General features: G+C 44.0%; 39 protein-coding genes, 1 tRNA gene and 1 riboswitch (1 of these 41 cut by a window edge). Of the genes, 30 read left to right on the forward strand and 10 right to left on the reverse strand.

Annotation, left to right across the window (positions count from 1 at the left end):
• From IFO66_RS18015 to IFO66_RS18050, 8 genes are all read left to right on the forward strand, one after another.
• Positions 1-3677: the 3' portion of a DNA polymerase III subunit alpha gene (locus IFO66_RS18015; RefSeq protein ID WP_192026504.1), read on the forward strand. It extends 103 nt beyond the left edge of the window; only the last 3677 of its 3780 coding nucleotides appear in the window; its start codon lies off the left edge, out of view; it ends in the stop codon at positions 3675-3677.
• 177 nt (positions 3678-3854) lie between these two features.
• Positions 3855-4349, forward strand: coding sequence for a phosphatidylglycerophosphatase A family protein (locus IFO66_RS18020; RefSeq protein ID WP_192026505.1), 495 nt, complete (start codon positions 3855-3857; stop codon positions 4347-4349).
• Positions 4350-4548: 199 nt separating this feature from the next.
• Entirely contained in the window at positions 4549-4737 is a 189-nt protein-coding gene (locus IFO66_RS18025) for a hypothetical protein (protein WP_028594234.1), read from the forward strand.
• 137 nt (positions 4738-4874) lie between these two features.
• Complete coding sequence (gene accD / locus IFO66_RS18030; RefSeq protein WP_028594235.1) at positions 4875-5759, forward strand: acetyl-CoA carboxylase, carboxyltransferase subunit beta; 885 nt, start codon at positions 4875-4877, stop codon at positions 5757-5759.
• Entirely contained in the window at positions 5749-6714 is a 966-nt protein-coding gene (locus IFO66_RS18035; RefSeq protein ID WP_192026506.1) for an acetyl-CoA carboxylase carboxyltransferase subunit alpha, read from the forward strand. The genes accD and IFO66_RS18035 overlap by 11 nt, the downstream gene beginning before the upstream one ends.
• A gap of 166 nt (positions 6715-6880) precedes the next feature.
• Complete coding sequence (pyk, locus tag IFO66_RS18040) at positions 6881-8311, forward strand: pyruvate kinase (RefSeq protein WP_192026507.1); 1431 nt, start codon at positions 6881-6883, stop codon at positions 8309-8311.
• A gap of 87 nt (positions 8312-8398) precedes the next feature.
• The gene (locus IFO66_RS18045) at positions 8399-8932 is read left to right on the forward strand and encodes an acyl-CoA thioesterase (RefSeq protein WP_192026508.1); all 534 of its coding nucleotides are present in this window, start codon (positions 8399-8401) and stop codon (positions 8930-8932) included.
• Positions 8933-8957: 25 nt separating this feature from the next.
• Positions 8958-9341: an FxsA family protein gene (locus IFO66_RS18050; RefSeq protein ID WP_337913336.1), complete on the forward strand. Its 384-nt coding sequence runs from the start codon at positions 8958-8960 to the stop codon at positions 9339-9341.
• 554 nt (positions 9342-9895) lie between these two features.
• On the opposite strand, the gene ytvI is transcribed toward IFO66_RS18050, so the two are convergent.
• Positions 9896-11011 carry a sporulation integral membrane protein YtvI gene (gene ytvI, locus IFO66_RS18055; RefSeq protein WP_337913337.1) on the reverse strand — a complete coding sequence of 372 codons (1116 nt, stop codon included), beginning with the start codon at positions 11009-11011 and terminating at the stop codon, positions 9896-9898.
• Between the two features lie 363 nt (positions 11012-11374).
• On the opposite strand from ytvI, the gene citZ reads away from it, so the two are divergent.
• The 4 genes from citZ to IFO66_RS18075 all read left to right on the forward strand — a co-directional run bounded on the left by citZ (position 11375) and on the right by IFO66_RS18075 (position 15498).
• Positions 11375-12487 carry a citrate synthase gene (gene citZ, locus IFO66_RS18060; protein WP_192026510.1) on the forward strand — a complete coding sequence of 371 codons (1113 nt, stop codon included), beginning with the start codon at positions 11375-11377 and terminating at the stop codon, positions 12485-12487.
• 147 nt (positions 12488-12634) lie between these two features.
• The gene (gene icd / locus IFO66_RS18065) at positions 12635-13933 is read left to right on the forward strand and encodes an NADP-dependent isocitrate dehydrogenase (protein WP_192026511.1); all 1299 of its coding nucleotides are present in this window, start codon (positions 12635-12637) and stop codon (positions 13931-13933) included.
• A 13-nt stretch (positions 13934-13946) separates the two neighbouring features.
• Complete coding sequence (gene mdh, locus IFO66_RS18070; RefSeq protein WP_028594243.1) at positions 13947-14888, forward strand: malate dehydrogenase; 942 nt, start codon at positions 13947-13949, stop codon at positions 14886-14888.
• Between the two features lie 184 nt (positions 14889-15072).
• Positions 15073-15498, forward strand: a complete 426-nt coding sequence (locus IFO66_RS18075) for a hypothetical protein (protein WP_225445868.1) — start codon at positions 15073-15075, stop codon at positions 15496-15498.
• Between the two features lie 95 nt (positions 15499-15593).
• On the opposite strand, the gene yfbR is transcribed toward IFO66_RS18075, so the two are convergent.
• Complete coding sequence (gene yfbR / locus IFO66_RS18080) at positions 15594-16193, reverse strand: 5'-deoxynucleotidase (RefSeq protein WP_225445869.1); 600 nt, start codon at positions 16191-16193, stop codon at positions 15594-15596.
• Between the two features lie 169 nt (positions 16194-16362).
• Here yfbR and IFO66_RS18085 point away from each other — a divergent pair, with 169 nt between their 5' ends.
• The 4 genes from IFO66_RS18085 (at position 16363) to IFO66_RS18100 (ending at position 21641) form a co-directional block, all read left to right on the forward strand.
• Positions 16363-17940, forward strand: coding sequence for a fumarate hydratase (locus tag IFO66_RS18085; RefSeq protein WP_273015620.1), 1578 nt, complete (start codon positions 16363-16365; stop codon positions 17938-17940).
• Complete coding sequence (locus tag IFO66_RS18090) at positions 17941-18915, forward strand: bile acid:sodium symporter family protein (RefSeq protein WP_192026512.1); 975 nt, start codon at positions 17941-17943, stop codon at positions 18913-18915. It begins immediately after the preceding gene.
• An 83-nt stretch (positions 18916-18998) separates the two neighbouring features.
• On the forward strand, positions 18999-20822 hold the full coding sequence (gene pnpS / locus IFO66_RS18095; RefSeq protein ID WP_192026513.1) for a two-component system histidine kinase PnpS: 1824 nt from the start codon (positions 18999-19001) through the stop codon (positions 20820-20822).
• 96 nt (positions 20823-20918) lie between these two features.
• Positions 20919-21641 carry a response regulator transcription factor gene (locus IFO66_RS18100; protein WP_192026514.1) on the forward strand — a complete coding sequence of 241 codons (723 nt, stop codon included), beginning with the start codon at positions 20919-20921 and terminating at the stop codon, positions 21639-21641.
• Positions 21642-21853: 212 nt separating this feature from the next.
• Here the strand turns inward: IFO66_RS18100 and cydS are convergent, their stop codons facing one another.
• From cydS to IFO66_RS18110, 3 genes are read right to left on the reverse strand one after another with little or no spacing between them, the layout of a single operon-like run.
• The gene (gene cydS, locus IFO66_RS24385) at positions 21854-21958 is read right to left on the reverse strand and encodes a cytochrome bd oxidase small subunit CydS family protein (RefSeq protein ID WP_375163031.1); all 105 of its coding nucleotides are present in this window, start codon (positions 21956-21958) and stop codon (positions 21854-21856) included.
• Between the two features lie 18 nt (positions 21959-21976).
• Positions 21977-23005 (reverse strand): cytochrome d ubiquinol oxidase subunit II, encoded by a 1029-nt coding sequence (locus IFO66_RS18105; protein ID WP_192026515.1) that lies wholly within the window; start codon positions 23003-23005, stop codon positions 21977-21979.
• Positions 23002-24369 carry a cytochrome ubiquinol oxidase subunit I gene (locus IFO66_RS18110; RefSeq protein ID WP_192026516.1) on the reverse strand — a complete coding sequence of 456 codons (1368 nt, stop codon included), beginning with the start codon at positions 24367-24369 and terminating at the stop codon, positions 23002-23004. Before IFO66_RS18110 ends, IFO66_RS18105 begins: the two co-directional genes overlap by 4 nt.
• 555 nt (positions 24370-24924) lie before the next feature.
• Here IFO66_RS18110 and IFO66_RS18115 point away from each other — a divergent pair.
• From IFO66_RS18115 to IFO66_RS18160, 10 genes are all read left to right on the forward strand, one after another.
• Positions 24925-25860, forward strand: a complete 936-nt coding sequence (locus tag IFO66_RS18115; RefSeq protein ID WP_192026536.1) for a PstS family phosphate ABC transporter substrate-binding protein — start codon at positions 24925-24927, stop codon at positions 25858-25860.
• A gap of 183 nt (positions 25861-26043) precedes the next feature.
• Positions 26044-26895 (forward strand): phosphate ABC transporter permease subunit PstC, encoded by an 852-nt coding sequence (pstC, locus tag IFO66_RS18120; protein WP_420488680.1) that lies wholly within the window; start codon positions 26044-26046, stop codon positions 26893-26895.
• Between the two features lie 2 nt (positions 26896-26897).
• Positions 26898-27776, forward strand: coding sequence for a phosphate ABC transporter permease PstA (gene pstA / locus IFO66_RS18125; protein WP_192026518.1), 879 nt, complete (start codon positions 26898-26900; stop codon positions 27774-27776).
• Positions 27777-27898: 122 nt separating this feature from the next.
• On the forward strand, positions 27899-28627 hold the full coding sequence (gene pstB / locus IFO66_RS18130; RefSeq protein WP_420488681.1) for a phosphate ABC transporter ATP-binding protein PstB: 729 nt from the start codon (positions 27899-27901) through the stop codon (positions 28625-28627).
• A 44-nt stretch (positions 28628-28671) separates the two neighbouring features.
• Entirely contained in the window at positions 28672-29331 is a 660-nt protein-coding gene (gene phoU / locus IFO66_RS18135; RefSeq protein ID WP_028594256.1) for a phosphate signaling complex protein PhoU, read from the forward strand.
• Between the two features lie 214 nt (positions 29332-29545).
• Entirely contained in the window at positions 29546-32212 is a 2667-nt protein-coding gene (polA, locus tag IFO66_RS18140) for a DNA polymerase I (RefSeq protein WP_192026520.1), read from the forward strand.
• Between the two features lie 66 nt (positions 32213-32278).
• Entirely contained in the window at positions 32279-33109 is an 831-nt protein-coding gene (gene mutM, locus IFO66_RS18145; protein ID WP_192026521.1) for a DNA-formamidopyrimidine glycosylase, read from the forward strand.
• Between the two features lie 228 nt (positions 33110-33337).
• A complete protein-coding gene (locus IFO66_RS18150; RefSeq protein WP_225445870.1) occupies positions 33338-34084 on the forward strand; it encodes an MntP/YtaF family protein in 747 nt (248 codons plus the stop codon).
• A gap of 60 nt (positions 34085-34144) precedes the next feature.
• The gene (gene coaE, locus IFO66_RS18155) at positions 34145-34741 is read left to right on the forward strand and encodes a dephospho-CoA kinase (protein ID WP_192026522.1); all 597 of its coding nucleotides are present in this window, start codon (positions 34145-34147) and stop codon (positions 34739-34741) included.
• Positions 34738-35322: a lytic transglycosylase domain-containing protein gene (locus IFO66_RS18160; protein WP_225445871.1), complete on the forward strand. Its 585-nt coding sequence runs from the start codon at positions 34738-34740 to the stop codon at positions 35320-35322. Before coaE ends, IFO66_RS18160 begins: the two co-directional genes overlap by 4 nt.
• 92 nt (positions 35323-35414) lie before the next feature.
• Here IFO66_RS18160 and IFO66_RS18165 read toward each other — a convergent pair whose 3' ends face one another.
• Positions 35415-35639 (reverse strand): alpha/beta-type small acid-soluble spore protein, encoded by a 225-nt coding sequence (locus tag IFO66_RS18165; protein ID WP_144987733.1) that lies wholly within the window; start codon positions 35637-35639, stop codon positions 35415-35417.
• A gap of 115 nt (positions 35640-35754) precedes the next feature.
• Between IFO66_RS18165 and nrdR the strand changes: the two genes are divergently transcribed.
• Positions 35755-36237 (forward strand): transcriptional regulator NrdR, encoded by a 483-nt coding sequence (nrdR, locus tag IFO66_RS18170; RefSeq protein ID WP_192026523.1) that lies wholly within the window; start codon positions 35755-35757, stop codon positions 36235-36237.
• A gap of 349 nt (positions 36238-36586) precedes the next feature.
• On the opposite strand, the gene IFO66_RS18175 is transcribed toward nrdR, so the two are convergent.
• The 3 genes from IFO66_RS18175 to IFO66_RS24010 are packed head-to-tail and all read right to left on the reverse strand — an operon-like array spanning position 36587 to position 39561.
• Positions 36587-37129 carry an ECF transporter S component gene (locus tag IFO66_RS18175; protein ID WP_192026524.1) on the reverse strand — a complete coding sequence of 181 codons (543 nt, stop codon included), beginning with the start codon at positions 37127-37129 and terminating at the stop codon, positions 36587-36589.
• A 9-nt stretch (positions 37130-37138) separates the two neighbouring features.
• Positions 37139-37666, reverse strand: a complete 528-nt coding sequence (locus IFO66_RS18180) for an S-layer homology domain-containing protein (protein WP_420488682.1) — start codon at positions 37664-37666, stop codon at positions 37139-37141.
• The gene (locus IFO66_RS24010) at positions 37582-39561 is read right to left on the reverse strand and encodes a DUF4430 domain-containing protein (RefSeq protein WP_192026526.1); all 1980 of its coding nucleotides are present in this window, start codon (positions 39559-39561) and stop codon (positions 37582-37584) included. Before IFO66_RS24010 ends, IFO66_RS18180 begins: the two co-directional genes overlap by 85 nt.
• Positions 39562-39648: 87 nt before the next feature.
• A riboswitch (adenosylcobalamin (AdoCbl) riboswitch) is annotated at positions 39649-39793 on the reverse strand.
• A 375-nt stretch (positions 39794-40168) separates the two neighbouring features.
• On the opposite strand from IFO66_RS24010, the gene IFO66_RS18190 reads away from it, so the two are divergent.
• Positions 40169-40241 (forward strand) — tRNA-Ala (locus IFO66_RS18190).
• An 86-nt stretch (positions 40242-40327) separates the two neighbouring features.
• Here IFO66_RS18190 and IFO66_RS18195 read toward each other — a convergent pair.
• Positions 40328-40642 (reverse strand): hypothetical protein, encoded by a 315-nt coding sequence (locus tag IFO66_RS18195; protein ID WP_192026527.1) that lies wholly within the window; start codon positions 40640-40642, stop codon positions 40328-40330.
• Between the two features lie 655 nt (positions 40643-41297).
• On the opposite strand from IFO66_RS18195, the gene IFO66_RS18200 reads away from it, so the two are divergent.
• Complete coding sequence (locus tag IFO66_RS18200; protein ID WP_192026528.1) at positions 41298-42440, forward strand: hypothetical protein; 1143 nt, start codon at positions 41298-41300, stop codon at positions 42438-42440.
• Positions 42437-42745: a three component ABC system middle component gene (locus IFO66_RS18205; RefSeq protein WP_192026539.1), complete on the forward strand. Its 309-nt coding sequence runs from the start codon at positions 42437-42439 to the stop codon at positions 42743-42745. The genes IFO66_RS18200 and IFO66_RS18205 overlap by 4 nt, the downstream gene beginning before the upstream one ends.
• Positions 42746-42816: the final 71 nt, after the last annotated feature.

Here is a 42816-nt window from a genome sequence, read left to right on the forward strand (position 1 = left end):
AGGCACTGGCGCTCACGGATCATGGTGTCATGTACGGCACGATCGCCTTTTATAAGGCATGCCGCAAGCATGGAATTAAGCCCATTATTGGCATGGAGGCATACGTTACCGCAGGCACAATGTCGGATCGCGGAACACGCAAGGATCAGCCGATTTATCATTTGATTTTGTTGGCGAAAAATAACGAAGGGTATCGTAATTTGATGCGTATGTGCAGCATCGGTCACTTGGAAGGCTTCCATTACAAGCCTCGGATTGATAAGGAGACGATGCGCCGCTATTCGGAAGGTGTTATCGCTTTAAGCGCGTGCTTAGGTGGCGAAGTGGCACAGCATGTGCTGCATGATCGAATAGATGAGGCTCGCCAGGTTGCGATGACGTATCGAGATATATTTAAGGATGGCTTCTACTTGGAGCTGCAAGATCATGGGCTTCTTGATCAGAAGAAGGTCAATATTGGTCTCATTGCACTTAGTGAAGAGCTAGGCATTCCATTAGTTGCAACGAATGATGTTCATTATATGGAACAATCAGATGCGGCTGTTCAGGATGTGCTCATATGTATCGGTACAGGAAAGACGGTGGAGGAAAAGACACGATTACGTTTCTCCTCCGATCAAATGTACATGAAATCTGGCTCGGATATGTTGAAGCTGTTTCCGCATGTCCCGCAAGCGATCACGAATACGGCTGATATTGCTGAACAGTGTAATGTTGAAATTGAGCTGGGCACACATGTGCTTCCTGAATTTAGTCCAATCCCAAGCGAAATGACGGCTTCTTCTTATTTGGCTGAGTTGTGCCAATCGGGATTACATGCTAGATATGAGCACTTACCAGAATGGAAGGATGAACAGTTCCGACTTCAAGCCCAAGAGCGTCTTGCTTATGAGTTGAAGACGATTGATGCGATGGGCTTCTCGGATTATTTCCTAATTGTTTGGGATTTCATTCGCTTTGCGCATGAACAAGGCATTATGACCGGCCCTGGACGTGGATCTTCAGCTGGAAGTTTGGTTGCATACACGCTTCGAATTACGAATGTAGATCCGTTAAAATACAAGTTGTTGTTTGAGCGCTTTTTGAATCCAGAGCGTATTACGATGCCAGATATCGATATTGACTTCAATGATGAGCGTCGTGATGAAGTTATTGCCTATGTAGCAGAGAAATATGGGCGAGATCATGTTGCTCAAATTATTACGTTCGGTACGATGGCAGCTCGAGCTGCGGTACGTGATGTTGGTCGTGTATTGGATGTCCCGTACCATGAGACAGATAAGGCGGCTAAGCTGATTCCATCTGCCGTTGGCATGACCTTAGATAAGGCATTGTCGATTAACAATGAGCTACGGGAGTGGCGGGAAAAGGAACCACGTATTAATGATCTTATTAGTATGGCACTTAAGGTAGAGGGCATGCCGCGACATGCTTCCACTCATGCTGCCGGTGTCATTATTGGTCCTGAACCGTTAACGAATTATGTGCCGCTTCAGGAAGGTACAGAGCGTGTACCTTTGACGCAGTTTTCCATGGAGCATCTAGAAGCAGTCGGATTGTTGAAGATGGATTTCCTAGGATTACGGACTTTGTCGATCATTGAACGCACATTGAATTGGATTAAGGCGAAGACAGGAGAAAGTCTTGATCTTGACCGAGTCAATGACGAAGACGCGAAGACGTATGAATTGCTTGGCAGGGGCGAGACGACAGGGCTGTTTCAATTAGAATCAGTTGGGGTGCGCCGTGTGCTTCGAGATTTGAAACCATCTGTATTTGAAGATATCGTATCGGTATTAGCATTGTATCGACCTGGTCCGATGGAGTTTATTCCTAACTTTATTTTGAGCAAGCATGGCAAACAGCCTGTACAGTACCCGCATCCTGATCTGGAGCCTATTTTGCAGGATACGTACGGGATTATCGTATATCAAGAGCAAATTATGCATATCGCCTCCAAGATGGCAGGTTTCTCCTTGGGAGAGGCGGACTTGCTCCGCAGAGCGGTATCCAAGAAGAAGCGAGAGGTGCTTGATCAGGAGCGTGAGCACTTTGTTAAAGGCAGCTTAACTTTAGGGTACACGATGGAAGAAGCGAATCGTGTTTATGACATGATTGTTCGATTTGCAGATTACGGTTTCCCACGCGCCCATGCAGCGGCATATGGCGTCCTAGCATTCCAAACGTCTTATTTGAAAGCTCACTATCCAACGGAGTTTATGGCATCGATGCTAACGGCTCAGATGGGCAATCACCGCAAAGTCGCCGAATATATTGAAGATTGTCGTCGTACACAGCTAGAGGTACTTCCTCCTGATATTAATGAAAGTGAAGTAACGTTTACGCCTGTGGATAGTGCCATTCGTTTTGGTTTAGCAGCTATTAAAAATGTAGGTACGCAGGCAATTGAAAGTATTATTCGTGAGCGCCGCAACCAGCCTTATGAAGATTTACAGGACTTCTGTCGCCGCGTCGACTTACGTGTGTGCAATCGTCGTGTTGTTGAATCGTTGATTCAAGCGGGAGCCATGGATTCATTGCCTGGGCATCGAGCTCAATTGTTGGCTGTACTGGATGAAGTGCTTGAAGCGGCAGTGAAATGGCGCAAGCAGCGTGAGGACTTGCAAATTCAAATGTTTGATTTTGTAGAAGTCAACAATAGACAGATCGATTATCCGGATATTCAGCCGTTCACGATGAGTCAGCAGTTGGAGCTGGAGCGGGATTTGCTCGGGCTATATTTGTCGGGTCATCCGCTTGATGAATTTGTAGAACTGCTGCGAGAAGCAGATGCGGATCGTATCGTGGATTTGCATGATGCACCAGATGAGAGTGAATGTGTTGTCGTTGGCATGATTGTATCGGAACGAAGCATTATGACGAAGAAGGGCAAGCCGATGGCGTTCATCGAAATTGAGGATCGCATCGAGCGAGTAGAGGTTGTGCTATTCCCAGAAGTATGGAGGCGTGCTCAGTCGCTTGTTTCGAAGGGCGCTTTGATCGCAGTGCGTGCCAAAGTCCAGCAGCAGGATGAGGGCTTCAAGCTATTGGCGCATGATGTGTCGCCGCTGGATTTAAACGCCGTGGCGCAGTTGGCACGGCGTGCGCGTCAGCAGCGCGCAGTGGCTGCCTCCGGTGGTCGCGAGGCAGTCGGCCGCGGTGGCGCTGATCGCGCCCATACGCGTGCGTCCAGCGCTGCAAGCTCGCGCCAAGCCGCTGCGCCAAGCGCTTCCGCTCAAGCGGCAGGCGAACGCGCAGCGCACGGCGAAGCAGCTGTCCACGCCAACGGCAGCGCCACAGCCGCCGTGGGCCAAGCGCTTGCCAGCGCGGGCAATGCGCCGCGCGCTAGTGCGTCAGCGGCAAGCGCCGCTACGTCCGCCGCTGCAAATGCCGCGGGCGGAGCGAAGCGCCATGGCACGCACGCCGCAGGCGCATCACGCGCCAAGCAGGGCCAGCGCGTGTACATTAAGATCACGGCCGAATGCGAACGGCCAGAGCTCTTGAATGAGCTGAAGTCGCTCATTCAAGAGCATCATGGCACGCTGCCGACCGTGCTCTTCTACGAGCGCGAGCAGCAGCTTCGCGCGCTTAGCGGAAGCTATACGCTGAAGCCTTCTCCACAGCTATTTAAGCGCATTGAAAGCTTATTTGGAGAAGGTAGTGTGCGCGTCAAGTAATAACAAGTTGAGCTGTTACCAATATTATTGCGATTCAATGTCATTGTCTGACTAGCACTATCTTTTGAATGTCGGATTCCCTATAAGGCACTCACCATTTTCTGCTTTCCAGCATATATTGTCTTTACACCTTGTGTAGAGACAAGGCTGCGGATCGTGTGACAGGGGGAGTGCCTTTTGAATTATACAATGGCCGTATCATGGTTGGAACAGCGTGGAGTGAAACTTGAAGCGATAGCAGAAATCGTATATAAGCTGCAGAAGCCTTACAACGCACTACTAGAATTGGAGCAGTGCCTCGATAGCGTGAAGTCGGTATTGCACAAACGGGAAGTGCAATATACGCTAATGACAGGCATCGCCATGGATATGATGGCAGAGCGCAAACAATGGCCAGAACCACTGCAATCGATGTTGGAAGCGGATGAGTCCTTGTATGGAGTAGATGAGACGTTGGCATTAGGCATTACGAGCATGTTTGGTATGATCGGTCTGACAAGCTTCGGATATTTGGATAAGAACAAGCTAGGTATACTAGGACAGTTGAATAATGACCATAGTGGTATACATGTGTTTCTTGATGATCTAGTAGCTGGTCTTGCGGCGGCAGCATCTGCTCGGATTGCACACCAAGATCCGAACGCTGTCAAGTACGATAAAGTAGATTCATAATCCATGCTGATGCTGTGATAGTCATCATTGACTTTTGCTTATTACAGTAGCCTTTTCCAAAAATGTTCTGGCCTAATAACTGGAATATTGTGTAGAATCTATGGTGACGAAGGCTCGATTTTGTTGCTATGAAAATGGCACTATGTTATCATAGGTGCATTAATGACCATGCAACAAACGTGAGGAGGTACTCACGCGAATGTGGACAGTAATCTACATCGCTCCGACAGCTAAAATTGCTGAAAGAATTAACAACAGATTGACGGAGGAAGGATTTCTTGTACAAGTCCGCCCTGTCCATATGTCTAAACAACAATTCGAAGTGCTCGTACCTTCCGGAGAAGTGGAAGAAGTGCAGGAAGTGCTCAACTCTATTTTGCACGCATAATACGGCTGCTTGACGAACGTCATTGTTGTTGAGACAGCCGCTTTTTGTTGCCTACAATCGGGCGCATTCGTTCCGTGGACAAGCCCTAGTGGATGTTGTTTACATGCAGCGTAAATCAGCCTAAAGAGGTGTCATGAGTGTTCAAAGACTTATTCCACAAAAAGAAGAAATACGCGACGATTCCATCCATACGTGATGACAGCGATCGTCCTAAGCGTGAAATACCTGAGGGATTGATGACAAAGTGTGCCAAGTGCGGCACGATTCAATATCATAAGGAATTGGAAAAGAACTTGAAAGTCTGCTCGGAATGCGGACATCATGCTCGTCTCAGTGCATGGGAACGTATTCAGATGACTTTGGATGATGGTCGTTTGTTTGAATATGAAGCAAATATGGTGTCTGAAGATCCACTCGAATTCCCGGGATATGCGAAGAAGCTGGAGCAGCAGCATGCTAAATCTGGCTTAAATGAAGCTGTTATTTCCGGTGAAGGTACGATTGGCGGATATCCTGTTGTCGTTGCTGTTATGAGCTTCGACTTCTTTAGTGGCAGTATGGGATCTGTTGTTGGTGAGAAAATAACTCGAGCGATCGAGATGGCGATGCAGAAGAAGTATCCGCTTATCATTTTCTCTACGTCAGGTGGAGCTCGTATGCAGGAAAGTATATTGAGCTTGATGCAGATGGCGAAGACAAGTGCCGCATTGGCGAAGTTCCATGAAAGTGGAGGACTCTACATATCCGTATTTACGGATCCTACAATGGGAGGAGTTTCTGCGAGCTTTGCTATGTTGGGTGATATTAATTTGGCCGAGCCGGGGGCTCTTGTTGGTTTTGCGGGCCGAATTGTAATTGAGCAAACCATTCGTCAAAAGCTGCCGGACAACTTCCAAACCGCTGAATTCAACTTGAAGCACGGTCAGGTTGATATGGTCGTTCCGCGGAAAGACATGCGTCAAACGTTGACGAAGTTGATTGATCTTCATACCGTGAAAGGAGAGATGGCGAATGGCGAGTGAGCTTCCATTTGAACAACCGCTAGCAGAATTGAAGCAGAAGATTGCAGAATTGAAGCGCTTTGGCGAAGAGAAGAATATAGACTTCAGCGAAGAGATTGCGCGTCTGGAAGAGCGTCATGCTAAGCTGGCGGAGGAGATCTACTCGAGCATTTCACCGTCTCAGAAAATGCATCTGGCTAGACACCACCAGCGTCCAACGACGCTGGATTTTGTTAATCATATTTTTACTGACTTTATCGAGCTGCATGGTGATCGACTATTCGGGGATGATCTGGCTATCGTCGGCGGTATTGCGAAGCTGAATGGCCTGCCCGTAACCGTTATAGGTCACCAACGAGGCAAAGATACAAAAGAAAACATAGCACGATTTTTTGGAAGCCCTCATCCTGAAGGATTCCGGAAGGCGCTGCGATTTATGCAGCAAGCCGATAAATTTAAGCGTCCTATTATTACTTTTATTGATACAAAAGGTGCATATCCTGGTAATACCGCAGAAGAGCGTGGACAATCGGAAGCCATTGCCCGTAACTTGCGCGATATGATGCTGATGGGTGTGCCGATTATTTGTGTTGTTATTGGTGAAGGCGGTAGCGGCGGAGCGCTTGCTCTTGGTGTGGGCAATCGAGTGTTGATGCTTGAGAATGCCATCTATTCAGTTATTTCACCGAATGGAGCGGCATCTATTTTGTGGAAAGACGCTTCGAAGGCGGATCAGGCTGCGGAAGCGATGAAGATTACAGCTGCTGATCTGCTTGAGATGGGGATTATTGAAGAAGTAATCCCAGAACCGCAGGGTGGTGCACATAAGGATATACCTACGGCTGCGGAGTCTGTTAAGCATGCATTAGTAAGACAGCTAACCGAGCTGCTGGCTATGACACCTGATGAGCTTCGTGAAAATCGATATGAAAAGTTCCGTTCAATCGGTCGATTCACCTATTTAGATCAAGCCTAACTAACAATTTACAGTCATAACGGCGTATTCATTTGGTAAAACTTAAAAATATGACGATCTTCATATACAAAATGGACAAGGTATAGTAAATTAAATAGTTGTGAACTTGTTATAATAAATATATCAAGTGGATAGTAGAGAGCCGAACAATTGGAGGAAACTCATAATGCGCAAAACTAAAATTGTATGTACGATTGGTCCTTCCAGCGAACCTTTGGACAAATTGAAACAACTTATTATGGCTGGTATGAATGTAGCACGATTGAACTTCTCTCATGGTGACTATGAGGAGCATGGCAATCGTATTATCAATATTCGTAAAGCAGCTCAAGAGTTGAACAAGACTGTTGCTATTTTGCTTGACACAAAAGGTCCTGAAATTCGTACTGGTAAATTGGCTGTAGAACCAATTGAGCTTGTAGAAGAACAGTACATTACGTTGACAACAGAAGAGATCGAAGGAGATGCGAACCGTCTATCGGTTACATACGCTGACCTTCCGCGTGATGTTGAAGTAGGTTCTACAATCTTGATCGACGACGGTTTGATCGGATTGACTGTTGTCGAAATTCAAGGTACAGAAATCAAATGTAAGATCGTTAACGGTGGTCAAATTAAGAGCAAAAAAGGCGTTAACGTTCCAGGCGTAAGCATTTCTCTTCCAGGTATTACAGAGAAAGATGCTAACGATATCCGTTTCGGTATCGAGCAAAACGTTGACTTTATCGCTGCTTCTTTCGTGCGTAAAGCTAGCGATGTTATGGAAATTCGCAACTTGCTTAAAGAGCACAATGCGAACCACATCCAAATCATTTCCAAGATCGAGAACCAAGAAGGTGTCGACAACTTGGATGAAATTCTTGAATTGTCCGACGGTTTGATGGTTGCTCGTGGTGACCTCGGCGTTGAGATCCCTGCTGAAGAAGTTCCTCTTGTGCAAAAGCGCATGATCGAGAAATGTAACTTGGCAGGTAAACCAGTAATTACAGCAACACAAATGTTGGATTCCATGCAGCGCAACCCACGTCCTACACGTGCGGAAGCTTCTGACGTAGCTAACGCTATTTTCGATGGAACAGATGCAATCATGTTGTCTGGTGAAACAGCTGCTGGTAAATACCCAGTAGAATCTGTTCTTACGATGTCTCGCATCGCTGAGAAAGCAGAATCTGCGCTTGAGTACCGTGAGATCTTCGTTCGTCAAAGTTCGAAGCAGCAATCTACAATTACAGATGCAATCGGTCAAGCAGTTGCTAACTCTGCTTTGGATCTTGATGCAAAAGCAATCATCACATCTACACAAACAGGTTACACAGCTCGTATGGTATCCAAGTACCGTCCGAAAGCTCCAATCGTTGCTGTAGCTGCTTCTGAGCAAGTAATGCGCGGCATGTCCTTAGTATGGGGCGTTGTACCTGTTAAAGGTGAGCCAGCTAAAACGACAGACGAAATGTTCGATACAGCTGTTAAAGGCGGTCTTGAGACTGGTCTAGTAGCACACGGTGACCTTGTTGTAATTACAGCAGGTGTACCAGTTGGCTGCGCAGGTTCTACGAACTTGATGAAAGTTACGCAAATTGGTCAAGCTTGCAACTAATTTATAAATAGAAGTATCTACAGAAGCAATGGTGTCGCAGCCATTGCTTTTGTTGTATCGTTAACTTTCCATTAGGGGGAGTAGTAAATGAAGAACGAAGAACGGCAATTGCTGCATCTCGACATCGATCATCTCACTAAAAATCCTTGGTTTGGCGTGGCTATGCGGGTTCGCTATCAGGAGACGGACGCGATGGCAGTAGTTTTCCATGGAAATGTTGCAACTTGGTTTGAAGTTGGACGTACTGAATGGATAAGAGCACTTGGTGTTGACTACAAACAGCTCGAAGCAGAAGGGCTTTTGTTTCCTGTCACTGATCTTCGTATTAGCTATAAGCGTCCTGCTCATTATGATGATTGGGTAGCTGTGTTTACAAGACTTGATCAGTTGGGAACGATTCGTATGTCCTTCCAATCGGTTGTGTGTAGACTGAATGAGGAGCAAGTTGCTCAGGTACAAACAGCAGGATGGTTGCCAGAGCCGATTGGAGAGCTTCTTTACGAAGGCGGCACGGATCATGCTTGGATCGGACGTGATTGGCGTCCAAAGCGAGTGAGTCGTGAGCAGCCTGAACTGTGGTCTATGCTGCAGCAATTTGTGCAAAAGAAGATGCAAGCATGAAATGGTAAATAGGGAGTGAATGCATATGTGGTTCTTGTTATTACTCGCTCTAATTCCAGCGATGGAAATATGGGGATTTATTTTTGTAAGCGGCCAAATAGGAGGATGGAATACGTTCCTGCTAGTCATTGTGACGGCGATTATAGGTGTCCTTATTACCCGTCATGAAGCGGCGCAAGTATGGGGGGATGTACAGCAGCAGATGCAGTCTGGACAAATTCCTGGCCGCAAGCTAGTCGAAGGACTTTGCGTCATGCTGGGTGGTATTTTACTGCTGACTCCTGGCTTTGTAACGGATTTGATTGGGTTTACAATGGTCTTTCCGTTAACTCGTCCAATTTATAGACACTACATGTTGAAATGGATTGAGAAAAAGATGCAGAATGGAAATTTTCATATTTTGCGATAACAATTAGTGACTGGCGCTAGCGGTGAATCTAAAAATGAACTAGTGGCGACTTTAGTAACGACATCGACATAGTGATGATTCTAGAGATGATACTAGTGATGACTACTCTAGTGATGTGATGAACTGGTTGTGACCCTAGTGTTGGCCTACACTAACGGTTACCATTGAGGCTATTTGGTTCATAATTGCTCATTTTATAATCTAACGGTTGCTAATGAGCTTATTTAACCTGTTTTGCTCAAATGTAGGCTTTATTTGCTTAAATAAGCTACATGACAACCGTTAGATTTCGGAGATGGATGATTTCAAGAAAATAACGTAGATAGCGTTCGTTAGAGCTTATTAGAGCAAACTCACGAGTGTGCTTAATCAGTATCGAGCATTATTTTACCTAAAAAATAAGACGAAAAAGAGCAAGAGAACGACGAAGTGTTGGACGCTTCCATGTTCCTTGCTCTTTTTTATTAGGGTACAATATGTGAATTTGATCAACGACCCGTGGCTAGTTATTTCTACTTGTTATGGGACGAGTGTTTGACCGCGATATAAGCGCTCTATTTTCTCCCTATCATTATGTAATTGCGAACATCTCGGAATACATGCGCTCGATGCACGGCTGTTAGCAGGATAAGTGTGACAGGCCCAATAATAAGACCAAGCACCCCGAATAGATTTAGGCCGACAAACATGGCGACTAAGGTCATAAGCGGATCGAGTCCGATGCTGGAAGCAAGCACTTTCGGTTCTATAATTTGTCTAGCTACAAGCACGATTGCATATAGAACGGTTAAGCCAATAGCTAGAGAAGAAGGATCCGTTATAAAACTGTACATAATCCATGGCACCATGACTGCCCCGACTCCGAGATAGGGGAGTAGATCTACTAACCCAATTAATAGCCCGATTGTAACAGCATAGGGGACTCCTAAGAGCAGCAACCCAATTGTAATGACGACGGCTGTTATGGAGATGAGGATGAATTGGGCACGTAAGTAGCCAAATAGTGCTTTCTTCAGATCAGTCCATATTGTGTAGGTGGGTTTGCGCAGTTGATCGGGAAACCAATCCGTTACGATGTTAAGCCAGTGCCTCCAATCTTTGCTTATAAAAAAAGCAGCCAATAATACTACGACCGAAATCGTTGCAATGTTAGGTAGGCGTGATAATAGAGTAACAATGCCATTTAATAAGTTCGTAACGAGATCAGTTACGGTAGTAGTGACAGTTTCGGCAGTGCGGGAGATGTTCGTATTGATCGTGTTCTGAATATTAGGGTTATCTTTATACAGCATGCTAAGTGTATCAATAATCGAAACGATATATTCATTATTCATAAGAGAGAGAAATAATTCACGCCATGCTTGTAAATACAATTGAATCGTCTCTGTAAGTGTCATAATTTCTTTGACGATGCGTGTGATAACGGCAGCAAGCACGGTGAACATTGAAGTTACAAAGACAGATAAAGAAAGTGTGACAGCCAACCACCTAGGAAAACGAAGACGAGTTTCCAATAGGTTTACGATCGGATTCATCAGTGCTGCAATGATCCATGCTAACAAAAATGGATAGAGCAAGGGCAGCAGCAGCGCACATAAAGCTACACTAGCTATGATCAAGATCATAACCATGACAGCTCGTACGACTCTTTTTGTTATGTTAATATCCACGACACGCCCCCTCTGCAAGGCTAGTTCAATTCATTCTGCTCTATAAAATGGCGACAGACGCTGTATTTCATTCATATGGTCGATATTCGTTGTTGAGCACGCTTAGAAAGAGATTATCTTATATATATGTTGGGTTTTTTAAACTATTTCTTCTGTTTTTAGATTCGTTCCTTAAAAATCCGTTTATGTAGGTGATAAAGCATTTCTATCCCTAAAATTGCCTTTTTGCGTTCACAGAACCGACAATATCCTATATCATTTAACTAGAAGTTTTAATTACTTCATAGAAATACTTATGCACAATCGAATATGCAGTCGAACGTTGTACACAAAAGAGAAGTATGATGCAAAGGAGAGAGGGCTATGACAGCAACCAAAGGGCTAGAAGGTATTGTTGCAGCAGCTTCGTCTATCAGCTCCATTATTGACGGGGTATTAACCTACCGTGGTTACAATATTGATGATTTGGCTGAACATGCTACGTTTGAAGAAGTTGCTTATCTGTTATGGTATGGAAAGCTTCCAAATGAGGCAGAGCTTCAAGATCTCCAAGCGAAGCTAAGTGATCATGCATCCGTTCCAGCAGGTGTTATCGAGCAATTGAAGTTGTTCCCATCTGAAGCGAATACAATGGCTGTCCTTCGTTCGGCTGTTTCGGCATTAGCGCTATATGATGACGGTGCTAATGACATGAGTGCAGAAGCGAACTTGAATAAAGCAATCAAGATTCAAGCTCAGCTACCTACCATCGTAGCTGCTTATGCTCGTATTCGTGAAGGTAAAGACCCAGTTGCGCCGTTAGCAGGCAAGTCTATTGCTTATAACTTCCTGTATACATTACTAGGCGAAGCGCCTGAGCCGCGTGCGGTTGAAGCAATGGATAAAGCGCTAGTACTGCATGCTGATCACGAGTTGAACGCTTCTACTTTCGCAAGTCGTGTAACCGTTGCCACTTTGTCCGATATCTACTCTGGTATTACTTCGGCAATCGGTGCATTGAAGGGACCGTTGCATGGTGGAGCGAACGAAGCAGTTATGGTTATGTTGGAAGAGATTGGCGAATCAAGAAATGTAGACGATTACATTCAAGACAAGTTAGACAACAAAGCTAAGATTATGGGCTTCGGACACCGTGTATACAAGAACGGAGACCCGCGTGCTAAGCATCTTCAGAAGATGTCTGAGGAACTTGGCAAAGAGAAAGGTAATCTTGATTTGTATGAGATGAGTGTACGTATTGAAGAACTGGTAACGGGTCAAAAGGGACTTAAACCAAATGTGGACTTCTACTCCGCTTCGGTTTACACGATGCTTGGTATCCCTCGTGATTTGTTTACACCAATTTTTGCAATCAGCCGCACATCTGGATGGACAGCGCACATTTTAGAACAATACGAGAACAATCGTATTATTCGTCCGCGCGCCGAGTATGTTGGCCCGTCAACACAAGCTTATATTCCTATTTCTGAACGTTAATTTATCTAAAGTATCAAAAAAATTCATAATTTAGCTTGTCATAGAAAATGGCGGGTTGCTACAATAAGGATGTAGTGCCCGTCATCGCGGCGTATGTCATATACGCGGATTCATACCATTCAGCATTATTCTGAGGAGGAACTATATATGTTGCAATTGGAGAAGTTTGCTGCACCAACAGAGGGCGAGAAAATCACGATTAAAGACGGTAAGTTGCAAGTACCAACACAACCGATCATTCCATTTATCGAGGGAGACGGTACAGGCCGTGACATTTGGCGCGCATCCAAGCGTGTATTGGACGCTGCAGTTGAGAAAGCTTACGGCGGCGAGCGCAAGCTTGCTTGGTACGAAGTATTTGCAGGTGAAAAGGCTTTCAATGAATATGGCGAGTGGTTGCCTAACGATACGTTAGAAGCAATTCGTGAATATATTGTTGCGATTAAAGGACCTTTGACAACACCAATCGGCGGCGGTATTCGTTCTTTGAACGTTGCGCTTCGTCAAGAGTTGGATTTGTACACTTGCTTGCGTCCTGTACGTTATTTCGATGGTGTACCTTCTCCAGTTAAGCGTCCTGAACTGGTTGATATGGTTATTTTCCGTGAGAACACAGAAGATATCTATGCTGGTATCGAGTACGCTTCTGGTTCCGAAGATGTGAACAAATTGATCAAGTTCTTGCAAGACGAGCTTGGCGTGAACAAGATTCGTTTCCCTGAAACATCTGGTATCGGCGTGAAGCCAGTATCTTCCGAAGGTTCCAAGCGTCTTGCTCGCGCTGCGATTGAGTTTGCAATCAAGCACGGTCGTAAGAGCGTTACATTCGTTCACAAAGGCAACATTATGAAGTTCACAGAGGGTGCTTTCAAGAACTGGGGCTATGAAGTGGCAGAGGAAGAGTTTGCTGACAAGACGTTCACTTGGGGTCAATATGACCGCATTAAGGACGAGCATGGCACAGAAGCTGCGAACAAAGCTCAAGAAGAAGCGCTTGCTGCAGGCAAGATCTTGGTTAAAGATGCAATTGCTGATATCGCGCTTCAACAAGTGTTGACTCGCCCGAAAGACTTTGATGTTATCGCAACATTGAACTTGAATGGTGACTATTTGTCCGATGCTTTGGCTGCACAAGTTGGTGGTATTGGTATTGCACCAGGTGCAAATATCAACTACTTAACAGGCCATGCGATCTTCGAAGCTACTCATGGTACTGCTCCAAAGTATGCGGATCTTGATGTAGTTAACCCTGGTTCCGTTATCTTGTCTGGTGTTATGCTCTTGGAGCACTTGGGCTGGCAAGAAGCTGCTGACCTTATCTATGGTGGTATGGCTACAGCAATTAACAACAAAACGGTTACCTATGACTTCGCTCGCTTGATGGAAGGCGCTACAGAAATCAAATGCTCAGAATTCGCTGACCAAATCATCAGCAACTTGAAGTAAAGGGGATAATTAAATGGCAATTCGTCGCGCGAAAATTACAGTAGTAGGTGCAGGATTCACAGGAGCAACTACAGCATTGATGCTTGCACAGAAGGAACTTGGAGATGTTGTGCTAGTAGATATTCCTCAGTTGGAGAACCCAACAAAAGGAAAAGCATTGGATATGCTTGAAACAGGCCCAGTGCAAGGATTCGACAGCAACATTATCGGTACTTCTAACTATGAAGATACGAGAGATTCTGATGTAGTTATTATTACAGCAGGTATCGCTCGTAAACCAGGTATGAGTCGCGATGACTTGGTTAACACCAATGCTGGAATTGTCCGCTCCGTTTGTGAGAACGTAAAGAAATACAGCCCTAACTCTTATGTTATTCTTTTGAGTAACCCGGTAGATGCAATGACATATGCAGCGAACGAAACGCTTGGTTTCCCTAAAAACCGTGTCATTGGTCAATCCGGTGTATTGGATACAGCTCGCTATTGTACGTTTATCGCACAAGAGCTTAATGTATCTGTAGAAGATGTGCGTGGTGTTGTTCTTGGAGGTCACGGTGACGATATGGTTCCACTCGTTCGTTATACGAGCGTTGGTGGAGTACCAATCGAGAAGCTTCTTCCGAAAGAACGCATTGATGCAATCGTAGCACGTACACGTGTTGGCGGCGGTGAGATCGTAAACTTGCTCGGTAACGGCAGTGCTTACTACGCTCCTGCAGCATCTATTGTACAAATGACTGAAGCTATCCTTAAAGATAAGAAGCGCGTTCTTCCTGTCATCGCATTGCTTGAAGGTGAATACGGCTATGACAACTTGTTCATGGGCGTTATGGCAGTGCTAGGCGGAGACGGAATCGAGAAAATTATTGAGATTGAGCTGACTCCTGAAGAGAAGGCTGCTCTTGATAAATCCGCGGAATCCGTTCGTAACGTCATTAAAGTTGTGAATGGATAGTGAATTTTTGGGATAACCTATTAGAGTTGCTCGCGTGCGGGCAACTCTTTTCTATGTTTTTGATATCCAATGTATAGTATAATAAGTCATAGACAAAGGATGATTTTTTACTCCAGCGCCTGTCGTTGCGGGCAGAATCATTCCTAGAGATACATAATATAGAGGTAATGGAGGATTTGGAACAATGGCTTCAGTATTTTGGACGATTCACTTTATGGCAGTAGCTTTGATCGGTTTCTACGGGCTAGCTCCATTTTTTGCAAACAAGCTTAAGAAGGCTGCTCCTGGCGCTCAAGAGGGCGTACTGTCCACGATGATCGTGGGTAACCGCATCGCACAGTATATTCTCGTCGTACAGTTTATTACGGGTGGCTACATGATGACTAAAGCAGGCGTTACTCATGTGTGGATGGCTGTAGTTACGGTTCTATTGCTTGCAATGTTCGCATTCAGCGGCATTATGGGCAAGAAGATGAAGGTTGCCTTGCAGGCAGCTAAAAACAATCAGACAGATACAGCATCTATTTCGAAGATCGTAACATTTAGCTCCATCGTGTTCGTTCTTTTCATTGGTATGCTCGTTCTGATGCAAAATTCATCCATTATTTAATAGTTAATAACTAACCATTATGAATGAAGGCTATCTCGCTGGCAGGTTGTATAACCGAGCCGAGTCGAAGATAGCCTTTTTGTTTTGTTTATATGCTAATCCGACTTAGACATTTCATCGAGCGTCATTTCGAAGCTTGGCAAAAACACATTAAGGAAGTAGTTCACTTCTTCCATTTGGAGATCTTTCATTTTCTGTTCAGTTTGACGCTTCGCTTCAGCAAATTCACGATTACCTGTAGCGAGTTCTAGTGTGCATTTTAAATAGGCGTCAATTAAATCAGCAGCCTTTACGTACTTCTTAAGCTCAGGGTCCTGCTGTCCTACTCCTAATAATGGTTCATACACGGCTTGCAGCTGTGCAGGGATCATATCAAGAAGTCTATCGGCAGCAAGCTGCTCAATTTCTCTAAAATTATTTAAAATACGAGGATTATGGTGCTTGACGGGTGTAGGGATATCTCCCGTGAACACTTCCGTGGCGTCATGGAATAAGGCCATCGTTACGACTTTGTCCGTGTTGATTCCTCGTTGAAATTGCTCATTAGCGATCGTACACAGCAAGTGAGCGGTGAGTGCTACATGGAAGGAATGCTCGGCAACGGATTCCCGATTCGTATTGCGCATTAAGCTCCAGCGCTCGATATATTTAAGACGATACATATAGGCTAGAAAGTGTGAAGCGGGCGTATTCAATAGATTCCATCCTCTCAAAAAGGGTTTGTTATGCTATTATATGATTATTGGCACTTTTTTGAATAGATAATAGATAGGTTGCCAATTAATCCTGCTGATACAAATAAATAAACAGCCTAGACCAGTCTTCAGACGGGAACGAGGGAACATAGAGAGGAGCAGTTGGAGGATGTTGCAGCAGTTTGGACAGAGTGTTTATCAACTAATCGTGGAAGCGTCTTCAAACCTACCGGGAGACGTCCGCAGAGCGATCCGACAAGCGAGAGAGCGGGAAGAGGCAGCTACACGTTCTGGCTTGTCCTTGAGCACCATTGCACAAAATATTGAGATGGCGGAAACCAATGTTTCTCCTATTTGCCAAGACACAGGGATGCCTACCTTTATCGTACATACCCCTGTTGGTGTTAATCAAATCGTTCTGAAGCAGGAAATTCGTGAGGCTGTTCGTCTAGCGACCAAAGATGGCAAACTTCGCACGAATTCCGTCGACTCTTTGACAGGTGCGAACAGCGGCGATAATTTAGGTCCTGGAACGCCTGTTATTCATTTTGAGCAATGGGAGCAAGATGATATAGAAGTGAAGCTAATCCTTAAAGGGGGCGGCTGTGAGAATAAAAACATTCAATACAGCTTGCCGACAGAGCTAGAAGGATTGGGTAAAGCAGGGCGCGATCTTGACGGCATTCGTAAATGTATTCTCCACGCTGTCTATCAGGCGCAAGGGCAAGGATGCAGTGCAGGATTTATCGGAGTTGGGATCGGTGGAGACCGTACGACGGGTTATGAGCTGGCTAAGCACCAATTATTCCGTGAAGTTGAGGATCGAAACCCGATTGCTGAACTCGACCAGCTAGAGCAGTATATTATGGATAAAGCGAATCAGCTTGGCATCGGAACGATGGGCTTTGGCGGTGAAGTGTCCTTGCTTGGATGCAAGGTCGGTGTGATGAATCGCCTGCCGGCAAGTTTCTTCGTATCTGTAGCGTACAATTGTTGGGCATATCGCCGTCAAGGTGTATTATTGGATAGTGAGACGGGTTCCTTGAAACAGTGGGTATATGAGCGAGGCACAGATGTTCCGATGAAGGATGCTACTGAAGAAGTAGCTGCGGCTGCTACGTCAGACAATAGCATGTCTGTAAATACAGACACTGATGAGGAAAGTGGACGTACCGTTATGCTTACAACTCCAATTCGTGAGGAAGATATCCGTTCGCTGCGTGTTGGTGATGTCGTTGTCATTAATGGTGAGATTCATACTGGACGCGATGCGCTGCATAAGCATTTGATGGATCACGATTGTCCTATCGATATGAACGGTGGCGTGATTTATCATTGCGGTCCTGTTATGATGCAGGATAAAGATGGTGAATGGCATGTTAGAGCAGCAGGCCCAACGACAAGTATTCGTGAGGAGCCTTATCAAGGCGATATTATTAAAAAGTTAGGCATTCGTGCAGTTATCGGCAAAGGCGGCATGGGAGCCAAGACACTTGCTGCATTAAAAGAGCATGGCGGCGTTTATATGAACGCTATTGGTGGTGCTGCCCAGTATTATGCGCGCTGTATTAAACAAGTAAACGGTGTTGATTTCATGGAGTTTGGTATTCCAGAAGCGATGTGGCATTTGCAAGCAGAAGGCTTTACGGCAATTGTAACGATGGATTCCCATGGAAACAGCTTGCACGCCGATGTAGATAAAAATTCTTTCGAGAAATTAACTCAATTCAAGGAGACCGTATTTTAAATGGCTCGACTATCGTTAGGGATACAGATGAACGCTTGGTTTGAAAAATATATGTTTGTTTTGATTCCCCTCAGTCTTGTGCTGGGGGTTCTTTGTAGTCCACTGCTTATTGAACATGTTTCATTGGTGCCATGGCTGTTCGGCTTGGTTACGTTTGTAATGGGATTAGGATGCGGTTGGAAAGATATTGTAGCGGCTTTTCGTCGACCCCTTTTGTTTCTTATTGTGTTTGTAATGACGCATCTCGTTGCGCCGCTATTGGCTTACGGGTTAGGAGCTGTACTATTTGGTTCAGACTCATCTTATACAATAGGATTAGTGCTGTTTGCCGTTATTCCATTAGGGATTTCCTCAGTTCTATGGGTAGAGATGGCACGTGGAGCTGTGCCAATCATGCTTGCTTTAGTTGTTGTAGATAGTTTACTAAGTCCAATTGTCGTGCCGTTATCGTTGTCACTGTTGTATGACCAATCGATTCCGTTTGATGGATGGACGATGCTTCTCGATCTGCTTCTTATTATTGTACTGCCTACGTTGGCTGGCATTGTCGTGCATGAGTGGACACGGGGACAAGCTAAGCCTCGAATGGCGCCTGTCTTGCTGCCTTTGTCCAAGCTTGCTTTCGTAGGTGTCGTATTGCTAAATGCAGCAGCAATCGGACCATTCGTCAGAACATGGGATACAGAGGCCTTTATTGTGTTCGCTGCAGTATGCGGCTTAGTCGCTGCTTTTTATGCGCTTGGTCATGTCACAGAACGGCTATGGCCTCCCGATTCAAGCCCGCCTCAGTATACACTTGGCTTTGCGTCTGGTATGCGAAATATATCGTTAGGATTAGTGCTAGCTTTACAGCATTTTGGAGCAGAAACGGCGGTTGCTGTCGTGTTGGCTATTCTGATCCAGCAGCCGGGTGCAACGATCTATCATTGGCTTATTCGGAGGAGACAACGTGTTATTGCTGGTAATTTGAACTGAGACACGCTAGGATATAGGTGGAACATTGTTCGATATCGTATAGATAGTTGAACATCAATGAATGGAAGATGGAGCGTATACGTATGTCAAGATTTCGCAATCGATTAACGTTAACTTATGTACTTATGGTCGGATTATCGGTGCTAGTTGCGGGCATATATATGGCTTATTCTTTTAAAGAGAGCCATATTAAACAACTAGAACAGACGATGGTACAGGAAATTAAGATGCTGGATACGACGCTTGATTGGCGCTCATTTGATACGGCTGAGGAAAGAAGTGAGTACTATACGTCTTGGGCAAAAGCGTTGCAGCAAGCGACTGAAACGAGAGTCACGTTCGTATTGGCGGATGGAACGGTCATAGGAGACTCCAGTTATGATGTGAACTCGATGGACAATCATTTACAGCGGGAAGAGATTCAGCAGGCTGCGAATGGATATTTTGGCTCTATTATTCGATTTAGCAACACGCTAAACGAAAATATGCTTTACGTGACAGGGCCCATTCAACACCCTGGTAAATTCGAAGGTTATGTACGTTTAGCTAAAGGTCTTGCAGAAGTGGAAGCGGGTGTAAGGCAGTTTTTGGAGTATGTAGTCATTGGTTTAGCGGGGCTCTTTTTAGCTGCTGCCATTGTCAGCTATCGAATTGCGCAAAAACTTACTCGACCGATGGAGGATATGACACGGGTCGCTCTGCGCATTGCTAAACGAGACTATTCTGCACGGGTAGAAGCAACTGGGAAGGATGAGCTTGGACAGCTAGGCTCTGCTATTAATGCAATGGCGGATAGCTTGGAAGAGCAAGTAAATGAGATTCGTGAAAATGAAAGCCGCTTGCGAAGTGTGCTTGATCATATGATGAATGGCATTGTGATGGTTGATGCAAATGGTAGAGTTGGCTTGATGAATGGTAAGGCAGAACAACTATTCGGATTGTCGTGCAAAGAATGTCTGGGGAAAAATTACACGGACATTCGGATTCCAAGTGAGCTGCAGGTCATTATTTCGGAAGTCATGATGTATCGCAACTATGTTCAGCACGAAACGACGGTGTATTATCCTGAAGAGAGGCTGCTAGATATTCACGCTGTTCCTGTCTATTATACGGATGAGGAATGGGCAGGTTTGCTATTGATGATGCAAGATTTATCGGAGCTGCGTCGACTTGAACGAATGAGAAGTGAATTTGTAGCTAACGTTTCTCATGAATTGAAGACTCCGATAGCTGCTGTTAAGGGTTTTGCTGAGACATTGCTGAATGGGGCCATTCAGGACGCGGAGACAGCGCATTCCTTTGTACAAATTATTCATGATGAGAGCGAACGCTTGAATCGATTAATTGGAGATTTACTGGAGCTGTCCAAGATTCAGTCGCGACAAGTACCCATGCAGTACTCACCGGTACATCTACCGAGTTTATTGGAACAGACCGTTCACATATTGAAGAAAAATGCAGATCGTAAAGAAATTGAGATTACGCTAGAAGTGACTGATGACTTGTTTATTGAAGCTGATGAAGATAGGCTGCGTCAAATCGTGTTGAACCTTTTGTCCAATGCAATTAACTATACGCCTGAAGAAGGTAAAGTAAAGCTCTGTGCTAGGCCGATACGTGTTGATTCCTCGATCGATAGTGAGCTCGATGAGCAAATTGAGATTTCGATTACGGATACGGGCATTGGTATTCCCAAAAAAGACCTGCCTCGTATTTTCGAACGTTTCTATCGGGTAGACAAGGCACGATCACGCGGCTCTGGTGGTACAGGATTAGGTCTATCTATTGTGAAGCATCTGGTGGAATCACATCAGGGTACACTGAAAGTAGAGAGTGAAGTTGGTATTGGAAGTACCTTTACGATTGTGCTACCAATCATTCAAGACGCTCCTATCGATTTCGAATAATTTGGATGGGATAAGAGGTTATGCATCCACAATAGAATGTGATAGGATAGCAATATAGATGGAATGGTGATTCCTATTGGTAACATGGAGGAGAACATGTCGGAACCAAAAGTATTAGTCGTGGAAGATGAGCCTACTTTGGCTCGGCTCTTATCTTATAACTTAACCCTAGAAGGGTACAAGACAACACTTGTTGATAATGGCCGCGATGGACTTCAGATGGCTCTGAATGAACCATTTGAGCTTATTGTACTTGATATTATGCTTCCTGGTATGAATGGATTCGAAGTACTGCAGAAGCTTCGTCAAGCTAAAGTGACTACACCTATCATTATTTTGACAGCTCGCAATGCGGAAGAAGAAGTGGTACAAGGACTCAAATATGGGGCGGATGATTATATTACGAAGCCATTCGGTGTAGCTGAATTATTGGCTCGTGTAGGCGCAGTGCTGCGCCGTACTTCCGCAGACGGTATGACCCTTGAGGCAATCGATGAACCTGTTCATACAGGCATTAAACTAGGTGATTTGCATATTTTCCCAGACAAGTATGAGGTTACGCTGATGGGAGAAGGGATATCATTACGTCCTAAGGAGTTTGAAGTTCTGCTGCATATGGCCAAACGACCTGGGACGGTTATAACCCGTGATGAGTTGATGAACCAAGTGTGGGGATTTGATTATATCGGTGGCCAGCGCACAGTGGATGTCCATGTTAGCTCACTGCGGAAGAAGCTAGAGCTTAATCAGCAGTCTGTGCATATCGATGCCATTAGAGGTGTGGGGTACAAGTTGGTTATAAGCAAGACTTCTTCGTAATCATTTACAATTTTTATGAAAATGCCGCATGTCTGCATACATCTATTTCATCGTTGCGGTTTAATCCTAACGTTAGCGCAGAACAAGCGTGTCATAACACGTGTTATAAAAGAGGAGCATCCCTTTATCTTATGTGATAGAAGGATGCTCCTTTGTATATATCCATGTAACAGCTGAAGGTCATATTGCTGGATACTATTTTTGTTTATCGCTTACGCATCTTCTTTCGTGCTTGCCATCGCGCCCCAAGTAAAAACAGCTACAATGGAAAGTACGACAATGATCAAGGGCAGGAAGAAAATAAGAAACACTGTCATGAAGCAGAATGCTCCCTTCTAATATTTTGGTTTGCTATGCTTACCTTTCACGTAGTTGGTGTCGAATAGGAACAATCGCAACAGCAAGTATAGAGACGGTATAAGGAAGAGCAGGCCCAACATAAACACGGTCACTAATGTCGCGCCCATTGTCGCGTTTGTAAAATGCTCCTCAATGGTTAAGTACGGATAGAGCAGGTATGGTAAATGAGCTTTGCCATAACCGAACCATGCGAATCCGAATTGCAAAATGACAGCAATGAACGATAGGCCGTAATGACGCCGCCGCCATACACAGTAAACGGCGACGACGAAGAAGAGAAACGACAACACAAACATCCAGCTATTCGCCACCATATTGTTATAGTGTTCGATATTATGACCCCTTATGGCATAGAAGACGAACAAGCTTGCAAGTATGGTAGGCAGCGACCAAGACAGTGCATACTTGCGCACGATTTCCAGTGCCGGTTTGTCTTGTGCTCGATTGGCATAATAGGTCAAGAACATCGCCGATATGTACAACACACTGACGAGAGCGAGAACGATAACCGCATATGGATAGACATCTGTAAACAGATTTGTGAAATGGAAGTTAACTCTACCATTCTCGACAAAAATATAACCACCCTCGGAAATGGTCAGTACCGTTGATAAAGCAGCAGGTATAAGCAGCCCACTTAATCCATACAGCAGCATAAATGCTCGATTGTTACGAGAGCCATACATGCTAAACGCATAGTAGGAGCCTCGAATCGCAATCAGTATAATTCCGAGGCTGCCTGGGATCAGCAGTGCCGTACCGTAATAATAGGCGGAGTCTGGGAAGAAGCCTACCAGTCCGACGACAAAAAAGATGAGAAACACGTTCGTTAGTTCCCACATTGGGGCGAGATAACGTTCGATAATGTTATTAATAATGTGGCGCTGCCCAGTCAATAGGCTGTAGTAGCTGAAAAAGCCAGCACCAAAATCAATCGACCCTAGAAGAAGGTAGAAGAAGAGGAAGAGCCATAGAACTGTAATTCCTATTAATTCGTAACTCATCGTTTCACATCTCCTTCTTTCATTCCCCGGGCAATAAACTCTGCTTCGATCGGATTGTTTTTGAACATCTTAATTAGTACATAGATACAGGTTATAGACAGTAATACATAGAGCCCAGCAAATACCCACAACATTCTATCTACATAGAGTGCGGTGGTCGCTCCTTGAGATACTTTCATGTATCCCCATAATATCCACGGTTGTCGCGCAATTTCTGAAAATATCCATCCGAACTCAATCGCAAGCATCGCAGCAGGAGCTCCGAGTAAAATGGCAACGAGCAGCGCTCGATTCAACGGTTTCTTCATGGTGCCTTTTCTACGTCTTCGCCAATGAGCAAGCACATGCCATAAGGCTACTATTGTAATATAAACACCAAAAAATACCATTCCATCGAATAAATAGTGAGACGCACGCAAAGGTGGCCATTCATCTCTAGGGACTTCGTTCAGTCCTTTAACAACTGTGTATGGGGAACTACCAGCCAATATGCTGAGCGCATAGGGAATCTTGAAAGCATACTTGATTTCGTTGTTCTCGGTTAGGACACCCCCGACAATAAGCTCGGCTTTGTCTGAAGTTTCAAAGTGCCATTCCGCAGCTGCCAACTTGGCTGGTTGATACTCATGTAGAAACTTCCCCGATAAATCGCCAATCGCCGTTGATGCGAGCGAGAAGATAAGTGCAGCCATCATCGTTAAGCGCAGCGCTTTCTTGTGATACACATGGTTACGTCCTCTAAGCAGGGCGAATGCTGCGATTCCTGCAAGAATGAACGCAGCCGTTACATAGGCTGTGGTAAGAACATGTGCCACCTTAGTTGGCATAGCAGGGTTGAACATCGCAACAAGTGGATCGATATTTATCATTTTTCCATTGACCATATCAAAGCCTTGCGGCGTATTCATAAATGCATTCATCGAAGTGATGAAAAAGGCTGACATGGATGCGCCAAGAACGATGGGCAGCAGCAGTAGAAAGTGCAGCATGCGATTTTTGAAGCGGTCCCATGTGTACAAATAAATACCTAGAAAGATCGCTTCGATGAAGAAGGCGAATGTTTCTAGAAACAAGGGAAGTGCAATCGCTTGTCCAGCAACCCGCATAAAGTTAGGCCATAGCAAGTTTAGCTGGAGTCCTATTGCAGTACCGGTAACTACACCTACGGCAACGGTTATTGTATAGCCGCGAGCCCAACGACGCGCCATGAGCAAGTAATAGGTGTCATTTCGCTTGATGCCGATCCATTCAGCTAACGCAATCATAAGTGGGACTCCTACACCGATGGTGGCATAGACAATATGGACGCCTAACGTAAGTCCCGTCAATAGTCGGCTGTATAGGACAGGGTCATAATTGTGCATATATGCTCTCTCCTTCTTGATGAACGTAGATATGTAAGTTGGTGGAAGCTCTGCTTACTGTTTGTAGCTTTAACTGATTGCAGGTCTAACTAAAAAAAGCGGCGGATAAATGACAGCAGCATAATTACGCCTACACCAAAGCTCAAAATAATTAGCCAGCGCTCCTGTTTGTTAATGCGATTCGTATGTTCGTTAGTGTTCACCATGGTCACTACTTTCGTATTTATTCCAATTCATAAGGTAGTTCATTCAAAAAGTGGTAGCTGGGTATGCTAAGGCAATCCAGATGGATTTGCAATACAACCAATATCTGCATATCTGTTGGAAATTATGCACTATTTTATGTGAATAGCATGTCCAAATGGTATGGAACGATAGTTGTAATGTGGATTTCGCGTAAATGTTTGCAGATTTTACATTGCGTTTACAAATTAAATAATTGAAATTAACAATTGGGCGGTACACTACAAATGAGCAAGAGAGAAACTAACTAATAAACTTCATGTCCGTTGAAGGAGAGGGATTGTTTTGAACACACGCAGCAAACGCTTTGTAATGTTAACTCTGATTATGGTGCTTGCACTTGTTGTGACAGCATGCGGAGGTGGCAACAGCTCCAAAGGTGGGGAAGGCGGAAATGCAGCATCTAGCATGACTGGCAAACTTGATATTGATGGTTCAAGTACGGTGTATCCGTTGACAGAAGCAATAGCGGAAGAGTTTAACCGTGAAAATCCTGATGTTCGTATCGCAGTTGGTGTTTCTGGTACAGGCGGCGGTTTCAAGCGCTTTGCCAACGGGGAGATCCCAATCGCTAACGCTTCTCGTCACATGAAAGATAAAGAAAAAGAATTAGCTACTACAAATGGTATAGAACCAATCGAGCTAAGTGTTGCGTACGACGGTTTGTCCGTTATCGTGAGCAAGGACAATGATTGGGTAGATAAATTGACAGTGGATGAGTTAAAAGCCATCTTCGAACCAGGCAGCAAAGTGAAGACATGGGCTGATGTTCGTGCAGGCTGGCCGAATGAAAAGATTAAGATTTATTCTCCAGGTGCAGACTCTGGTACATTCGATTACTTTACAGAAACAATTAACGGTGAAGCGCAAGCAAGCCGTAACGATGAGCAAGTTACATTCTCAGAAGATGACAACAACCTTGTACAAGGTGTTGCTGGTGATAAGAACGCTATCGGCTACTTCGGATTCGCTTACTTTGAAGAGAACAAAGACAAGTTGAAAGCTGTTCCGATTGATAATGGTAAAGGCGCAATTGCTCCAACGTATGATACGGTTCAAGACGGTTCCTACGCACCTCTGTCTCGCCCATTGTTCGTTTATGTGGACAAAGGCATGTTGCAAGAAAAGCCTGAGGTAAAAGCATTTATGGAATTCTACTTGAATACGATTGGTGAATTGGCACAAGAGGTTGGCTATATTGCATTGCCACAAGCAGAAATGGATAAAGAGATAGCGAAGCTTAAATAAGCAGAAGCAGCCCTCTATATTCCACTCTTCATGTGATGGATGTTCCAGCTATTCGCTGGGGCATCCTTACATGCATATCAAGGAATCATTCGAGAAAGGCTGGGTCTAATGAACCAACAACCACCTAAATCGTCTGCTCGTCTAGATCTTACAAAAGGGAAGACGAGTATCGCAGACAAAATCATGCCTGTATTATTATTCCTTTGTGCGTCGGTATCTGTATTAACGACGATTGGAATTGTGTATACGCTGCTTAGTGAAACGATCAGCTTCTTTAGGATTGTTCCTATTCAAGAGTTCTTTGGATCTCTTAAGTGGTCACCGTTGATCAATCCGAAGTCATTTGGAATTTGGCCGCTGCTTAGCGGTACGATGTTGATTACGATTATTGCGATTATAGTTGCGGTACCGATTGGTTTGGCAAGTGCCATTTATCTAAGTGAATATGCAAGCAGACGTGTTCGTAAGATCGTAAAGCCGATCCTTGAAGTGTTGGCTGGTGTTCCGACAATCGTTTACGGATATTTCGCGCTAACGTTTATTACGCCGATTGTTCGTTCGATCTTCCCTGACACAGGAGTGTTTAATGCATTAAGTGCAGGTATCGTCGTCGGTATTATGATTATCCCGATGATCTCCTCTTTGAGTGAAGATGCGATGTCAGCTGTTCCAGACAGCTTGCGTAACGGAGCTTACGCACTAGGAGCAACTCGCTTCGAAGTAGCAACGAAAATTGTCGTTCCTGCAGCGTTGTCCGGTATTATTGCTTCCTTCGTGCTTGCATTCTCGCGTGCGATTGGTGAGACGATGATCGTTACCGTTGCAGCAGGCTCAACTCCGAATCTGACTGCGAATCCGTTGGAAAGCATTCAGACGATGACTGCGTACATCGTTCAAGTAAGTATGGGAGATATCCCGCACGGCTCAGTGGAATACGGCACCATCTTTGCAGTTGGTATGACGTTGTTCGTTATTACACTGGTGCTCAATATGCTTGCGCAGTACGTGTCGAAGCGGTTTAGAGAGGAGTACTAAGCATGAACAATCTATTTCAAGACGCGAATCGTCAACAAATAAGTGGACGCCGTCGCAACGATCTCATATGGCGGATCTTGTTTTTAGGTGCTACGTTGTTCGGTATTGTAGCGTTGTCCGCTCTTATTATCACGATTGTTACAGACGGGATTGCTCGATTGAACCCGGATCTGTTTACGAATTATCCATCTCGTAGAGCATCTGCTTCAGGGATGAAATCAGCGATTGTTGGATCGCTATATATGCTGTGCTTAATGGCTCCGATATCATTTGTACTAGGTGTAGGAGCAGCGATATATCTTGAAGAATATGCACCGAAAAATCGTTTTACTCGATTGATTCAATTGAACATTAGTACGTTGGCAGGCGTTCCTTCCATCGTTTACGGTATTCTAGGTCTAGCTATTTTCGTTCGTACATTCGGATTAGAGCGAAGCTTGCTATCCGGTGCGTTGACGATGACATTGCTTGTACTGCCGATTATTATCGTAGCTTCTCAGGAAGCGATACGTGCAGTGCCGAGAGCTCGTCGCGATGCTTCGTTCGCGCTTGGTGCAACGAAGTGGCAAACGGTATCTCGTTCCGTACTTCCTTCAGCGATCTCAGCAATTATGACGGGTGTCATTCTAGCCTTGTCACGTGCGATTGGTGAAACGGCACCGCTTATTATTATCGGTGCGGCAACGTATGTTGCTTTCTTGCCAGAGAGCTTGTTCGATACGTTTACGGTTATGCCGATTCAAATTTACAACTGGATTGCTCGTCCGCAAGAAGCGTTCCAAGACTTGGCGGCATCAGGAATTATCGTGTTGATGATTATGCTCGTTATTATGAATGTGGCAGCGATCATGCTTCGTAATAAATATCAGAAAAATATTTAGCACCAGCACCTGAACGGACTTTTTGAGGGAGGTATGCACGTATGTCTACAACGACAGAGGCTCCACAAGTTAAAGAAACGACAAAAACAGTTGATTTCAAGACAATTATAGATATTAAAGATATGGATCTGTATTATGGTACGTATCATGCTTTGAAAAAGGTAAACTTAACGATCCCAGAGAAGGCAGTGACCGCATTTATCGGTCCTTCTGGTTGTGGTAAGTCGACTTTGCTTCGTACGTTGAACCGTATGAATGATATGATTCCGAACACAAGAATAGAGGGTCTAGTTGATATTGCAGGAACGGATATTTACAGCAATGAAGTAGACGTAGAAACGCTTCGTAAAAAAGTAGGTATGGTGTTCCAGCAGGCTAACCCGTTTCCAAAATCGATCTACGACAATGTTGCTTATGGTCCGCGTCTTCATGGCATCAAAAACAAAGCACAGCTCGATGAAATTGTTGAGCAAAGCTTGAAGCAGGCTGCTCTATGGAACGAAGTGAAAGATTTCTTGAAGCGTTCAGCGTTCAGCTTGTCTGGTGGACAGCAGCAACGTCTTTGTATCGCACGTGCATTGGCCGTAAATCCAGAAATTCTATTAATGGATGAGGCGACTTCAGCGCTTGACCCAATCTCAACATTGAAGATTGAAGAACTGACACAAGAGTTGAAGAATAAATATACGATCGTTATGGTTACTCACAACATGCATCAAGCTGCTCGTATTTCGGATCAAACGGTATTCTTCTTGAATGGTGAAGTAGTTGAGTTCGACCAAACAGACAAGTTGTTCTCCAACCCAAGCGACAAGCGTACGGAAGACTACATCACAGGAAGATTTGGTTAATAAGTATAGATATATTAGCGGTAAGCGAGAAGGGAGACTGAACAATGATACAACGTCGAGATTTTGATCTTGCTTTAGGAGAGCTTAGTACTCTCTTGGAGGAAATGGGGCGTCGTGTAGAACGTGCTTTGGTAGAGTCGGTCGAGTCATTGAAAACTCAAGATGTGGCTCGTGCAAAAGAAATTATAGAAAAAGACGCTGAGTTGAACCAACTTGAGAATGATATTATGGATATCGGTTCTAAGCTTATCCTGACTCAGCAACCAGTGGCAAAAGATTTGCGTCGTATTCTTGTTGCTTTCCGTATCGCAAGTGATCTGGAGCGAATGGGCGACTTGTCCATCGATATTGCCAAGGTAGTTGTTCGTTTGGAAGGCCAACCCTTGATTAAGGAATTGGTTGATATTCCGCGCATGGCTGAAATCGTACAAAAAATGATCGAAGATTCCATTAAAGCCTATGAGCGTGAAGATGTAGATCTTGCGTATAAGATGGCTAAGGAAGATGATTTGGTCGATCAATTGTATGGACAAATTTTACGTGACCTATATCAATATATTGTCGAGAATCCGCATAATGCGAGTCAAGTGATGCTGCTGAACTTTGTAGGCCGATATATTGAGCGTATTGCTGACCATGCGACGAACATCGGTGAGAGTGTCGTATACTTGGTTACGAACAGCCGACCTGATCTCAATAGCTAGTTGAACATATGTATACAAAAGCCGTCCCTGAGTTAGTGGGGGCGGCTTTTCTGACTATCTTCTATATCGATGTTATATGGAAAGTGAAGACCAATAAGACAGCAATCTCTTCATCTAAATGGAAGGCCAACAACTGTACGACTTATTTCCATTATAGGTGTTCGCTATGCTATCATAATAACAAGAGATGATTGTAATGAGGGGCGTTCAGGTTATGGAAAAATGGATTATTATAGATGGCAATAGTATCGCGAACCGAGCATTTTATGCGATGCCGCCTTTGACGAACTCACAGGGCATACATACGAATGCAGTTTATGGCTTTACCACGATGCTTCTTAAGCTCGTTGAAGAGGAAAAGCCAACTCATATGCTCGTAGCCTTTGATGCAGGAAAAGTAACATTCCGCCATGGTGATTATAAGGATTACAAAGGTGGTCGTGCCAAAACGCCGCCTGAACTATCTGAACAGTTTCCATTGATGAAAGAGCTGTTGGAAGCGATGGGGATTGCTCAATTCGAGCTTAGCGGATATGAAGCCGATGATATTATCGGTACGATGACCTTGGATTCCGAACAAGATAAGCAGGTGCTTGTTGTAACCGGGGACAAGGATATGCTGCAATTGGCATCTGACCAAGTTACGATTGTATTGACACGTAAAGGTGTTACAGAGATTGAGAAGTATACACCTGCAGCCATTGAAGAAAAGTATCAGTTGAAGCCGCTGCAAATTATTGATATGAAAGGGCTTATGGGGGATTCTTCCGATAATATTCCTGGTGTGCCGGGTATTGGGGAGAAGACTGCATTGAAGCTGCTGCATCAATACGGGTCGGTTGAAAGTGTGCTTGATCATGTAGATGAGCTCAAAGGCAAGATGAAAGAAAATATTACGAACCATGCTGAAGATGCTCGTATGAGTAAACAGCTGGCAACGATATATCGTGAAGTGCCAATTGAGCTTGAACAGGATCAGCTGAAGTTCGAAGGTATCCCTGCGGAAACAGCGCTTCCGATGCTTCGCAAGCTTGAGTTCAAGTCTGTATTGGAGCGAGTTGAGAAGCTTGCAGCTCATCAAAATGGTGAGGCTGTGGTGGAAACGGAGAAAGAGCCTGAAGTTGAACTGGATGTAGTGGTTGTTACTCCGGAACATTTGGCACGCTTAAGCGACGATATTGCTGAAGTAGATACCATTGTGCTTGAAGCAAAAGGGGACAACCCCCATCAGGCAGAAGCAATTGGGCTGATGCTTTCTTCTGTGAATACGTCTTGGTATGTGCCGATGGACATCCTTTTGCATGAAGATGCTGCATTTGTACGGGAATGGCTTGGTCATGCATCAGCAGTGAAGTACGGGTATGATTTGCACTATATGGAGCTTGTTCTTCATTGGGCGGGCATTACATTGCGTGGTAATGAGTTTGATATTCAGCTCGCCGCTTACATTCTTGATCCGAGTGATACGAATGCAACAGTTCAGTCGTTAGCTAACAAATACGAGCTAATGTCAGTCGTAGAGGATGAAGCGATCTTTGGAAAAGGCGCGAAGTTTAAAGTGCCGGAAGCTTCTGTAGTAGCTGATCATACGGCGCGTAAAGCATACGTTATTCGCCAATTGGTGCCTTTGATGAAGGCAGACCTTGAGCGTTATGAGATGAGCAAACTCTATGATGAGCTTGAATTGCCGTTATCTTCGATATTGGCACAAATGGAGAAGACGGGGATTCGCGTTGATAAGGAAAGTCTAGAACAGCTTGGTAAGCAGTTTACGGAACAAATTGAAACAACGATGGTTCGTATTTATGAACTTGCAGACACGGAGTTCAACATAGGTTCTCCGAAGCAGCTTGGCGAAATCTTATTCGATAAACTAGGGCTTCCTGTTGTTAAAAAGACGAAAACAGGTTACTCCACGGATGCTGAAGTGCTGGATAAGCTGGCTCCGTATCATGATATTATTCCGCTCATCCTGCATTATCGTCAAATGACGAAGCTGCAGTCTACTTATATTGAAGGCTTGTTAAAAGAGGTTAGACCAGAGACAGGGCGGGTACATACGTACTATCGTCAGACGATTGCGGCGACGGGTCGATTGAGCTCGCAGTATCCGAACTTGCAAAATATCCCGATTCGACTGGAAGAGGGGCGCCGTATTCGTCAAGCATTTGTACCGACTGAGGAAGGCTGGACGATTGTGGCAGCGGACTATTCTCAGATCGAGCTGCGCGTATTAGCTCATATTTCTAAAGATGAAAAGCTAAAAGAAGCATTCATCAATGATATGGATATTCATACGAAGACGGCTATGGATGTGTTCGGCGTTGCTGAAGCGGATGTAGATTCGAATATGCGCCGCCAAGCGAAGGCGGTTAACTTCGGTATTGTGTACGGCATAAGTGATTACGGATTGTCGCAGAATTTGAACATTACGCGTAAGGAAGCAGCTCAGTTTATCGAGCAGTATTTTGCTGTATTCCAAGGGGTACGGACATTTATGGACGATATTGTGAAGCAAGCGCGTCAAGACGGCTATGTGAAGACGCTGTTGGAGCGCCGTCGTTATTTACCGGAGATTAATGCATCCAACTTCAACTTGCGTTCCTTTGCAGAGCGTACTGCGATGAACACACCGATTCAAGGTACAGCGGCAGATATTATTAAGCTAGCGATGGTTCACATGGATAAGCGCATGCGTGAGATGCAATTGAAGAGCCGCATGCTGCTGCAAGTACACGATGAGCTTTTGTTTGAAGTGCCGCAGGATGAAGTGGAAACGATGGAGAAGCTTGTACCAGAGGTTATGGAGCAAGCAATCGAGCTGAGTGTACCTCTTCGTGCGGATGTGAGCACAGGTTCTAACTGGTACGAGGCGAAGTAAAGGAATTACATTTTTAATTAATATATAGATGAGTTTTTCAAGAATACAGACATCGAGGTGATTGGCATGCCGGAATTGCCGGAGGTTGAAACGGTAAAACGAACATTAAATGAATTAGTAACAGGAAAGCGGATCGAACGGGTTACCGTCTCGCTGCCTCGAATCATTCAACGTCCACAGGAGCATGAGCAGTTCGGTGACGCTTTAGTTGGCCATACGATTCAGCATATCGATAGACGAGGGAAGTTCCTTATTTTTCGTCTAGATGGATTGGTCCTTGTTTCTCATTTGCGTATGGAAGGACGTTATGGTGTATATCGCTCTGAAGAGCCTGTAGAGAAGCATACGCATGTTATGTTCCATTTCGAGGATGGCACGGAACTTCGCTATAAAGATGTGCGTCAATTCGGAACGATGCATTTATTCCAAGCAGGTGACGAAGAAGTAATGGCTCCGCTGCATAAGTTAGGGATTGAGCCAATGGACTCTTCCTTCACAGTAGATGTCTTGTACGAGTCGCTGCGCAAGCGTCGCAGTGCGATTAAGCCTGTACTGCTGAATCAGCATATTGTGGTGGGGCTAGGCAATATTTATGTAGATGAGGCGTTGTTTACAGCACGAATACATCCGCTCCAATCTGCGGATAGTCTTACACGTGAACAAGTGGAGCGCCTTCATGATGCTATCGTTACGACTTTAAAAGAAGCGATTGATGCAGGCGGATCTTCTATTAAGTCGTATGTGAATGGACAAGGGGAAATGGGCATGTTCCAACAGATGCTGAAAGTATACGGTCAGCAGGGACAAGCTTGTACAAACTGTGGTACGATGATTGAGAAAAGTGTTGTTGGTGGAAGAGGAACGCATACTTGCCGAGTATGCCAGCCTCAGTATTGAATCACTGACCTTTGCTGATAATTGATTTATTGATTTTCAAAGATCATTTGACGACGTAATGACTTGGTAGAAACAACGATACGTTCGAGTGCTGGAATGAACGAGTAGAGATAAGCAACGATAACTATGCACCCCTCGTGATGTGCGCCCATATGATGGGATACGTAATAAGGAACAGTGAAGGGACATTTCCTTCATTGTGCGAGGAGGGGCATGGTGGTCATTTTTATGTCGTCTGTTTTTATATTGGCGTTTGCTTTGAGTCTGGACAGTTTCGGGGTAGGCATAACCTATGGGCTTCGAAAAGTACGGATAGGATGGCTGCCAGTTGCCATCATTGCGGGCTGTTCGGGATTGATGTTATATGTATCGATGCAAATTGGCACGATAATTATGCAGATTTTCTCGGCAGATGTGTCCCGTTGGATCGGTGCGCTGTTGTTGATTGGGATTGGCTGTTGGGTGTTGGTTCAATTTTTCCGAACCTCTTCAGATGATGATGGGGCTGAGACACTGACTCCAGCGAACGATATGGCACATATTGCGGATACTTCAGATAGAGTTGTCACTTCTGCTGTAGCACATGCAGACACTGTACCTGATAAAACGATTCATGCACCAGCGCCAACGCCAGCTACACTGTTTCGTCTACAGTTGAAGCGATTCGGGATTATTATTCATATTTTACGAAGTCCAGCGGCAGCGGATATGGATCGTTCAGGAACGATTAGCCCTTCAGAGGCAGCTTGGCTCGGAGCTGCACTGTCGCTAGATGCATTCGGAGCGGGAATCGGTGCGGCAATGCTTGGCTATCCATCATTTTGGACATCTTTGTTCATTGCTTTGTTTGGCGGCATTTTTCTCAAACTGGGCATTCACGTTGGTGCAGCATTTGCTCGTACAGAATGGATTCGCAAGCTTACCTTTTTACCTGGTTTATTGTTAATTATGATGGGAATTATGAAATTAATGTAACGTGATAGGTTTGAAAGAGGAAGTAATCGTGTAATCGTCGAGTGAATGGAGGTGATTCGATTGAACATAGGACTTACGGGCGGAATCGCATCTGGCAAAAGCACCGTGTCTCAATTGTTTGTACAATATGGCGCACGGTTGGTAGATGCCGATCGAATTGCCAGGGAGGTTGTTCTTCCTGGCAGTGCTGTACTGGAGCAAATCGCTGAACGGTTCGGTTCTGAAATGTTGCTGCCAGATGGTACGTTAGATCGTAAGCGATTGGGAGAAATTATTTTTCAAGATCCAGTCGAACGCCGCGCGCTCGAACAGATTACACATCCGGCAATTCGCAAACAGATGATGGATCAGATGAAGCAGTACGAATTAGAAGATCCAAAGAGGCTCGTCGTTGTAGATGTGCCGCTTTTGTATGAGTCTGGATTGGACGAGCTGTTCCAAGAAGTTGTGGTTGTGTATGTACCAGCTTCCATACAGTTGGAGCGCCTTAAGGAGCGCGATCGGCTCACTGAAGAAGAGGCGTATACACGCATTCGTACACAAATGAGTTTAGAAGAGAAGCGGGAACGGGCGGACTGGATTATTCACAATGATAAAGACCGTACGGAGACTGAGCGTCAAGTTCGTTTGTTTTTGCAGGAGAAAGGGCTATTATGAAAAAAATAATGGGACTCTTTCGGAAAAAGAGAGTCATACTTCTTGTGTTTATCGGATTTTTATTTATTCTCTTTTTCCAATCGAATTGGTTGGGGAAGTGGATGTATCCCATTCCTTATAAGGATGAGATTACAAAGCATGCGAATGAGCAGCAGATTGATCCGCTGCTAGTTGCGGCTATTATTCGGGCAGAAACGAATTACCAAGTCGGAAAGAAGTCACATAAAGGCGCTTTAGGGATTATGCAGCTCATGCCAGATACGGCGAATTGGCTTATGGAGAAGAAGTCTGGACGAGAACAGAAATGGTCATTGGATCAGCTTCATTTGGAAGCGGAGCCGAGTATTGAGCTTGGTACTTTTTATTTAAATTCTTTAATTAAGCAGTATCATAATAATATACCTGCTGCTGTTGCAGCTTATAATGCAGGACCAGGCAATGTGAATAAATGGTTGAAGCAAGGCACATGGGATGGGCGATTGGAAACTGCTAAGGAACAAATTCCATTTCCAGAGACACGCAACTATGTAACGAAAGTATTTCATTATTATACGAAATACAAAAAGGTGTATGGGGCTTAATGTCTTGAATTGGGACTTGCTGTTGTTGTATTGCTTGAAAGTAAGAAGAAGCATCGAAAGTGCGCGTGCGCACCTTCGACGCCTCATTACCATTATTGGTATTGACCTGCAAGTGACTGCTCGGCAATCGTTACAAGACGTTTCGTGATGTAACCACCGATGGAGCCCGTGTCACGAGTTGCTACGTGTCCGTAGTATCCATCTTGCGGGATGGAGATACCAAGTTCTTGAGCGATCTCATACTTCAATTGCTCAAGTGCGCCTGCTGATTGTGGAACAACTAAGCTGTTGCTGGAACGGTTGTTGCTTTGGCTCATATCTATTCACCTCCTTGCGGTTGGTAATTGTATTGTGCGCAAAGTTACGAATATCATTACAGGTAACCACTGGGAGTTTATTACTTTTTACAGTAGGACAGGAGGGAAAAGAAAAATGAGATGTCCATATTGTGATCATAATGGCACGAAAGTGCTTGATTCACGCCCTGCGAATGATAATAGGTCGATTCGTCGTAGACGGGAATGTGAGCTCTGCAGTCGTCGTTTTACGACATTTGAGATGGTCGAAGAGACACCACTTATCGTTATAAAAAAAGAAGGCAGTCGTGAAGAGTTTAGTCGTGAGAAGCTTTTGCGCGGATTGATTCGTGCTTGTGAGAAGCGTCCCGTTCCATTGGAACGTCTTGAAGCTATCGTATCCGAAGTTGAGAAGCAGCTTCGCACGACCGCGCACGCTGAAGTCGAGAGCCGTGAAATCGGTGAGCTAGTTATGGAACAGCTGTATCCTGTAGATGAAGTCGCGTATGTGCGCTTCGCTTCGGTATATCGACAGTTCAAAGATATTGATATGTTTATGAAGGAGCTGACAACGTTGTTGTCTAAGCATCCACTTGGGGATATGAATGGAAATTCCTAATCATAAATGGATAAGGGATGTAGAAACAGTCTTGTAGCAAAGGCGTTATTGCCGCTATGAGGCTGTTTTTTTATTGTGCAGAGAGGAGCGCGGATGCGTGGTAAGTGCATGCAAAAAGTAGTGTGGAAGCTTATATTGCAGCTAGTGCTCTGTGTGCATTCCTTTGAAAGCGACCGTAAAGAAAAGACCGTTTCAGATTCAGCCAACTTGCTGAGGAAACGGTCTTTCGTGTTTATATGGCTGTCACGCTATTTCTACGAGCTGTGCAATATTACGCGTTCACAGTTCTTTCTCGGTTCGAATGAAATACGGTAACGATTCGTACACTAAGCTTGTTAATGTTGAGTCGTTACAACTTTACTTTGTGTACGGCTCTCAATAATATCGGAGCAAGCATGCCCATAAAGGCAGCGTTACCGACTGCGTGGAACGTATCGAACAATAGTCCAGCTTGGTAATATAACCAGAAGGCTTGTGGGCCAGCAGCCCAAACCGGGCTAGATACGATAAAGCCGTACAAATAGCCAGTTAGTGCTGCACAGCCTACGAGTACATAGATGGGTAGCTTTTTATAAACAGGCTTCAAGAAGCTGACTGCTATTGCAACCGATCCCCAAGCGCATATTTGCCACATCGTCCATGGGCCATGTCCAAGTGCAATGTTAGAGCCTAAGGCAGTCGCAACCGCTACAGCTATACCGTAGCGCATGCCAAGCGTGATTGAGGCGATCATAATAATCGCCGTTGAAGGTTGAATATTCGGCATATGAAATTGATTCGTTAAAATTCTGCCGAAAATACTGAGTGCAGATAAGCTAATTGCAATGCAAATATCTCTCATGAGCGGGGAAGCCGCTATTCGTTGAAAACCTGAGCTTACTGCTTGCATCATCCTGCCTCCTTATTTCTTTGATATGAAATCATCATACAGTTTCACGGCAATTACAGCGGCCATCTCTCTCGTTACCGCTTGCTTCGGTTGGAACTGTCCGTTTGTGCCTTTCATCAATTTCTGTTCTTCCACGGCAGCAATGAAGCTTGCGGAAGGATGATCGCTAGGCACATCTTTGAATGTGGATGCTTGTTGAGCCTTAAGCTTGAAGGCATTGGCTAAAATAATCGCAACTTGCTCTCTTGTAAGCGGCTCGTTTGGTTTGAAGCTGCCATCTGGGAAGCCACCGATGATTCCTGTTTCTTTTGCCTTTACGATATATTTATAATGCCAGTCACCTGGCTTTACGTCTTTATATTCCGTTTTGCTTGTTACGCTAACTTCTTTATACAGAAGCTTAGTCACAATCGTAAGGAACTCTGCTCTTGTAATGGACTTTTTAGGGTTGAATGTTACGGTTCCTGCTTTGTCTTTTGCTCCTTCAAGGATGCTGAGTTGTTTTGCACGAGCGACAGCTTCCTTTGCCCATGCAGATATTTGATTCCGATCGCTATATTTAGAAAGATGCTCAGCAATAGCATCGGCAGTAAGGTTAGCACCTGTGTTTGTTCCGTTTCCTTTATTGCCAGCTGTGGAGCTGTTCCCGCTGTTCCGTTTCCACTGGTGTTCCCTTTCCTGTTGTCTTTACCGGCTGATTCATTACCTGCTGTTCCAGTACCAGGAGCTGTGGGATTGCCGGTATTTGGTTGACCGACAGAACCACCCCCATTCGAACCGTCGCTGCCATTGTTCGCAGGAGGGGTTCCGTTGTATTTCCAGATTACTACGTCGTTTTGTTTTAGTACATAAACACCTGCAGAATAGTCAGGAGTAACACCATTTACTGTATATGTCCAACCACTCATTGGGCCATTTTTTCTTTCGCATAATCCAACGACACAAGACACGTATAAAGTATCATCTGAACCTTTAGCTGTAATATTATCTGCTCCAGCGACTCCAACAAGTGCATCATAGGCAGTCATATTTGTTCGATAGTTCTGTTGGTTGTTCATTGGCAAGGCAGGATGTGGTACTTCGGTTATGACGCTTACTTGAATTTTCTGAGTGTCAGGAACAGTGACGCCGCTACCATTGCCAGGAGGAGGCGTTCCGGGCTTTTGTCCCACGACATAGTTCCATTTAACAACATCACCGGCTTTGAGCGTAGCTTGATCAACAGCAACCGGTGGGAACTCACCATTAACCGTATATGTCCAACCGCTGCTTGATCCGTTAGCACCAGCTTGCAAGCCTTTAATGCCAGCTACATATTTCATTCCATCAAAAGATTTGTATGTAATATTTTCCGTTCCAACCAGCTTGATCAAAGCTGTGTCTACCGTATCTCCCTCTTTAAGCGTTAACGTTCCGTTAAGCGGAAAACCATCCCATGTTTTATCGGATGTGATGCTAACAGGCACATTAAAAGTAGCTTGTTGTGGAGGCTTTGGCTGTTCAGGTGTTGGATTGTATCTGGCCTTTAAGTCGTAGAAAAAGCTGTTGTTCTTTCCATCAATGTATCTTTGATACGAAAGATAGGCAAACATAACGTCTTTTGTTGACATTGAATTGCCATTGCCATTAGCCTGTGTTTTCTTCCATTTGTATAATCCATTCGGACCAAGGTAGCTATACAGATTATCGACTGCATTTTTACCATCTTGATTGTAAAATGCAGTCGTTGCATCTGTCCCTGTCGAAGCAAGACCGATAACCGCCATTGCAGCACCATTGCTGTCTGCGATGGCTTTGTTCTGGAAAAACTTATTTCCGCCATATACGGCATCAGATACAGCTGGTTGATCCATGTATGGCGCTAGACCGGCCATAATGATTCCTGTCATATCTGGATTTGGTTCAGAACCAAATAAAGGCCAACCGCCTTTGTCGAGTTTGAATTGAAGTAGTTTGTTTACTAGAAATTGACGAGTGATCGTTGCATTGTCTGGCAGTTTATATTTGCCAGAATCGAATGCGATAAGCATATAGATGTAGTCGTTCGTCAGTTCTAAATATTGTTTATCTAAGTATGCTGCTTTTTCTATAAGGTTAATTCCATCCACATTGGTAATATCAACGCCAGCAGCAGTAAGACCGATAATCGCCTTAGCAATATCAGTACCTTTATCATAATTACCTTGTACCGAAATAACGCCTGCTTTTGCTTTCTGAATGTAGCTGTCTGGTATTTGTTTGCCTGAAATGTTGTCTGCTACTGCTGCCCAATCATCATATGACTTAGCAGAATAAGTAGTCACTACTCGATTAAGCTCACTCTTTAGATCAAAGCCCCCAGCAGCAGTTGCAACCTGCTGTACGGGAATTGCTCCTAGTGCTGTGCTGACAAATAAGGCTACAGCAAGGAGCAGGGAAAACATGTTCTTCTTCATTCTGACTCTCTTCCTCTCCATAAAATAAAAATAGCTCCTGCATGAGGGCAGGAGCGGTTCATCACCATACAAAAAATAACCATGATGATGTAACCCGACTTTTGCCTCGAAAGTCCAGGTTAAATGATAGTGGTAAGCGACCGACCTGACTTAAGGCATATGCCTATCACAGTGGCGGGACCGCGCTGGATTCACACCAGCTTCCGTCTCTTACGTCAATTATTTAACTAATCGTTCAAGCACGATTGGTTCTATAAGTTTCCTTATTGAACCAGCGCTTTTAGCATTATATAATGAATGAAATGGTGTAAATAAATTTGATAGATCGAGATATAAAGAGAGAGCGAGAGATATATTTGGAAAATGGAGGATTTTGGGACTGAGAACTGTTTATTGGGATTAAAAGTAGTTCATATTTGTGATAGTTAGTGTTTTTCATTTTAAAGAGTTAGAGGGTGCTGAAATAATTATAACCCAAATTATAGATTAACGATCTTGCAGATAAACGTTCCAACATGCTATAATCAGGAAGCATTCAAGGTGCGTATTGTCATTGGTAAGCTTCGGAAACGAGACTAATCATGCTCTGAACAAGTTTAATAATTATGGGGCCATAGCTCAGCTGGGAGAGCGCTTCGCTGGCAGCGAAGAGGTCAGGGGTTCGATCCCCCTTGGTTCCATATCGAAAAATGCCGCTAAACACAAGGGATTCTGGGTGTTTTGCGGTTTTTTCTATGCCCGAAACTGCGTTGTTTTTGGGTCGTGGTCACACTAACGATTTTTTTGGTGTAAAAACAGGATTTTCGAATTTCTTGTGAGAATCACAGAGTATTGTATTCCTCGATAAAAGCTCTTTTGATGCGTATCTCATGTCAAATTTTATTAGAGAAAACACATCACTTGGAGAACGAATAATAATTGGCTCTGGTGAAGGGGCGGCAAATTCTTGTACAAGCTGCACAGCGGCGACAATTTGCTTTGCTTTTGATACACCAATGCCCTTTATATTCAGAAGTTCTTGCTCGGTTACGTCAACTAAAGATACTGGGTTAGGGTAACGATCAATCAGTTCGTTGATCAAATAACTGTCGGCGTTCTCTCTTAATGTAGTTGCAAGCAATTGTTTGTAAGTTTTTTTTTTGCAATGATCATATAAGCACAGCCTTTCAGATCAAATTTTAGAAAATAAAAGGAGTAGAAGCTGCTGGCTTCTACTTCTAGTTGTACTGATCAATTTCAAAGAAATTAAAATGCTCGAATCCCAGTCAAGGTTCAATAAATGTAATCATCCCCTTAAGTAAATTTGAAAGTAGTAAGATGTGTGAGACAGTTTTTCAAATCTAATGCAAGACTATAGCAGGGTTATTTCGGTTCTAGCTAATAATATATAATTGTAACTGAAAGCTTTTTCACTATACTTGAATCTGAAGTTAGCTTAGCCGATCTAATGGAACGTTTTCGTCATATTAATCATAAACGCATTCTCACAAGGGCAACTATGCTTATATGAGAATGCGTTTTGTCTTGGAATCTGTTTATTCCAAATAATTGATTCTGAAGTTACTTAAAAAGTCTTGAACTTGCTGATTAGTACCCAGCAGGTACGGGGGTCTAGGTCTTAAAGCACTAGAACTAGAACGTTTGTTTGGAAGGATTTAGGCGAGAAAACTCGAATTCTGTAATAGGTAGTGCCGATTGGTATATCAGTCTCTATCAATTGTCAGAGGAGATTTTGGATGAAGCGAGCAATCAATGATGCGACACTTACAAAATTAGGGGATATTTTTCATTACTATATCGCGCTTTTAGAATGTTTCAAGATGGAAGAAGGGGATTCCATCTTGATTGAGGTTAAAGGAGATATAAGTAAGGTCTCTGTAAAAGATTCATTTCAAATGGAAGTAAAGCATCATTTGAAAACATCATCAATTAGTGATCGTAATATTGAGATATGGAATACTATTGATAATTGGATCAAGGAATTCGATTTAATTAAAGACGTCGATAAGCTGCTTCTGTATACCACTTCTGGTATTCAGACTAAATCTGTTTTCAATAACTGGAGTAGTAAAAGCAACGAAGAGAAGTATGAAGTCTTGAAAAAAGTAGGCTCAGAAAAAAAAGCAAAGGAGAAACTATTTAGAGAACTGTATGATAGTGTTTTTCCAGATGATAACTCGTGTGAAGATAAGTTAAGAAGTATTATCGCTAAGTTTGAAATTAAAGACACTCGAAGCAGAATTACAAGTATTAACAACGATTTTAAAGAATATCTCAGACTAATACCGAAGAGGAACAGAGAAAAATTTATTGCTTCATTGCTGGGCAATATTCTAAGCAAAGTAAAGGACGAACCTCATATTTGGGAGGTTACTTATGAATACTTTGAAGAACTGTTACAAATGACTACTCCGAACTATACAAACTCAAAAGAAACACCATTACCTACTGAGTTTGAACAACTGGAACTTCCGTTAGAAGTAGTTCATAGAAACACTGGCAAGAGATTCGTTCAAGTGATTAAAGCAATTGATTATGATAGCGAGATACCAGAAGCAATCGGTGATTATTGGAAAACCAATATGACGATTGCAAAGTATTACACGGATAACATTTTGTTTAACAGTAGCTTATCTCAGTATACATACAGACTATCTCAGAAATTGTTAAACTGCAAAAAGCCTTTAATCATTGATAATGATGGTTCTAGCCGGGATACTCAGATCAAAAACTCGAAGAAATTTTATAGTTCTGTAATGGCATGGGATGCAACTCCATTTAGTACTGTTAATCCTAACTTCCCATTCTTTCAAAAAGGGACAATACATAATCATATAGATACCACAGCATTTACTTGGGATGTGGGGGATGAGTCGTGAGTTTTGAACATTTGAGGACATTATCATTAAATCCATTCATGACAGCCAAAATCGTTCAAAATTTTCTTGAAGGGTATGGTACACCTGCTGACATAAAATTGGTATTCTATGTCCTTCCAATTATAATGTCGAAAGATTCCAGAGAAGTACTTGCTACTGCAAAAACAACGAGTAGAATCGAGACATTATTCGGAACAAAAAAGGAGTATGCTGATACCCAACTAAAAATATCAAGTCGAGTAAACCTTTCAGGTGGACTGTCAACACAAAATCAAACAACTTTTTTAAGGGCTTTTCTTTTGTAATTAACTGGGCTCATATAGCCTAATGTTCCATGTATGCGGTGCTTGTTATACCAATTGACATAGTCATATAA

This window comes from Paenibacillus arenosi (assembly GCF_014841135.1).
Lineage (GTDB): Bacteria > Bacillota > Bacilli > Paenibacillales > Paenibacillaceae > Paenibacillus_B > Paenibacillus_B arenosi.

Coding starts and splice junctions, on each gene's coding strand:
- pyk (WP_192026507.1), top strand. CDS start 6,881: ATGCGCAAAACTAAAATTGTATGTACGATTGGTCCTTCCAGCGAACCT.
- nrdR (WP_192026523.1), top strand. CDS start 35,755: ATGAGATGTCCATATTGTGATCATAATGGCACGAAAGTGCTTGATTCA.
- IFO66_RS18105 (WP_192026515.1), bottom strand. CDS start 23,005: ATGAGTTACGAATTAATAGGAATTACAGTTCTATGGCTCTTCCTCTTC.
- IFO66_RS18035 (WP_192026506.1), top strand. CDS start 5,749: ATGGCGAGTGAGCTTCCATTTGAACAACCGCTAGCAGAATTGAAGCAG.
- IFO66_RS18050 (WP_337913336.1), top strand. CDS start 8,958: ATGTGGTTCTTGTTATTACTCGCTCTAATTCCAGCGATGGAAATATGG.
- IFO66_RS18100 (WP_192026514.1), top strand. CDS start 20,919: ATGTCGGAACCAAAAGTATTAGTCGTGGAAGATGAGCCTACTTTGGCT.
- polA (WP_192026520.1), top strand. CDS start 29,546: ATGGAAAAATGGATTATTATAGATGGCAATAGTATCGCGAACCGAGCA.
- phoU (WP_028594256.1), top strand. CDS start 28,672: ATGATACAACGTCGAGATTTTGATCTTGCTTTAGGAGAGCTTAGTACT.
- IFO66_RS18115 (WP_192026536.1), top strand. CDS start 24,925: ATGTTAACTCTGATTATGGTGCTTGCACTTGTTGTGACAGCATGCGGA.
- citZ (WP_192026510.1), top strand. CDS start 11,375: ATGACAGCAACCAAAGGGCTAGAAGGTATTGTTGCAGCAGCTTCGTCT.
- pstB (WP_420488681.1), top strand. CDS start 27,899: ATGGATCTGTATTATGGTACGTATCATGCTTTGAAAAAGGTAAACTTA.
- cydS (WP_375163031.1), bottom strand. CDS start 21,958: ATGACAGTGTTTCTTATTTTCTTCCTGCCCTTGATCATTGTCGTACTT.
- mdh (WP_028594243.1), top strand. CDS start 13,947: ATGGCAATTCGTCGCGCGAAAATTACAGTAGTAGGTGCAGGATTCACA.
- IFO66_RS18075 (WP_225445868.1), top strand. CDS start 15,073: ATGGCTTCAGTATTTTGGACGATTCACTTTATGGCAGTAGCTTTGATC.
- IFO66_RS18175 (WP_192026524.1), bottom strand. CDS start 37,129: ATGATGCAAGCAGTAAGCTCAGGTTTTCAACGAATAGCGGCTTCCCCG.
- pnpS (WP_192026513.1), top strand. CDS start 18,999: ATGTCAAGATTTCGCAATCGATTAACGTTAACTTATGTACTTATGGTC.
- IFO66_RS18085 (WP_273015620.1), top strand. CDS start 16,363: ATGTTGCAGCAGTTTGGACAGAGTGTTTATCAACTAATCGTGGAAGCG.
- IFO66_RS24010 (WP_192026526.1), bottom strand. CDS start 39,561: ATGAAGAAGAACATGTTTTCCCTGCTCCTTGCTGTAGCCTTATTTGTC.
- icd (WP_192026511.1), top strand. CDS start 12,635: ATGTTGCAATTGGAGAAGTTTGCTGCACCAACAGAGGGCGAGAAAATC.
- pstC (WP_420488680.1), top strand. CDS start 26,044: ATGCCTGTATTATTATTCCTTTGTGCGTCGGTATCTGTATTAACGACG.
- IFO66_RS18160 (WP_225445871.1), top strand. CDS start 34,738: ATGAAAAAAATAATGGGACTCTTTCGGAAAAAGAGAGTCATACTTCTT.
- pstA (WP_192026518.1), top strand. CDS start 26,898: ATGAACAATCTATTTCAAGACGCGAATCGTCAACAAATAAGTGGACGC.
- IFO66_RS18045 (WP_192026508.1), top strand. CDS start 8,399: ATGAAGAACGAAGAACGGCAATTGCTGCATCTCGACATCGATCATCTC.
- IFO66_RS18090 (WP_192026512.1), top strand. CDS start 17,941: ATGGCTCGACTATCGTTAGGGATACAGATGAACGCTTGGTTTGAAAAA.
- IFO66_RS18200 (WP_192026528.1), top strand. CDS start 41,298: ATGAAGCGAGCAATCAATGATGCGACACTTACAAAATTAGGGGATATT.
- IFO66_RS18150 (WP_225445870.1), top strand. CDS start 33,338: ATGTCGTCTGTTTTTATATTGGCGTTTGCTTTGAGTCTGGACAGTTTC.
- IFO66_RS18025 (WP_028594234.1), top strand. CDS start 4,549: ATGTGGACAGTAATCTACATCGCTCCGACAGCTAAAATTGCTGAAAGA.
- IFO66_RS18165 (WP_144987733.1), bottom strand. CDS start 35,639: ATGAGCCAAAGCAACAACCGTTCCAGCAACAGCTTAGTTGTTCCACAA.
- mutM (WP_192026521.1), top strand. CDS start 32,279: ATGCCGGAATTGCCGGAGGTTGAAACGGTAAAACGAACATTAAATGAA.
- IFO66_RS18110 (WP_192026516.1), bottom strand. CDS start 24,369: ATGCACAATTATGACCCTGTCCTATACAGCCGACTATTGACGGGACTT.